This is a genomic window from Tenacibaculum ovolyticum DSM 18103, from assembly GCF_000430545.1.
GTDB lineage: Bacteria > Bacteroidota > Bacteroidia > Flavobacteriales > Flavobacteriaceae > Polaribacter > Polaribacter ovolyticus.
This window is the reverse complement of record NZ_AUMF01000022.1, coordinates 1-57,671: the sequence shown is the minus strand read 5'-3', so window position 1 is coordinate 57,671 and position 57,671 is coordinate 1. Positions and strand designations below refer to the sequence as shown.

Here is a 57,671-nt window from a genome sequence, read left to right as displayed (position 1 = left end):
GAGGTGAAATGATTGAAACTGTAACTTTTGAAAAAACTACGTATGCAGGTTTACCTCATAAGTTTGAAGCAGGAACTCCAAATATTTGTGGAGGAATCGCTTTTGGTGCAGCAATAGATTATATGAATACTATCGGTTTTGAAAGTATAGCAAAACAAGAAAACGAATTATTAGCATACGGAACACAAGAGTTAGAAAAAATAGAAGGATTAAGAATTTACGGAACAACCAATAAAGCATCTGTAATTTCTTTTAATATAGACGGAATTCATCCATACGATATTGGTTCTATCTTAGATAAATTAGGAGTAGCAGTTCGTACTGGTCATCATTGTGCACAACCTATTATGAATTTTTATTGTATTCCTGGTACAGTTAGAGCATCATTTTCTTTTTACAATACAAAAGAAGAAATTGATGTTTTGGTAGCGGCAGTAAAAAAAGCAAAAATGATGTTGAGTTAAACTTTTTTCATTTTTCAAGAATATTCTAAAATTTGTATATTTGGAAAATGAAGAAGAGTTTAGGTTATCAAACGACCGTTGATTTTTATGATTGCGATGCTACAATTATAGATTCAGTTACGTCGATAAAAAGTATTTTAGAAAAAGCTGCTATGATTATGAATCTGTCTGTGGTTAACACAACAATTCATGAATTTTCTCCAATTGGTATTAGCGGTGTAATTGTAATTAAAGAAAGCCACATAGCAATACATACTTGGCCAGAACACAATTATGTAGCTTTAGATTTTTTTACTTGTAATAAATCTTTTGATTTAGAAGAGGGTATTGTTTGGATACAAGAGCAATTTAAATCAAAAAAATTAGAAAAAAATTCAAGTCAGAGAGGTTTTCTTGACAAAATTGAATAATGATGATAAAACAAAAAATAGCATTATTATTTGATGATAAAAAAGGAAATTTAAAAGGCGATAAGTTTGTTGAGTATTTTATTTCGTGGTTAATCATTATAAATATGATTGCTATTATATTAGAATCATATAAAGGAATTAATACATCTTATTTTTTATACTTTAATATTCTTGAGATTTTTTCAATCATAGTTTTTTCAATAGAATACCTTTTAAGAATATGGATTTCAGATTTAATTTATCCTGATATTTCACCTACAAGAGCAAGAGTAAAATATATTACCTCTTTTATGGGAGTGGTAGATTTAATTTCAATTTTACCATTTTTCTTGCCATATTTTATAAAAATAGATTTAAGAATTCTTAGAACTTTACGTCTCTTTAGGCTACTACGATTATTAAAGTTGAATAGATATTTTAAATCGTTAAGTGTTATAAAAAATGTAATTGTTAAAACTAAAAGCGAAATTTTAGTTACTGTTTTCATGGTTTTTATCTTGCTTATTTTAGCCTCTACTTTAATGTATAATATAGAGAAGAATGCACAGCCAGAAGCATTTCAAAATATAGGGCAAGCTATGTGGTGGGCGGTTGCAACATTAACAACCGTTGGTTATGGAGATATTTACCCTATAACAGGTTTAGGTAAAATTTTAAGTGCGTTTATAGCATTATTAGGTATTGGTATTGTAGCATTACCAACAGGTATAATAAGTTCGGCTTATATAGAGGAGATAAGAGAACTTAGAACAAAAAAAGAAATATGTAATTGCCCACATTGTGGAAAAGAAATAATAGATTAATTATGTTTTGGAATAACTCAAAAGAATACCATTTAGATAAATTAAAAGTAGGTTTTACTTTCGATTTATATAATACAAATTGGAAAATCGAAGAAATAGGTCAATACGATTGGCGAATGGATAATTCGAGTATCGAATACACCATTAAGTCATCAGGAAAAGAAGCCTTTTTAGAAGTGGAATTTAATAAAGGAAAATACGAAGTAACTTATAGCGAAACCATTGCTATTAGTGAGGTTTTATTAGTAGATGCTATTCATTCAAAACAACTAATATTTAACAATAAGTTGTATGAGCTAGATGAAACTTATAAAGGAGATTATAAAAATTTAACAACACATACTTCTAGAGAAAATTTAGAATGTTTTCTTTTTTACGCAGAAGATGATGAGTTGTTAACAATTGAAAAATGGGGCGACGGAAGTTATGAAGTGTTTTTAGGAGAAGAGATAAAAGCGAAAAAGGTTAAAAATATAAAAGAAAATTAATTATGAAAAAGGGAATTTATTTATTGTTAGCATCTTTAGTTTTAATTGGATGTTCATCTAACGTTAAACCAGCAAAAACAGTTTCTATTGAGCCATCAGAAGAAATTAGTAGAGATTATAAATTTAAAGATTTTTCTATTGTTTTAGATGACATGAAAATAGAAGAAGAACCTAATTTAATGGTGTATCAACATAAATATAAAGTGTTAACATTATTAGAGGATTCTTTGCATGTTAAAAAAATACCATGGAAAACAGTAAATAAGAAATACTTTAAAGATCATGAAAATGATTTAGGAATGGAGATTGTTTCTAAACACAACGGAAAACTATCTAAAGTCGCACAACCTGTTGGTTTTGGTTGGGCAATTGGAAATAAAAAACATGGTGAATGGGAAGCTGTTCAGGGTGATTCAACAAAAACAGCGAGTAATAAATCAACCCAAAGAAGATGGAGAACTCATTCTACAAGTCCATTTTTATGGTATTGGTTAGGAACAAGACGTAGTACTTATAGAAATGATTATAACGGATATCAGAGAAGTTATAATTCAGGAAAATCTTATTACGGAAGTAATACATCAAGCGGTAATTATAATTACGGAACTAGAAGTAATTATGAAAAATCAACAAGAAGTTCTTTCTTTTCAAGAAAAACTCAGAATTCAGGAAGATGGAATAGTTTATCAAGTAAATCATCTAGAAGCTCATCAAGATACTCAAGCGGATCATCTACTCGATCTCGTTCTGGAGGGTACGGAAAATAAGTAAAGTGAAATATTCAAAAAAACAAAAATCTTTTGCGTTAAAGGTCGCATTATTTGCTACAGGTATTAGTGGTATTGTAGCAGAGTATATTCTGTCGACTTTAGCTTCTTATTTCATCGGGAATGCTATTTTACAATTTACATTAATTGTATCAATAATGCTTTTTGCAATGGGGTTAGGTAGTCGCTTTAGCAAGTGGTTTACTAAACAGGTAATTGTATATTTTATAATTACTGAGTTAATATTATCAGTATTAGTTTCTTTTTCGGCACTAATCTCATATGTTGTTTATGGTATTACCGATATCTCTTGGTTAGTAATTTATATACTTTCTATTTGTATTGGTTTATTAATAGGATTAGAAATACCATTTGCTACTCGAATAAATGATGAATTTGAAGAGTTACGTTTAAATATTTCTAATATTTTAGAGAAAGATTACTTTGGTAGTTTAATAGGTGGATTATTCTTTGCCTTTGTAGGATTACCATACTTAGGATTAACTTATACTCCGTTTGTTTTAGGACTATTAAATTTAGGCGTATCCTATTACCTATTTAAAGTATTAAAAGAATATATATCAGTAGCTGCTATAAAAAAACTACAAGTATCTTACATTTTGGTTTTAATTTTAATAATAGCTGGTTTGTATTTTGCTGAGCCAATTGTTCGATTTGGCGAGCAAGTAAAGTATAAAGATAAAATAGTATACTCACAGCAAACCAAATATCAAAAAATAGTAGTAACTAAATGGAAAGAATGGTATTCGTTGTATATAAATGGAAACCAACAGTTATCATCTTTTGATGAGTTTATGTACCATGAACCGATGGTGCATTTACCTATGAAATTAACAGGAGCTCATGAAAATATTTTAATATTAGGAGGAGGAGATGGTTGTTTAGCAAGAGAAGTTTTTAAGTATAAGGATGTTAAGAAAGTAACATTGGTTGATTTAGATCAAAATATGATCGATTTGGGTAAAGATTATTCAGTTTTTAAAGAGTTGAATAAAAATGCGATGAACAACCCTAAATTAACAACAGTTACAAGAGATGCTTTTAATTTTTTAGAAGAAACAAATGAAAGGTATGATATTATATTTATAGACTTACCAGACCCTAATAATGTTGATTTAAATAAATTGTATACTAAAGAGTTTTATAAATTATGTAAATTAAAATTAAAAGAAAACGGTGTATTTATTACGCAGGCAGGAAGCCCGTATTACGCAACGAAAGCATTTTATTGTATTGATAAAACGTTAAAGGCATCGGGATTTAAAACAATACCAATGCACAATCAAGTACTTACTTTAGGTGAATGGGGTTGGGTTATGGCAACAAAAAAGAATGTGAATTTAGATAGAATAAAATCAGTTGAATTTTCAAGTTTAAATTTAAAGTGGTTAACAAATAAAGCAGTACCACATTTATTGTCTTTCGGAAAACCATTAGTAGATACTACAGGTATTAAGGTAAATACGATATTTTCACCAAAGCTATATACTTACTATAGGCAGGGAAATTGGGATTTATATTAAATAAAAAAGAGAAACATATATGTTTCTCTTTTTTGTTTATAGTAATAGTCTGTAGTTATTTAATCTCTCGACATGAAAATTTGTATAACATACCAAAATAATAACATTAAAGAAGCAAATAAGCCTAATGCAGCTGGTATATAATCATCGGTTGAGAATTTATGAACAAGGTTAGATGTTTGATATAAAATAGAACCAGCAGCTAACACACACATTCCTACAGAGAACCACAAGCCTAGATTAAAACCAAATAAGGTTCCTGCAATAATTAACCCGATAGCAATAAAGAAACCAACACTTAAACCTGCTTTTATAAAAGAAAAATCTTTTTTAGTAATAAATACAATTGAAGATATTCCTGCAAATAATCCTAGAGTTACAATTCCTGCTTGTTTAATAACTTCAAAGTTATTCGTATAAGCAATAGCCATGTATATTAAAGGAATAAAGATAAAAGCTTCTGCAAAAATATATCCTGAATATGCTAAGTATTGTAAGTTTTTATCTGATGTTTTTAAAGCTGTACTTTCTGCATAATTAGTAATTAACATAAATCCTCCTAATAATAGTAGCCATTTATAACCTTGTGTCATTGATAAGGCAAACTCAACTATAGTTGCATTTTGTAATAATAAATATTCAAAAACTATAAATAATAGCACACCTAAACCAACGTGTAAATATGTTTTTTTGTAAAATGATAATCTATCTGTTTCTGACGCTTGAATAGCTAATACTTTGTTGTTAATTGAGTTTTCCATAATAGTTTTTTATTTTAATCGATAAAGATACTTTTTATAAAGGTATTTTAATATACTTTTTTATTTTTATAGAATGAAAATTCTAAAAGTAATTACTGTAAAAATACTGTTTATAGCAGTGGTTTTTCTGTTGGTTAATTGTAAAAATACTATTCAAAATAAAAAGATGAAATCAAACAAAATTGTTATTGCGCACCGTGGAGCATCAGGCTATTTACCAGAACATTCTATGGAAGCTAAAGCGATGGCTTATGCTATGAATCCTAATTATATTGAACAAGATTTAGTGTTAAGTAAAGATAATATAGCTATTGTTATTCATGATATTTATTTAGATGACGTAACGAATGTTGCTGAAGTGTTTTCAGATAGAAAAAGAGCTGATAATCGTTATTATGTAATTGATTTTACATTTGAAGAGTTACAAAAGTTACAGGTAACTGAACGATTTGATCATAAAACAGGAGAACAGTTTTATCCAAAAAGATTTCCGAAAAGTAAAGGGGATTTTAAATTACATTCTCTTCAGCAAGAAATAGAATTAATACAAGGGTTAAATTATAGTACTGAAAAAAATATAGGAATTTATCCAGAGATTAAAAATCCAGAATTTCATCATAAAAACGGAAAAGACATTGCTAAAATTACATTGGAAATTCTTTCTAGTTATGGATATAAAACAAAAAAAGATAACTGTATTTTTCAATGTTTTGATGCTAAAGAGTTAGAAAGAGTTAGAGTTGAGTTGCAATCAGATTTATTTTTAGTGCAATTGATGGAGTTTCCTGAAGAAACGAAAGAACTAAAACACTTTGCAACTTATGCAGATGGAATAGGGCCTTGGTACAAGCAAATTTTAAATGAAAAAATAAATGGTAAATTTACATTTACAGCGTTAGTTAGTGATGCTCATGAATTAGGATTAAAAGTACATCCGTATACTTTTAGAGCAGATCAATTAGATGAATTCTCTTCATTTAATGAAATGATGCAAGTGTTATTTTTTGAAGCAAATATTGATGGAGGTTTTACAGATTTTCCTGATAAAATGGTGCAATTTTTGGCTAAGAAGTAACCTCAATTAATTTTGTTCGGTAAGCTGATAGTAGTTTTGATTTAGAAATAAAGCCTAAGTATTTACCATTTTTTATAACAGGTAAATTCCAGGCGGCACTTTCTTTAAATTTTTGCATTACTTTTTCAACAGAATCATCGTGTTGTATAATTGATAGGGCACTCCTCATAAAGGTTTCAACAGTTACTTTATCGTACATGTCATTATCAAACATAATAGGTCTAATATCATCTAATAAAACAATTCCTAAAAACTGTTTGTTTTTTTCAATTACCGGAAAAATATTTCTATTAGAATTAGAAACAGCTTTTTTTAGCATATCACCTAAAAACATTTCGGGGTGTACCGCTTTAAAATTTGTTTCTATTAGTTTGTTAATAGTCATCATCATCAACACATTTTTATCTTTATCATGTGTAATAAGTTCGCCCCTTTTTGCTAATTCTACCGTGTAAATTGAGTTTGATATAAAGTATTTTGTAACAGCAAACGAAATTGCAGCTACCAACATTAACGGAACAAATAAATCATAACCGCCAGTAATTTCAGCAATTAAGAAAATAGCAGTTAAAGGAGCATGTAATACACCTGCCATTAACCCCGTCATTCCTATTAAAGTAAAGTTAGATTCTGATACGCTACCGCCTAATTGATTGATTATTTTCGCTGATACGTTACCTAAAGCGCTTCCCATAACTAAGGTGGGAATAAAGATTCCTCCAACACCACCAGCAGCAAAGGTAGTTGTCATGGCAATAGCTTTAAATACTGTGATTAACAATAGGAACATAATAACAATCCAAACATTTTCGAAATCTACATTGTAAGGAATGTCTTTTAAAGCAGCTAAGGTGTTTCCTTCTAATAAATTATTAATTAATCCGTAACCCTCACCATATAAGGGTGGAATTAAAAATAACATTAATCCAATTGCAAGACCTCCAAAAATTAATTTATGAACCGATTTTTTAATACGCTTAAAAAAATTAGTAATTCGAAAATATATTTTTGAAAAATAGACAGATACTAAACCCGTAAAAAAACCTAATAAAACATAATAAAAAATATCCTTTATTTTAAAAGCATCTACTAATTCAAAACCTAGTAGCGCATCTTTTTCAAAAAAGAAATAAGAAGTAATTACAGCTGCAACAGAAGCTAGTAATAAAGGAACTAATGAAGCAAAAGCTAAATCTAGACTAAATATTTCTATAGCGAAAATAATAGCAGCAACGGGTGCTTTAAACATTGATGACATAGCTCCAGTAGTTGCACAACCAATTAAAAGCATTCTTGTTTTTCGGTTCATGTGAAATAGTTGCGATACTCTTGAACCTAAAGCTGCTCCTGTACTTATTGCAGGGCCAAGTAAACCAACAGAACCTCCAAAACCAACTGTAATTGGTGCGGTAATTATTGAAGCATAAATTTTATATTTTTCTATAATTCCACTTCGTTTAGAAATAGCATGGAGTGTGGTAGAAATACCATGACCAATTTCTTTTTTTAGAAATTTCTTTTTAATATAATAGACTAAAATTAATCCAATAATTGGGAAGATAAAATAGAGATAATAATGAATGTCTTTAATAAATTTTCCTTCTAAAATAGTTTGAAAAAAGGAAGTCATGTTCTTTAAAAAGAGTGTTCCAATACCTGCTAAAAAACCAATTAAAACACTTAAAACGTATACAAATTGACGTTCAGAAATATGTTTATATCTCCAAATTAGTATTTTTTTAAATATGTTTTTAGGTTTAGGCATTCTTTAAATATAAGAAAAACACCTATTTCTAAATAGAGAAAAGGTGTTTAATGTTTGGTAATTGGTTAATTATTTTTCTTGATTACTAATATCTTTAACTAAACTTATAGCAAAATAAACAACTATAAAACTACCAAGAACAATACAAATCCACATAAATAATGTAGTTTCCCAAAAAGGTTTTTCTTCTTCCTTCTCTTTTTTCTTTTCAATCTTAGTAAAGTTTAAAATAGTAGCTTCTTCAACAGCAACTGTTTTTTTTGATATAAAATTACCTAAATCGTAAGAAGGTTTAGAAAGTGTATTGTTAATTAGTACTTCATAATCTTGTTTTTGCTTTAAGCTGGTAATAAGATATATTGGCTTTTGTAATAGTTGTATATTTTCTATTGTTAAAGAAGGATTATCTTGATTATCAATTTCTATGATGAATTCTTTTTCATTTAAATTATCAAAAACAAAGGTGTTGTTGCTTTTTGAGTTTAATTGAAATTGAGAAATAACATGATTGTAAGTTTTTACACGCTTCTTTACTTTTCGAGTTTTCTTTACAATTAACTTTGCATTACGTAGAAAAAAAGCATCTGTAATTTTAAAAGAAATACTATTAATACGATGCTTGTTTGTAGCTGTAAACTTAAGTTGTGTAACTTTCTTTTCTTTTATATTAACGATTTCTTGCTTATAGTTTGATATTTTACTGAGGTTTTGAGTATAAAATTTACTCTCATAAATACCAGCATTTAAAATGTTAATAGGTAATGATTCTTTATCATTAAAATCAATACGTAAAAAAGTGTAAGTGTTTAGAGGAAAATGAATTGTTTTTTCTAAAAACACCTTTCCTGTTGCCGTTTTTTGAGGCTTATTTATATATGACAAACTTTTGTTAGAAACCAAGCCAAACCATTCTTTTCCGTCATCACTACCATAAACAGTATACCTTTTTTTGATTTTTGTATTTGCTATTTGTAGTGTAATATAATCTTGTATTTTTCTCGTTTTATTTTCGAGAAGAATAGAAGTGATAGAGTCTTTTAATACTTTTTTAGAAGCAATTTTAATTGGTTTAAAAGTAGAAAATTTCTTGTCGTTATTATAAATTAAAACATAAGGAACTTCATTTTTTTGAACATCCTTAATTCTTAAAAAGTTAAAGTTTTCGTTACATGATGAACGTACTTCTTGCGGAAGTATTATTTTATGCAATCCATCTTCTTCAATTACGCTAAGTGTACCTTTATAGTTTTGACTAAAACTAGTTAAAACTATAAAGAAGGCTATTAAAAAGTTATATTTATTCATCATTATTTTCTTTTTCGGATACTTCATCAACTACTAATTTTTTAATTTTTTGATACACAAAGGAAATAACTAAAATTAAGACCCCAAGTAATATAAAGGCAACAATTTTTCCTGTTTCTGAAACATTTTTAATATCGTAAACAAACAATTTTACAATGGTTAAACCAAGTAACGAAAGTGCTATTACTCGTAATACCTTCCACTGTCTTTTTATTCCAATAATTAAAAAAATAAAAGAAAATATTCCCCAAAGTATCGGGTAACCTATTTTAATAATTTGTGCTTTGGTTTCTTTTATTTCGTTTTTTATGAATTTTTTCTTTGTGTAGAAATTGTTTTCAGCTTCTGGAAATTTTTCAGCCAATTCTGTTACATCAACAGTGTTTGAAATATATAAACCATGAATCATTATTTCATTACTTAACGTGTACACAATGGCAAAAACAAATAACCACGGTAGCCACTTGCTTTTTGTAGGGCTTATATTAAATACTGATTTTGTTTTTTTAAATAATTGATACCCAAAATACACTAAACACCCTAAAATAATATAGTGGAAATAAAAAGCATGTTTAGTAGTTGTATTTCTAGCAAAATTTTCAATCATTTCATTCGCAGGATATTTGTAAAACGAAAGAATGTATAATAATATAGAAACACTAGCGATTGATAATGTTAGTTTTAAAATACTTTTCTTTTTAAAGAATAATGCTAGGTAGAGTATAATAGCAGCAAAAATAAAGTGATAGGTTACTGAGAAAGAACGTATAGAAAATTTATTCTCTAAGAATTGCCCTGCTTGATAATTAGTCTCTAAAATTCCTGTAAAATATGTTATAATAATTGCAACTATTAAAACAGCTGCTTTGTAAAACGTAAGGTTTAATTTAAACGATTTTGTAGCAATACTCTTTTCTTTATTTAATAGCCAATAGGTTAAGAAAAGAGAAATACTTACTACAAAACCTGCAATAAATAATGGATTAAAAATTACAGTCAGTTCTTTCGAATAGCTGTATTTTTCCCAATCTAGTAGTAAACTAATAAGTGTTAGTACCTGCACAATTATTGCGCCGATTTTAAAAGAGTTTATTTTTGATTTCTGAGAAAGCCAGAATAATAATACAACCTCTGCTGCCCAAAATAAAGTTATATGATTTCCTTCAAATTGAAGTGGAATTGTAAGCGTTACAAAGGTAAGTGCCAAACCAATTAATAAATAGATAGCGTTTTTATCTAATCCGAATTTTCTATATAATATAGAAGCGTATATTAAATTATAGATAGCTAATAACAGCGTGAATAAACCAATGAAGTTTGACTCTAAGTCATTTAAAATTAACATTCCAATACCAAAAAACACGAAGGTGTTTGCTACTAAAATAAAATATTCTATTGCAGAGAAAGTTCCTTTGTTTCGAAGATTATTTAAAACAATAGTAATACTAAATATAAAATAGAATAGGGTAGCAAAAGTTAATGCACCTGTATGTGAAAATTTAGAACCTCCTATTTTTACGGCACACCAACTAAAGAATAATAGTGTTGTAAAGATGAAAGCTAAGATGGTAGATATTTTCCATTTTTTAAAATAAGAAATACCTAGTATTCCTATATTTAAAATAGCAATATAAGTAAATAGAACAATGTAATTTCCTTCACCAGTACTTAGCATAAATGGAGCTGCAAAACCACCAATTAATGATAAAACGGCTAATTCTTGACGGTTATATGAAACAGATACCAAAGTGCTAAAAGCAGTAATTAACGACATAATTACAAAGGCAACTGTTTGACTAAATAATTGGTATTCGTGAAATGCAATATATATTGTAAAATAGAATATACTAATGGCTCCTGCTACTAAAACGGAGCTAAAAGAGGCGTAGTTTTTCTTTAATTTATGTGCAATCGCCATTACAAGCGAACCACATAATATACCAATACCAACTCTTGCAGGTTCGTTTATCCAATCTTTATCGATAGCATATTTAACAAAAAAACTAATACCTAGCACTAAAATTAAAATACCAAGTTTGTTAATTAAGTTTTCCCCTATAAATTTCTCTAAATCTGGATTTTTCTCTTTAAATGTTTCTATCCAAGATTTTTTAGGAGCTTGCTTCTGTATTTTTACTTGAGGTGTTGGTTTTTTAACAGCTTTCTTAATTTCTGGAGATGAAGTAGGTTTTGCTATTGTTTCTGAAACAGGTTTTATAATTGCTGTATTTTCAGGAATAACAGTCTTTGGTTTTTCAACAACAATAGGTTTCTTTATAACTTCTGTTGTTTTTATGTTATCATTAACAATAGCATCTTTTTTAAGCAATGTTTCTTGCTCTTTTGCAATTGCGTTATGTTGAAGACTTTGTACTCTTTTCTTTAGATCGTCAATAGTTTCGTTTAAGCCTTTAAATTTTGAGTTTATGTTATTAGTTATAAGATAAAAACATAATATTAAGGTAATAAATAAAATTACTTCCATAAGATAGCTTTTTTTGATTTTATCTCAAATGTAAGTCTTTAAAATCAAATGACTGGTTTAGGTGGTTGCTGATTGTGTTTGGTTAATGTAATGTAATCATATGTTTTCATTAAGGTGTTTTGTTGTTTTGAGTCGTTTTTGTTTTTTTATGGTGGATAAATAAATGTTTTTATTGTTCTGCTGTTGATTATAAAGATGGGTTTTATCCGTTTTAAAATTGTTTTTGGTTTTTAAATTACTTTATTGAATATTTATTATTTCATAAATATTAGTTTTATAACTAGTTCTTTTTTTGTTATAAAATATAAACAAATGATTATATTTTTAATAATTGAATTGTAAGAGTAATTCTTTTTTTAGTAGTTGTAATTTAACGATATTGAAATGCTATTATTTTATATAGTTACTGTGTTAACAGTATTCTACTTATAATAGTTTTTAGTATCATTGCGCTCTAAAAAAAGACTATGTATACTTCAGAAAAAACAATTCGTTTTACGAATGAAAACACTATTGAATTAACGATTAAAGATACCAATGAGATTATTGTGTATAAATACGCAAGTTTTGGTGAGCGTTTTTTAGCTAGAATAATTGATGTAATTATAATAATAATACCACAATTTTGTATACCTATAATACCAGCTTGGCTATATTGGTCTTTACAACAAAGTGGAGACAAACAAAGAACGCTAGGGCAAGGAGCATGTAATATTCAATTATTGAGTGTTGATGGGCAAAAAGTAACTTTTGGACAAGCTACGGGAAGGTTTTTTGCCAACTTTTTAAACCTTTTTACTTTTTTAATAGGATACATTATGTTTTTTATGACTGATAAAAAACAATGCTTACATGATTCTTTGTCAGAAACAATTGTAGTGAAAGAAATTGGCAGAAAAACGCTAACTTCAATAGAGTAAAACCAGTTATTACTGGTTATTTTAAATTAGAACTGGTATAAAATAAAAAAGCCTCAATATGCTTTATACATATTGAGGCTTTTTTTATAGTGTTGTCATTTACTCTTTTATATCAAGCTTAATGCTTAATTCAGCAAGTTGCGTGTCATTTAATGTTGCAGGAGCATCAATCATTACATCACGACCTGAATTGTTTTTAGGGAACGCAATAAAATCACGAATTGTTTCTTGTCCTCCTAAAATAGCAACCAATCTATCTAAACCAAACGCTAAACCTCCATGTGGTGGTGCTCCGTATTCAAAAGCGTCCATTAAGAAACCAAATTGTTCTTTAGCTTCTTCTTCAGTAAAGCCTAAATGTTTAAACATAATGGCTTGTGTTTCTTTATCGTGAATACGAATAGAACCTCCACCAATTTCGTTACCGTTTAATACTAAATCATATGCATTTGCTTTTACATCTCCAGGGTTGGTGTCTAACAACTCTAATTGTCCTGGTTTTGGCGATGTAAACGGGTGGTGCATTGCGTGGTAATGACCTGTTTCTTCGTCTAATTCTAACAACGGAAAATCAATTACCCAAAGAGGAGCAAATACTTTAGGGTCTCTTAATCCTAAACGCTCTGCCATTTCCATACGTAAAGCAGATAACTGCCCACGTACTTTAGTGGTATTTCCTGATAAAATACAGATTAAATCACCAGCTTTAGCGCCTGTTTTTTCAGCCCATTTTGCTAAATTTTCTTGGGCATAAAATTTATCTACAGACGATTTAAAAGTACCATCTTCATTACATTTTACATACACCATTCCTAAAGCTCCAACTTGCGGACGGCGTACCCAATCGATTAACTTATCTATTTCTTTTCTTGTATATGATGCAGCACCAGGAACCGCGATTCCTACTACTAATTCAGCATCATTAAATACTTTAAATTCTTTTTGTTGTGCAACGTCATTTAATTCACCAAACTCCATTCCAAAACGGATATCTGGTTTGTCATTACCATATAAACGCATAGCATCATCAAATAACATTCTTGGAAATTTATCAACTTCAACATTGTTAATTTCCTTTAGTAAGTGACGCGTTAATCCTTCAAAAATATTTAAAATATCTTCTTGATCAACAAAAGCCATTTCACAGTCAATTTGTGTGAATTCTGGCTGACGATCGGCACGTAAATCTTCATCTCTAAAACACTTTACAATCTGAAAGTATTTATCCATTCCACCAACCATTAATAGTTGTTTAAATGTTTGAGGTGATTGTGGTAATGCGTAAAACTGTCCTGCATTCATTCTCGAAGGTACTAAGAAATCACGCGCTCCTTCTGGAGTAGACTTAATTAAATAAGGTGTTTCTACTTCTATAAATTCTTGGTCAGATAAATATTTACGAACCTCCATTGATACTTTTGATCTAAAAATCAAACTATCTTTTACTGGGTTACGACGAATATCTAAATAACGATATTTCATACGAATATCTTCACCACCATCTGTTTTATCTTCAATAGTAAAAGGAGGCGTTTTTGCTTCGTTTAAAACTTCTAACTTGGTAACTAATACTTCTACTTCACCAGTAGGAATATTTTTGTTTTTAGATTCTCTTTCAATAACGGTACCTGTAACTTGAACAACAAATTCACGTCCTAAAGTTTTCGCTTCCTCCATTAAATCTTTAGAGGTACGTGCTTCGTCGAAAATTAACTGTGTAATTCCGTAGCGATCACGTAAATCTACCCAAATCATAAAACCTTTATCACGTGATTTTTGTACCCATCCAGATAAGGTAACTTCGGTATTTGTGTGTGATGCTCTTAATTCACCACAAGTATGCGTTCTGTACATTTCTTGAAATTTATAAGATGCAAATTTAACGATAATTGTTAGTATGTAAAAAATTACTATTATTTAGTTTTTTAACTTTTTACGCTGTTTTTTTGTGGTAGCGTGTCAATTATGAGATATGATTGATTTTTTTTAAAAATAAAATTAGAATTTATGTCTTTACAAGATTTTATAAATAAATTAAGAAACACTCCAAAAGAAGTCGTTTTTTCTGAAACCATTAGTGTTATTGAAGAAAACTATGTTTTTACACCAACAGCTTTTAAGAATGGCGATTTGCAAAATAGTGATGCTGAAAATTTGGGTTCGTGTAAAGTATTTTCTTTTGCCGTTAAACAACAATTAACTAAAGAAGAAACATTAGCTTGTTTTGCGCAGTATTATTTTAATGATGTTCTAGAAAACTTAAACGGAACAGGTCATCAGAACATTAGAAATTTTATGAATACTGGCTTTGAAGGGCTTTCTTTTGATAAACAAGCGTTAGTAGAAAAATAATACCGTTTTTCACTGTAATTGTAGTATTTTTATTTGTTGATTAACTTTATAAATGAATACTACAAAACGTTTAGATTATACAATTATAGGTATTGCTTTGGCTGTTTTTTTGTTATTGCAAATACCTTACTTGGGCGCTTTTCAATATCCTTTTAGGTTGTTAGGTACTTGGTTTCATGAAATGGGGCATGGTCTTACTGCATTGTGTATTGGCGGCGATTTTAAATTCTTAGAAATTTACGAGAATGGAGGAGGGGTTGCGTATACTAGTATTACCAATCGTTTTTTATCGTTAAGTACAAGTAAAGCGTTAGTTGCAATGGGCGGTTTGTTAGGGCCTGCCATAACTGGTGCTGTATTTATAGCTTCAGCTAAATACCAAAAAACAGCTGTAATTCTCCTTAGAGTATTAATAGGGATGATTGTTTTGTCTTTACTGCTATGGGTGCGTTCTTTTTGGGGGATTCTTGTAATGGGAGTTTTTGCCATAATTCTAGTTATAATTACACTTGTTAAAAACAGAAAAATTGAAGTTGTAACGATTCTTTTTTTAGGTTTACAAGCGGTATTAAGTATCTATTTACAATTAGATTATTTATTTACCAAACAGTTTGAGAGAAATGGCGCTATTCGTATTTCTGATACACAGTCTATAGCTGAAAATACTTTTGGCACTTATTGGATTTGGGGGCTATTTATTATTCTTTTAAGTGCTTTTATAGTATGGAAAAGCATTCGGTTTTATTTTAAGAGGTAAAATTAAATGGTGGTAAGTCTTGTAAACACACCTAGCCCCGATTGAAGTATTTGTTTGAGCTCTCTTGCTTTTTTTGCAAGAAGCGAGTGCGTAAAGAGGGAAATAGCTTCAAATAAAAATACCGTTCCTAATGTTTAAATTAAGAACGGTATTTTTATATTAAATTTTAAATGAATACTTAATCAAAAGAATCTGTTTTTAATTTATGAAAATAAACAGTTGCTGCTTTTTTAACTTTCGGAGCTAAAATAAGCGTAGAAATAACAGTTGGTATTGCCATTAAAGCATAGGCACTATCCATTAAATTTATAACAAAATCTAATTTAATAATTGAAGCGACTATAATTACAAAAATGTAAAAATGATTGTAATATTTAGCTGCTTTAGTATTCGTTAAATAACTTAGGCAACTATAACCATAAAAAGAATAGGTGAATAGGGTTGAAAAAGCAAAAATTAACACACAAACGGTTAAAATAATGCTTCCTAAGTGATAAGGTAATACCGAATCGAAAGCGGCCAAGGTCATTGTAATACCATTGCCTTCAAAACCTTTCCATATACCCGATGATAAAATAGCTAAGGCAGTTAATGTACATACTAATAATGTATCTATTGCAGGGCCTAACATAGCAACTAAACCTTCTCTAATAGGTTCGTTTGTTTTTGCAGTACCGTGCATCATTGGGGCAGTTCCTAAACCTGCTTCGTTAGAAAAAGCGGCACGTTTTACCCCTGTAATAATTAAAGCACCCAAGGCGCCTCCTAATACTGACCTTCCTGAAAAAGCATCTGTAAATATTAAGGAGATTATTGAAGGAACATCCTCAATTTTTAAAAGTAGAATTATTAAAACAGTAACTAAATATACAATTACCATTACGGGTACTAATTTACCAGCTACTTTTCCTATTCGTTGAATTCCTCCAAAAATTACTGTAGAAACTATAAAAGCAATAGTTATTCCTATTAATAATTTTGCACTAAATTCATTTGTTTCGTTAACACTAAAAACGTCAATTATTGTTTGTGTTAATTGGTTTGCTTGAAAAGCAGGTAAGGTTCCTACTAAACCAGCTGTTGCAAAAAATACCGCTAATGGTTTCCATTTTTTACCTAAACCTTCTGTAATTACATACATTGGCCCTCCTTTTGCATTTCCTTCATCATCTTTACCTCTGTACATTATAGCTAAACTACAGGTAAAAAACTTAGTAGCCATACCAACAAAGGCACTTACCCACATCCAAAAAATGGCTCCAGGTCCTCCTGTAGCTATTGCAATGGCAACACCACTTATATTTCCCATTCCTACAGTTGCAGCAATGGCAGATGATAAAGCTTCATAGTGTGATAAATCTCCTGGTGAATCGTGTTTGTCGTATTTACCTCTTAAAACTGCAATGGCATGTCCCATGTATCTAAAAGGAACTAGTCCTGAATAAATAAAGAGGCATAAACCACCACCAATTAATAATATTAATAATGGAATTCCCCATATCCATGAAGAAAAATTGGCGACTATATTTTGAATATCAACAAACATATGAGCGTTTTTATTTTAAGTGTAATTACTATTATTAATTTTTAAAAAAGGTATTCGACTAATTTAATAACAATACCATAATAAAAAAGAAGTAACCTTAATTTACACTAAGGTTACTTCTTTTTAATTTTAGATTTACCAATCTTCTCCTTTAAATTTTCTTGATTTAGCGTAACTAATTGTGTCTTCTAAATAGTCTTCGGTATTATATTTGGGTATTGGGAGTATTGATTCTAATAAGCTTGTATCGTACTCATAAGGCTCAGAAGTTAGGTATTGGTTTAAATGCAAACCAATAGTTTTGTAATAAATGCTTTCTAGCCTGTTTTTACCTTTTAAGAGGGCACCTCCTGTTGATGAATTTAAAATAGTGAAATTATTAAATTCCACCGCTTTTAAAATTCTTCCCATTCCTTTTACAATGTTTGTACTCTTAGAGTGCACAATGTTAAGTTGTACTATTTGTTTTTGATATACGTTGGCTATTATTTTGGCAACATAATCTACAGGAATAATATTTAAACCTGTTTTAAAGTTTGCTGCAAGTCTAATAGAAGTATTTGCCAACGGATTTTTATAAAAAAACTTACCTAAAAGATAATAAACCATGTAGTTTGAAATAAAATAAGGAGCGCTTTTAAAAATATTACCTCCTAAAACACTTGGTCTTAATATTTGAATGGCAATGTTATTTTCTTTTCCTTTTTTTAATAAATACTTCTCGGTAGTATGTTTTGCTTCTTCGTAAAAATTACGATACTTGGGTTTTTTTGTAGTGTGATAGTCATTATCAATGACCCCGCCAATATTGCCAATGCTAAATGCAGTGCTTATATATGTGAATTTTGTAATATATGATGAAAAAGCATTAAAAACATCTTTTGTAAATTCATAAACACCTGAAAAAATGATATCACGTTGCGATTCGTCAGTTGATAGATTTACACTTCCTGCTGAATGAATAAAAAAATTAGTTTCTTTTTTTGATAAAAAAGTTGAAGGCTTAAAGAAAGCAACCATGTCTAAAACTTTTATTTTCTGAGAAATTAAATCTTTATTTTCTGAAATAAATGTAGGGGTAGCATCATTATTCAATATGTTTTGAATTCTCTGCAATGCTGATTTTCCATTTTTTTCTCTTACAGGAAGAAATATATGTTTAATATTATCTTGTTGTAATAGCTCATAAAAAACCTGAGAACCTAAGGTTCCAGTTGTACCAGTAAGAATAACATTTATTTGATTTTGTTCCATTTCAATATATAATTAATCTTTTTTGATTAGCAGTATGGGTTTGTTTTATGAAGAAGTACGGTAATAATTGTGTAGAATATTATTAATTATTATAGTGTAAAAGTAGTACTTCTTTTTTAAACGTTGTTTTTGTGTTTTTAAATAACTATTTACAAACGACTCCCTTTTTATTTAGAATCTCAATATCTCTAAAAAAACCTTCTTGAATGGTACCTTCTTGAAAGATAAATGTTTTATCGTGTAATAGATTGTTTTCAAAAAAAGTAACCTGAAATTGATTATCTAAAGCAAATAATTCTGGTTGCATTATTTCAAATTTAGAAAACGAATTAGCAGGAAGTAAATCTATTTTTCGTCTGAACAATGAAGTCTTTTTTGTTTCAGAAAAACCTTGAGAAACAATTACTACCATTTCTAAATCGACTTCTTTTTTATTGATAATGTATACGCACCATTCGTTAGTATTATCACTTTCGTTTTTTTCTAAAACAATAGCTATTTCTACATTAGTAACTTGTGGTATATGAATGTCTTTTTTCATTTTATGTTTGTATTAAAAGCAAAAAGTTGAAAAGCAGAACTGATTCTTAACTTTTCAACTTTTGTTTTATTTTTAATGGTAATTAAATAACTGACTTAAATTGCTCTAAGAAACGTTTGTCGTTTTCATAAAACATTCTAATATCTGGAATTTGATATAATAACATGGCAATACGTTCAATTCCCATTCCGAATGCATATCCAGAATATTTAGTAGGATCGATATTAGCATTTTTTAATACATTAGGATCTACCATTCCGCAGCCCATAATTTCTAACCAACCTGTTCCTTTTGTAATTCTATAATCAGTTTCAGTTTCTAATCCCCAATAAATATCTACTTCAGCACTAGGCTCAGTAAAAGGGAAGTAAGAAGGTCGTAAACGAATTTTAGATTTACCGAACATTTCTTTTGTAAAATATAATAATGTTTGCTTTAAATCAGCAAACGAAACATCAGTATCTATATATAAACCTTCAACTTGATGAAAAATACAATGTGCTCTAGAAGAAATGTCTTCATTTCTAAAAACACGACCAGGAGAAATTGTTCTAATTGGTGGTGTATTGTTTTCCATATAACGAACTTGTACCGATGAGGTATGTGTTCTTAATAATGTGTCAGGGTTTTTATCAATAAAGAAAGTATCCTGCATATCTCTTGCTGGATGATATTCTGGTAAGTTTAAGGCAGTAAAGTTATGCCAGTCGTCCTCAATCTCAGGACCTTCAGAAACTGTAAATCCAATTCTATTAAAAACTTCAATAATTTGATTTTTAACCAATGATATTGGATGACGAGAACCTAAGTTAATTGGCTCTGACGGACGTGTTAAATCTCCATAAAAATTCTTATGTTCTACTGAGTTCTCTAAAGTTTCAGTTAACTCTGTAACTTTTCCTTCTGCAGATTTTTTTAGGTTGTTTAATGCTTGTCCAAAATCTTTACGCATTGCTGCATCAACATTTTTAAACTCAGCAAATAGATCTTTTAACAATCCTTTACTTCCTAAATATTTTATTCTGAAAGCCTCAACCTCTTCTTTAGAAGTTGCTTTAAAAGCCTTTACATCACCAATCAGTTCTTTTACTTTATCTAACATCTTAATTTTTTCGGAATAATTAGGTTGCAAATTTATGCTTTTTTAATGAAAATATGTGTTGCTTTTTAGAAGAGTTCTCGACATATTAAAGTGAAATGAGCGAAAACGATTGAGAAAATAAAAAAAATAGGTAAATATTATGATTTTTTAAATTTCACAATTTGGAAATTAATTATATTTGCGTAACAAATTGTTTAAATCATACATACAACATAATTAAAATTATGGAATCTAAAATAAATGCTTTTATCGATTACGTGAAACAACGTAATTCTAATGAACCTGAATTTTTGCAAGCTGTACATGAGGTTGCTGAAACAGTAATTCCATTTATTGAAAACAATCCTAAGTATCAAGGGAAGAAATTGTTAGAAAGAATGGTTGAGCCAGAAAGAACTTTAATGTTTAGAGTTGCTTGGGTAGATGATAAAGGTGAAACGCAAGTAAATAGAGGATACAGAGTTGAGTTTAACTCAGCAATTGGGCCATATAAAGGAGGTTTACGTTTCCACCCATCTGTAAATTTATCTATCTTAAAATTCTTAGGATTTGAACAAGTATTCAAAAACTCTTTAACAACTTTACCAATGGGTGGAGGAAAAGGAGGTTCTGATTTCAATCCAAAAGGAAAGTCTGATAGAGAAGTAATGGCTTTTTGTCAAGCTTTTATGTCTGAGTTATTCCGTCATATTGGAGCTAATACTGATGTTCCTGCTGGAGATATCGGAGTTGGTGGTAGAGAAATCGGATTTATGTTCGGTCAATATAAAAAATTACGTAACGAATTTGTTGGTGTTTTAACTGGTAAAGGTGCTTCTTGGGGTGGTTCTTTAATTAGACCAGAAGCTACAGGTTACGGTGATGTTTATTTTGCTGAAAACATGTTAAAAACAAAAGGAGATTCTTTTAAAGGTAAAACTGTTGTTATTTCTGGTTCTGGAAATGTTGCACAGTATGCTACTGAAAAAGCTACTGAATTAGGAGCTAAAGTAGTTACTTTATCTGATTCTTCAGGATATATATATGATGCTGACGGTATTGATGCTGAGAAATTAGCATACGTTATGGAAATTAAAAATGTTCGTAGAGGAAGAGTTAGCGAATATGTAGAGAAATATCCAAATGCAAAGTTCTTTGCAGGTGAAAGACCTTGGTCAGTAGCTTGTGATGTTGCTTTACCTTGTGCAACTCAAAATGAGTTAAACGGTGATGAAGCTAAAACATTAGTTGCAAACGGATGTATTTGTGTTGCAGAAGGAGCAAACATGCCTTCTACACCAGAAGCTGTTGAAGTATTTATTGATGCAAAAATATTATTTGCACCAGGTAAAGCTTCTAACGCAGGTGGTGTTGCAACATCAGGTTTAGAAATGAGTCAAAACTCATTACGTTACAACTGGACAAGAGAAGAGGTTGATGCTAAATTAAAGGCTATAATGAACGATATTCATGCATCATGTGTTGAGTATGGTACGCAAGCTGATGGTTTTGTGGATTACGTAAAAGGAGCAAATGTTGCTGGTTTCGTAAAAGTTGCTGATGCAATGTTAGATCAAGGAGTTGTATAATAACACCTTTTTATAAAAATTTGAAAACACGCTATTTTTTATAGCGTGTTTTTTTATATCGGTTATTTTAAATTAAAAATGGATTATTCCGTATTTTCGGATAAAATTTCACTTAATGTCTAGATCAAAAAGAAAAAATACTGTTAATGTTGCTTTTTATAATGTTGAGAATTTATTTGATACAGTTAATAATCCATTAACAGCTGATAATGATTACACACCAGTTGGTAAGCATAAGTGGAATTCTAAAAAATATCACCAAAAAATAAGGAAAATAACAGCTGTTATTAGCCAAATAGGAAAAAATAATTCTGCTTTTCCGCCAGCTATAGTTGGATTGGTTGAGGTAGAAAATGCTAAGGTTGTTAAAGATTTAGTTCGTCATAAAAATTTATCAAAATTTAATTATGATTATGTTCATTATGATTCACCAGACGAAAGAGGTATTGATGTTGCACTTATTTACAATAAAGATTTTTTTGAGGTAATTTCAACTGATACGCATTCTCTGTATTTAACTGATGATGATGGTGATGTAGATTATACCCGTGATTTATTGGTTGTAAAAGGTAAGTTAAATGATGAATTAATACACGTTTTAGTGAATCATTGGCCTTCAAGAAGAGATGGTGATGAGGAAACTAAATATAAGCGTATAAAAGCCGCTAAACAGGTTCAACATGTGATTAATGACATTAAGAGCAAAGAAAAGGCAGCAAGGTTTATTATTATGGGAGATTTTAACGATGATCCTACCAGTGAAAGTGTGAAAGATTTCTTGGTTACAGATGAATTATATAATCCAATGAAGTCTCTATTTAAAAATGGAAAAGGAAGTTCAACTTATTATGATGACTGGCATTTATTTGATCAGATTATATTTTCCAGAGATTTTTTTGACACAGAAAAGAGTACACATACTTTTTTGAAAGCAACTATTTTTAATAAAGATTGGTTGCGATTTCATAAAGGTAAGTTTAAAGACAGCCCTTTTAGAACCTATATAGGGCCTTGGTATCAGGGAGGATATTCAGATCATTTCCCGGTATACCTTACTTTTGAAAAAGGATAAAACTAGAAATAAAAAACTCCCGAAGATAATATCTCGGGAGTTTTAATTTTATAATAAGAACTGTTTATTCAACAGTTACAGATTTTGCTAAATTTCTAGGTTGATCTACATTCTTTTCTAATAACACAGCAATATGGTATGATAATAACTGAAAAGGAATTGTTGTTAATAAAGGTGTGAAAGCTTCATCAGTATCAGGAATTTCAATTACATGGTCTGCGATTTCCTTTACGGTAGTATCTCCTTTAGTTACAATGGCTATAATTTTACCGCTTCTAGATTTTATTTCTTGAATGTTACTAACCACTTTTTCATAGTGACCTTTGTTGGTCGCAATTACAAAAATTGGCATATTTTCATCAATCAAAGCAATAGGGCCATGTTTCATTTCAGCAGCAGGATATCCTTCTGCATGAATATATGAAATTTCTTTAAGTTTTAATGCTCCTTCTAAAGCTACTGGGAAGTTAAAACCTCTACCTAAATATAAGCAATTTTTAGCATCCTTATAAACCTCCGCAATTTCTTTAATTTGCGCATCGGTTTTTAATAATTTCTCTACTTGAGTAGGAATTTGTTGTAATGTTTGTAAATAAGAATTAACAGCAGATTTTGATAAGGTTCCTTTTTCTTTAGCTAGTTTTAAAGCAATTAAAGAAAGTACTGTTATTTGTGTTGTAAATGCTTTTGTAGAAGCTACTCCAATTTCTGGGCCAGCATGTGTGTAAGCTCCAGCATGAGTTTCTCTAGCAATAGATGAACCAACAACATTACAAACACCAAAAACAAAAGCTCCTTTTGATTTTGCTAATTTAATAGCTGCTAATGTATCAGCTGTTTCTCCAGATTGAGAAATAGCAATAACTACATCGTTTTCGTTAATAATCGGATTACGGTATCTAAATTCAGAAGCATACTCTACTTCAACAGGTATACGTGCCATATCTTCAAAAAGATATTCACCAACTAAACCTGCATGCCATGAGGTACCACAAGCAACTATAATAATTCTATTTGCATTCGTAAATTTAGAAAGATTATCGTCAATACCAGCCATACGAATAATACCTTCATCTGGTAACATTCTACCTCTATAAGTATCTATAATAGCTTTTGGTTGCTCATAAATTTCTTTTAACATGAAATGATCATATCCACCTTTTTCAATTTGATCTAAGCTTAATTGAAGTTCTTGAATATTAGTATCAATTTCTTTGTCGTTTTCAATTTTACGAACTTTTATTCCTTTACCTTTTTTTATAATAGCCAATTCACCATCTTCTAGGTAAATAGCATCTTTAGTATATTCAATAAAAGGAGATGCGTCAGAAGCAACAAAAAATTCTTCATTGTTTTTTCCAACACCTATTGCAATAGGACTTCCTAAACGAGCTACTATTAATTCGTTAGGTTTGTTTTTGTCAAATACAGCAATAGCATATGCTCCTATAACATTTGTAAGTGCTAATTGAACAGCTTTTCCTAATTTACAATTCTCATTTTTCTTAACCTCTTCAATAAGGTTAATTAATACCTCTGTGTCAGTATCGCTTTTAAAAGTATAACCTCTAGAAATTAATTCTTTTTTAAGAGTATCATAATTCTCAATAATCCCATTATGAACAATAACTAAATCTCCAGACTCAGAAACATGTGGATGAGAATTTGTGTCATTTGGCACACCATGAGTGGCCCAACGAGTATGTCCAATACCTATATTTCCTTTTTTTCTTCTCTCTTCTTTGTTGGTGATAATTTCTAAATCAGAAACCTTTCCTTTGGTTTTAGATAAATGGATACTTTCTCCATCATACATCATTATCCCAGCGCTATCATAACCTCTATATTCCAAACGTTTCAACCCGTTTATAACAATAGGGTAGGCATCTCTATTTCCTATATATCCTGTTATTCCACACATAGTAATTTCTTATTTTTCTTTTGAATATGATACTTTTAATACAGCTCTTTTTACTCCGTTAGCAGTTTCATTTCCGTTTAATAAAGTAACTCCTCTTGGATTCCAGTTATAAGTTCTAACATTTATATCAAGTGCATTACTTTTTATTGCATTATCTGTAGGGTCGTTATGTACTTTTAAAATTAACGGAGAGATATCACTTGTTGTGCCGTCTAATAAATCAGAAAGATAATCTGTAATTCTAAAGTTGTATTTCTCAGGTTTGTCGTCTTCAGATAAACCTAAACTACCTCCAAAAGTAGCAGTTTCTTTGTAAGAATCTGAAAGTTGTGTAGGTGTTACTCCTCCATTACCATTGTCTTTGTTTTGGTATATCAGTAATTTTTGAGGAAGTATATCTTTATTAGTACTGATGGTTTGGTTAACATAAAGTGTTAAAGAAGCATCATTAATTAACCAGTTATTAGCTTTTAGCTCTTGAAGTTTTGTATTGTCTATAATTTTAACTTCAGCCATTGTACCAGCTGTTCCTTGAAGGATAAAGTTGTTTGCAGGAGTTACAGTAGTGGCTGCAGATGTTTCGTAAATACTGTTTCTTACACCAGATAATGGAAATGAATAAGTGCTAGGTAATGTGTCTTTTAAAACTAAAGCAGCTTCACCAGCCTTTTTTTCGAAAGTGGTAATAGTATAGTGAAAATCAACGCTAACAGAAGCAGTAGTACCTAGTAAGCTAAGAGGAACCATAGCTCCGTCAGTACCTTCAGTTTTAAGAATGACTCCTTTAAAATAAGTGCTAAAAGCTTCAGATGTTTTAAATTGATCATTTTTAAACTCATCCCAAAAAAGTGTTTTCATTTTTACCATATCTAAAGGAACGGTTAAGAAAGGAGCTTTGTTAGCAAGCCTAACCGTATCTTTATAGGTATTACCATTACTAATATTTCTGGTTAATACTAGCATTGTGTCTATAGGGCTAGGTTTAAAAGAAAAACTAGCGTCTTCATTTAAAAGGTCGTTTATAGGGTCTGCAATTGTGTAGTTCTCATTAGATTGAAAACTATTGCCTTTCGAAGGGGTACTAGGATCTAAAGTGTTTAGATACGTTCCATTCTTATATATTTTTAAAGAAGTAGCAATAGCTGTATTTCCTAAAACAGAATCTAATCTAAATTTAGGTTTTCCATCACTTTCTTTACCAATATTTGTTGCTGTATATGGTAATTTAAGAACTACTTTATCTAAAACATAGATAGAATCAATTTCACCATCTTCGGTAGCCGGTTTTACATCTTCGGTTTTAAGACTTCCTAATAAGCCTAACTGACTAACAATAGATGATTGGATTGTTTTGTAATTACCGCTTTTATAACCTCCTAACCAATATTGCGGAGTATTACCTAGTGTAATATTATCAGCTCTAACGCTTTCTATATTAATAGGAGTTATCTCTACGTCTAATAAAAGCTCTCCAGTTTCAAACTTTGTATTGTCAACAACACTGTCTCCAATATTGTTAAAATCTTTTTCACATGATACGATAGCCGCAAAACATAGCAGGCTAATACCTAAAACACCAATTTTTCTAATCATTTCTTAATTATTCGCTTATTTCTAAAACGTTTTCTTTATAAAATTCTAAATAGGCCTCAGTTAAAACCTCTTCTGATTGAAACTCTAAAACTTTAGTCGATGTTTCATCAATAAAAGCATTGATTTCATCGGGTAAAACTTCACTACCTTTTACAATAGCATCTGAGTTTTCAATGGCACTTTTTAATATGTTAATTTGGTTTGGTGTTTCTATAGTTGCTATTTTTGACGCATCAATCTTGTCAAAACGAACTTTATTTGCCAGTTCACCATTTAATTCACCTTCAAAATTATTATTGTAAAGCGAAGTTACAATCTTGCTTTCGGCAAACAATGGTTCTTCCTTATAAAATTCTCTTAAATATAGAGGAAGTAAAGAGGCCATCCATCCATGAACATGAATAATATCTGGCGCCCAATTTAATTTTTTTACAGTTTCAACAACTCCTTTTGCAAAGAAAATCATACGCTCATCGTTATCGCTAAATAGCGTATCATCTTCATCAGAATATACAGCTTTACGTTTGAAATATTCTTCGTTGTCAATGAAGTACACTTGCATTCTTTCCTTAGGAATTGAAGCAACTTTAATAATTAAAGGCATATCCATGTCATTAATTATTAAATTCATACCTGATAAACGTATTACCTCATGTAATTGATGTCTACGTTCATTAATCACACCATAACGAGGCATAAAAATACGGGTTTGAACTCCTTTAGAATGTGCGTTTTTAGCAACATTAAATGCAGTAGACGATAATTCTGTTTCAGGTAAATAAGGTGTTACCTCTGATGAAACATATAATATTCTCTTATCCTTCATTAAATCTGTCTCTTTTATTGAAGATGCAAAAATACGAAAATTTATGCTAAAATGGTGTTAAATTGCTAATTTTGCAAGTATTCCAACTATAATAGAATGAAAATTTACAAAACTAAATCAGAATTAAAAGAGTTTTTATCAAAGATAAAAAAGAAAAAAAAATCAATAGGATTTGTACCTACTATGGGAGCTTTGCACGAAGGGCATTTATCTCTTGTTAAAAGGGCAAAGAAAAAAAACGATTTTACAGTAGTTAGTATTTTCGTGAATCCTACTCAGTTTGATAATAAAGAAGATTTAGGAAAATACCCCAAAACGTTCGAAAATGATGTTAGATTATTAGAAAGTGTAAATTGTGATGCACTGTTTTTCCCTTCAGTTGAGGAAATATATAATAAAACAGTAGCGGCAGATAGTTTTAATTTTGATGGTTTAGAGCATCAAATGGAAGGTAAGTTTCGAGATGGTCATTTTAATGGAGTGGGAACAATTGTGAAAGCATTCTTTGAAATTGTTATGCCTGACAATGCTTATTTCGGGAAAAAAGATTTTCAGCAATTACAAATTATAAAAAAGATGGTAGAAAAACATGAGCTGCCAATTAAAATTAAAGGGTGTGATATTTATAGAGAAGATGATGGTTTGGCTATGAGTTCTCGAAATACTCGTTTAACAAAAGAGTACAGAAGTGCAGCTCCGTTTATATATAAAACGCTTAAAAAAGCTAAGAAAAAATTTGGCATTAAAAGTGCAGAAGAAGTAATTAAATGGGTAACTAAAAAGTTTAAAAAACACCCATTATTAGAATTAGAATACTTTACAATTGCAGATGAAAAAACATTGAAATCTATTGATAAAAAAGAATCAAGTGAAAAATACCGCGCATTTATAGCTGTTTTTGCGGGAGAGATTCGTTTGATTGATAATATAAGATTGAAATAAATTAAGTTAAAACAAATTAGTATTCATGAAAAAACAACTATTTTAGCCTCATGTTAGTACAAGTAGTAAAATCTAAAATCCACCGCGTAAAAGTTACGGGTGCCGATTTAAATTATATAGGAAGCATTACCATAGATGAAGATTTAATGGATGCTGCAGGAATTATAGAAGGAGAACGTGTTCAAATTGTGAACAACAATAACGGTGAACGTTTAGAAACGTATGCAATTCCAGGGCCACGAAAAAGCGGAGAGATTACCTTAAATGGTGCTGCTGCAAGAAAAGTAGCTAAAGGAGATGTGTTAATTTTAATTGTATATGGTTTTTTAGAATTAGAAGAAGCTAAAAAATTTAAACCACAATTAGTTTTTCCTAATGAAGAAACTAATTTACTTAATTAATAAAAGTGGATTTTAAAAAAGTTTTAAAAATTATATTACCTCTCGTTTTGGGAGGTTTTTTAGTTTGGTACTCAATATCAAAAGTTTCATTAGAAACATTACTACAATATTTTAAGGATGCTAATTATAGTTGGATAGCTTTAGGGCTTTTTTTTGGTGTCTTAAGTCATTTGTCAAGAGCCTATCGTTGGAAATTCTTGTTAGAACCAATGGGGTATAAACCTGATTTTGGTAACAGTACCATGGCAGTTCTAGTTGCGTACCTAGTTAATTATGCAGTGCCTAGAGCAGGAGAAGTTTCTCGTGCTGCTGTAATGACAAACTATGAAGGTATTCCGTTTGAAAAAGGATTTGGAACTATTGTTGCAGAAAGAATTGCAGATGTAGTAATGATGTTAAGTATTATTACGATAACACTTTTTGTTCAGTTTGATTTTATTTATGATTTACTTATTAAGAATTTCAACCCTGTAAGAATCGGACTTATTTTAAGCGTATTAGTTATTGGTTTTTTCTTACTGACCCGTTACGTGAAAAAAGCAACATCAGGAATAGGATTGAAAATTAAAAAATTTATTTCAGGTTTGGTAGAAGGTGTTACAAGCATCTTTAAGATGAAGCATAAATGGGCGTTTATTTTTCACACTGTTTTTATTTGGTTAATGTATGTTTTAATGTTTTGGGCAACAATACCTGCGATTAACGGTTTAAGTGTTCCTTTAGGAGGCATTTTAATTGGCTTTATAGCAGGTGGGTTTAGTATCGCAGCAACAAATGGAGGGATTGGTTTGTATCCAGTAGCAGTTGCAGGAGCCTTAGCTTTATTTGGTATAGCAGAAGAACCAGCAACCGCTTTTGGTTGGATTATGTGGACAGCGCAAACAGCTATGATTATTGTATTTGGTGGATTAGCTTTTTTATGTTTACCTATTTATAATAAAAATAAGAAATAGAAAGATGATTTTGGACGTTACCTTTTAGGTCGCGCTGGAATTTATCCTGAGTGGAGTCGAAAGGTTACTCGTTTTTTTAAGAAAAATAAAAAAGAGCTCAAACAAATCATTCAATCACTAACGCAATTAACTATTCTAGGATAGCTACTTTATACAAGAATATTTACCTTATAGATATCAAGTTTACTTTGTAACTTTGATACATTAAAATTTTCAATTTACTTTAAATGGCTAAAACGAAGACTACTTTTTTCTGTCAAAATTGCGGAGCACAACATGCACAATGGAGTGGGCAATGTAAAACATGTAAAGAATGGAATACTATTGTTGAAGAAGTAGTTCAGAAAGAAGAAAAAAGGACTTGGAAAACACCAGAGAATAGTAAGAAAAGAATTTCAAGACCATTAAAAGTTGAAGACATTCAATTGAATGTTGAAGAGCGTGTTGAAACAAAAAATAACGAATTAGATACCGTTTTAGGGGGAGGGATTGTAAAAGGAGCTGTTGTTTTATTAGGTGGTGAACCAGGAATAGGTAAATCAACGTTGTTATTGCAAATAGCTTTAAAAATTCCACAAAAGGTATTATATGTTTCTGGAGAAGAAAGTCAGTCGCAAATTAAAATGCGCGCCGAACGTTTAGAAGCAACAAATTCTAATTGCTTAATCCTTACGGAAACTAATACGCAGCAAATTTTTAAAAATATAGAAGAGGTTCAACCAGATGTTTTGGTGATTGACTCTATTCAAACATTACACACAAGTTCTATTGAAGCATCACCAGGAAGTGTTTCTCAAATACGTGAAACTTCAGCAGAATTAATAAAGTTTGCCAAAGAAACGGGAACTCCTGTTTTATTAATTGGGCATATCAATAAAGACGGACATATTGCAGGACCAAAGATTTTAGAACACATGGTTGATGTAGTTTTACAGTTCGAGGGTGATAGAAATCATACGTATAGAATTTTACGCTCGCAGAAAAATAGGTTTGGATCTACTGCTGAATTAGGAATTTACGAAATGCTATCAAGTGGATTGCGAGAAGTTTCGAATCCGTCTGAAATATTAATTTCTAAAAAGGATGCAGATTTAAGCGGAACCGCAATTGCATCAACTTTAGAAGGTGTTCGACCGTTAATGATTGAGATTCAGGCGTTGGTAAGTACCGCAGTCTATGGTACACCACAGCGATCTACAACTGGATATAATCTAAAAAGATTGCACATGATTTTAGCTGTTTTAGAAAAAAGAGCAGGTTTTAAATTAGGAGCTAAAGATGTGTTTTTAAATGTTACAGGTGGAATTCATGTTGATGACCCAGCGATTGATTTGGCTGTTGTTGCTGCAATTTTATCATCAAATCAAGATATGGCAATAAACCCAAATGTGTGTTTTGCTGCCGAAGTTGGTTTGGCTGGTGAAATACGACCGGTTTCTAAAATAGATCAACGTATTTTGGAGGCTGAAAAATTAGGATATAAAACCTTAGTAGCTTCAAAATACAATAAAATATCTTCAAAGAATCACAGTATAAAACTACTTTTAGTTGGTAAAATTGAAGAGGCTTTTGCTACGTTATTTGCCTAAAAATTTAGACATATTTAATTAAAAGTTTATCTTTTTGCTAGTGAGGTGTTTGTTTTTTATGATGAAAATCTGATAGATTAGTCTTATTTTATTCCCATCCAAGAGTTAAATGAAGCAGTACTATTTTGACTTGTTTTTAAGACGTGAGATTTTATCTGGATAGCAACAGTATTCTTAGTATAACGATTTATTTTTTCAATATAAGTCCTATTGACAAACTCACTTCTGTTGATTTTAAAGAATACTGTTGGGTTAAGCATTTCTTGTATATCTTTAAGAGAAGTTTGATTTAATAGGTGTTTTTTATTGGCTGAGTCATACGCAAAAATAACACCGTAATCTGATTGAATGAAAATAATGTCTTCAACTTTTAAAAAATAAATACCGCTACTAGATTTTACAGGGATGTAATCTTTGTATATCGGTTTTAAATCTAACTTGCTTTGATAATAAGTATCTAACTTGCTAAACATGTCATTGTAATTAACCTCCATTTTGTTTTTTAAGAGTGTGTATTTGTGCCAGGCTTTTTCAAAACGAGTATATGAATAAGGTTTTAATAAATACTCAATACCACTCGATTCAAATGCATTCATCCAGAAACTATCATAAGCTGTTATAAAAATAATAGGAGCAGTAGCTTTTATATAATTGTATACATCAAAAACATTACCATCTCGTAATTCAATATCTGAAAAAATTAAATCTACATCTGGGTGTGTCTGAAAAAAAGATTGTGTTTCATCAAGAGTTTCAATTTCTTTTATAATGTCAAAAGATTCTTTTGTTTTTTCTAGGTAGCTTTTAAGCTTCTTTCTGGCAGGAGCTTCATCTTCTATAATTACTATTTTAAACATTGTCATTTGTTTTAATAAGAGGTAATACAACAGTGAAGTCAATTTCAGATTCTTGAATAATTATAGGCATATTTGTGAGTAGTTTAAATTGTTCATTTAGATTTTTTAAAGCTACACCGTTGTTGTTTTTCTTTTTGTCCTGCTTAATCCTATTATTAGAAACTTTAATTCCGTCTTCTAATGTAATATGTATAATTACTGGTGTTTTAATTGTTCCTAGATTATGGATGATAGCATTCTCTACTAGCACTTGTAAACAAAATGGGGGAACTATGATGTTAGAATTTTTGATATGATTTTCAATAATTAATTGATAATAGCCTTGATATTTTGTTTCCATTAATTCAAAATAGTTTTGAATAAATGTAAGTTCTTCTTGGATGCTGACTAGTTCTTTTTCTGAACTTCTTAGCGCATAACGATAAAGTTCTGAAAAATTGCTTAAAAAATCAGAAGCTTTAAATTGATCTTCTTCAATAAGCTGATCTAATATATTTAAATTGTTAAAAAGAAAATGTGGGTTTAATTGAGCTTTAAGTTGCTGTATTTTACTTTTAGAGTTACTGATTTCATATGCATTTAATTTTTTTCTGTAATTTCTATTTTCTTTAGAATATAAATAAGCTAAAGAAAATCCGCCAAAAATTACAAAATCAATAATTTGTACAAAAACTTTATATGTTATTTGATACGAGGAATTAAAATTTCTGGAAATAGTATTAAAAACCATCGAAATAAGAATGCCAAAAACATTCATAATAAGTATATAGCAGACAAAACTTATTCCAAAAAATTTTAAATACTCCCATGCAGATATCGTTTCTTTTTTGTTCTTTTTTTTAAATATTCTTTTGATAAAATCTACAAAAATGAATATAAAAAACGCATTTATAAAAACCCAAAAAGGAGCATCTGGATGAAACACAAAATCATTCCAAGAATTTGCGAATCCTATTTTGTTTTTAATAGTTAAAAACCAGGAGAATACAAATAGGAAAAGAATGAAGTTTTGGTTGTCTTTTAAATATTGAATTACTTTTTTCATAATTAGTATTGGTAAATATATAAAGTTTTTGGTGAAGTTTTTTGCGAAAGTCTTCACCAAAAATTATAATTATATTTTTTTTGTAGGCCATGAGTTTACCTTATTTCCTTTTTGATCAAACATTTCTAGACGAACGTTATTTTCTGAATCGATGCAAAACATTGCTCTCATTTTACCTGTATCATCATAAAGAAATAACCCATTCGGACGGCCTTTACCTTGGTTACCAAGTTCAAGTCTTTTGGTGATACCAATTAGACCTTTTTCTACATATTCATTATATTTTTCCTTCCATGTTCTTTTATCTTTTATAGCATCCAATTCTGCTAATATTTCAGCCGTACTTAATTGTGTAGAGTTTTCAGGTAAATCATTAAAAACTAATGAGCTTTTAATGCTTCTTTTTCCATTTCGTTTACTGTCGATATTTAGTAATTGTATTGCTTGATCACCATCATATTTATCAAAAGTTAGTGACATTCCTGAGCTGTGCCCGTTCTCTTTTTTGTTTCCGTCATAAATAAAACCACCACATTCAATGCCATCTTCATTAAAGAAGAGCATTCCTGAACGTTTTTTACGTTTTACATTTACTGGTCTATTGTTTATAGAGTCTTTTCCGTTAGGGAATTCTTTTACATTTGTAATAACCATCTTTGTTGTTCCATCTTTCTCTACAATATTAATACGTTCTACATCAATGGTTCCAAATTTTGGATTACTAGATTGTTTAAAAGCAACAGAAGCAAATATTAAAAGGCCTAATGCTGTAGTTAGTGCAAATGTTCTTAGAAATATTAATTCTTTTTTTGTATTCTTCATGGTTAATAGATTTAAATAATTAATGATGCTACAAAACTACAGTGATCATAGTATTTAGGAAATCGGTTTTTGATGAACAAAGGAAAAATTAAATAGAATTAAGGAAGAATAAAGAAAAGTGGTGAAATATGACTTAGTGTGTTTTATCTATAAGTGAAACAAGTTGTAGTTCGTTATTAAGTATAATGCTTAGTATATTTATATGTAAGTAGTCTCTCTTATTTTTTTTAATTATTCTTAGGAAATGAGATGTCAATGCCTCAATGTAGTTTGTCTTCTTTTGGTGATATAAATATATTTTAGAAGTAGGAAGTTTAGTTGCTATAATTTTAAAAGATAACAAGCAAAAAAAACTTCTATAGAATTTATTTTAGTTAGTGAAATAGAAGAGATTTTTGCTGTATTATTTGTTTGAGTTTATTTTTGTATTAATCTACTGTTTGATAAAGCGTATTTACCAGCTCCTGATAAATAAATTACAATGGCACCAAACAGATATAAACCTTGTAGTTCAATTGCCCAACCGCCAAATTTATTTAAAGCAAAAATATCTCCAGAATGTGCCATTAAAATAGCGACTAACATGTTAAAAGCTAAAACAAAACTTGCTAATCTTGTTTTCCAACCTATGATTATAAGTATTGGAGCAGCTATTTCGCCTATAAAAACTGAGTATGCAACAAATTCTGGAATTCCGATATTACTCAATAAGCTTTTAATGAATGAATAATTGGTTGCTAAATTTGCAATTCCGTGAAATAGAATAAGTCCGCCGATACTTACTCTTTGTAATAACAGTCCTGCCTCTTTATTGTTAATTTTTTTTAAGCTGTTCATATCATTTAATTTTTAAATTATTTTGATACAAAAGTCAAAAAAAAGTAATCGAATAAACAGGACAATTATCACTATAAATTTGTGATGAATATCACGTTATTAATCGTTTTTTACGAATTTAATCGACTTAAAGTTTCTCTACTAACACCAAGGTAAGAAGCTATTAATTTTTTAGGTACTCTTTGAAATAGTTTTGGATATTGTTCGAGAAGTAATTCATATCGTTCTTTCGAAGAATTTTTTAATAAAGATAAGATTCTATTTTGAAGTGCTATTCTACCAAGTTTACTTTTCTTAGCCCAAAAGCGTTCCATTTTGTGCATTTCCTTAGTAAGTTTCTCTCTGTCTTCGAATGTTATGTATAAAACTTCAGAATCTTCCAAGCAGTCTATATTAATTTTAGATTTTGATTGTTTTACAAAAGACTCATAATCTGTAATCCACCAATGTTCCATTCCAAATTGTAAAATATGTTCTTTGCCTCCTTCATCAAAAAAATAGCTTTTTATACAGCCTTTTATTATCCAGTACTCTCTGTCAGCAACTTCCCCTTCTTGTAATAAGTATTGATGTTTGCGTTTGCTAATTGTTTTAAAATGACTTAAAATAAAAGAAAACTCTTCGTCAGTTAGTTCAATTAATTCTTCGATGTGTTGTTTTAAAGGGTGTTTCATTTTAATTATTGGTAACTTTCTTGGTGTACTGATTTTTTTTCAACTAAAAATCTTTATTTAATAGTGAAAATCAGTTCTTTTTTTTCTTCTTTTTAAAAAGTCTCTTAAAAAAACCTTTAATTCCTTTTTCCCTATAAGGAGTACATTTAATAGAGGAATATATCTCTTCAGAAATGTTAAAAGAAGTTAAATATTTTTTTCTTAATTCTGCATCCTTTTCAATTTCTTTAAGAATATTTGCTATAATAGGTAACGCTAATGATGATCCAGCACCTTTTCCGCTACTAAAATGTACAGAATTTTTAGAAGTACCAACCCAAGTACCTAAAACAATATTGGGAGTATAGGCAAGAAACCAAGCGTCGGTATAATTTTGTGCGGTACCTGTTTTACTAGCCAAATCACTTTTAATATTATAAGTACTTCTTATTTTGGCGCCAGTTCCTTGTTCAACTGCTTGCTGTAAAATGGCAGTAAGTGTTTTAGTAATTTCCTCTTTAAATACTCTTTCAGCTTCCTGTTCTTTGCTTTCATAAATAATAGCACCCTTTTTATCGGTAATCTTACGTATCATATACAAATCGTTCATTTCACCATTATTAGCAAAAGCACTATAGGCTCTTGTTGCTTCAAGTAACGATAAATCAAGCGTTCCTAAAGCAACCGAAGGAGTATTATCTGATATTTCAGGAAACTTTAATTTTTCACATGAATTGGCTAGTAGTTCTTTCTCTAATTTAAAGTAAAGATTAACACTAGGTATGTTCATCGATTTAATTAGAGCGTACCATAAAGCAACTTTATTGTCAGGAGTAGATTTATGATCTGCATTTTGTGGTTTCCAATCTCCAAATTCTTCATACGTTTTTTCTTCATTTTCGAGATATTTACAAGGTGAGATTCCGTTTTCTAAAGCAGTAGCATATAAAAAAGGTTTAAAGGCAGAAGCTATTTGGCGATGCGATAGCACCATATCAAAAGGAAGGGTATTAAAATTATTTCCGCCAACCCAACTAATCACGGCCCCATTTTTAGGGTTGGTAACTAACACAGAAGCATTCAACATTTTTGTATAATGCCAAAGACTATCAATCGTGTTACCAGTAATAGTTTTGGTACTATCATGATCAAATAAGTAGAAAGTTCTGTTTTGTTTGTCTTTTTTTAATAAAGGTGACTTTTGCAATTGCTTTTTTAACCACCTTCTTTTTAAGCTATTTGAAGCTAACTCATTATTAAGTTGTTTTTGTTTAATAATAAGCTGATTTTTTGCTGATTTTTCTGCAATCTTTTGAATATCGTAATCTAGTGTCGTGTATATTTTTAAACCATCGTTTTCTAAGCTATATGAACTTTTGGTTTCGTTATTAACATTTTTTACGATTTCTATAGCCTTTTTCTTTACTTGATGTGTAAAATAACCTGCGGATGCATTCATATCAAGATTTTTGTAATTGAGTACAATTGGTAGTTTTTGCAAACTATCAGTAGCCTTATCACTTAAATACGATTCGTTATTCATTAATTGTAAGACCGTATTACGACGCTTTTTAGCATTTTCAGGATTCAATCGAGGGTTGTAATAAGTGTTCGCTTTTAGTATACCAACAAGAACAGCAGCTTCTTCAGTCTTTAACTCATTAACAGATTTATTAAAATAACGATTGGCGGCAGATTCTATTCCGAAAATATTTTCTCCAAAAGGAACAGAGTTAAAATACAATTGTAGTATTTCGTCTTTTGTATATAAACGCTCCATTCTACTAGCAATAATAAGTTCTTTAATCTTATTAATTGGCATGCTTAAAAAACCATGATACTGTCTTCCGTAAAGGTTTTTAATTAATTGTTGGGTAATGGTACTTCCGCCACCACTAGAAGCATTTCTCATTAAAATACTTTTAAAGAAAACACGTGCATAGCTTTGTCCGTCGTAACCATTATGAGTATAAAAACGCTTGTCTTCTGTAGCAATTAAGGCCTCTTTTAGGTAGCTAGGAATTTGTTCGAGTTTAATATTCGTTCGATTTTCAACAAATATTTTTCCAATAATAATAGTGTCAGAAGAATAAATTAAAGAAGCCTCTTCGTTAAATACAGCCGATAATTTTTCTTTATTAGGTAAATTACCAAATACATTAAAATAGACTAACGAAAATAAAGTGAGTACTAAGAAGCAAGCAAAAAGAATAAGGCTAGCTAAATATTTAAATATCCGAATTAAAATTTTCTTACCTTTAAACTGATGGTTCGTTTTTTTTAATGAATTCATTAAACTAAAAAATTACAGATTTAATAATTATTGTTATGCTTTTTTTTCTTTTAAAAAGCTTCCCCTTGTTTTATTCCCTTTTTGAAGCACAATTTCTGAATGTAAGAAGTCCGCCGCAGCAGCAGAACCTTTTACTTTAGAAGCACTACGTGTTAACATTTCAAGTTCAAACGCTGTTAATACACTTTTTCGTATTCCAAATTCTTTCCAATTAGACGAAGGTCCACACTTTTTAAATATTTCTCGCGCTAACGATAACGCATCTAGTAGTGCCTGATTTGCTCCCTGACCTTTAAATGGGCTCATAGGGTGTGCTGCATCTCCAATAAGTGTTATTTGTTTTCCTTTTTCTAATAAATCAGGAGTAAGTAATTCTCTATCGTAAACAGGGTAGCCTGAAATTTTAGATTCGTGAGTTGCTGCTAAAATCTGAGGAATTGGATGGTGCCATTGCGTTCTACGGCATGCTTCTTCTTTAAGAGCCTGACTACCTTCTTTGCTTAATTTTATGGCATCGTTTTCAGGCATAGGAAAGCTAAGTTGCCACATTATAGTATCTTTATCATAAGGCATCATATAAATTCGTTCAATACCATTTGCTGTTTGAAACACGGTAGACGAATCTAATAATGGACTATTAAGAGCTTCTAAATCTTTTAACGGACAAATACCTAATATTACAATACAGCCTAAGTAGCGTAATGGCGTTTTCTTTTCGCCAATTAATATTTTTCGCATGGTGCTGCGAATACCATCAGCTCCTACTAGAAGATCTGCTTTTACATTTTTTATAGCACCATTTACGTTAAAATTAAGTTGAACACCATCATTCTCAGATTCTTTAAAATCTATTAATTGGTGATTCCAGTGCACTGCATTAGAATCATTAAGTTGCTCAAGTAGTTCTAAACGTAAAGATTGCCGTGATATATGTACGTTTGTACGTTTTGTGTTCTTTTTTAAGTCGGTTGCTAACCATTTTTTAGCGCCCCATTCGCCAATAATTTCTCCATCTGTTTTGTGTACAACATGTTTTGTTGAAACAAGCCCTTCTTTTAGTGAAGTAATACCAAAACCTTGAATAGCTTTACTTGCTTGTTGAAGTGTTAGCCCGTAACCTTGAGACCTTGTATTAAAATTACTATCTCGTTCATAAAGTGTGAAAGGTATTTTTCGGTGTAAGCAAGCAACAGCTAAAGCAACGCCACCTATTCCGCCACCAATAATAGCAATGTGCGGATAATTTTCTGTATCAGCAATAGGGTTATTATCAGCAGGAATTAACCCCGATCCTAAACAAATACTACAGGGAGATATTCCTCCTTTAGATTTCGGTGGAGTAGGAGCTGCTTCTCCTTTATCTGATGCTTTGTATTTTTCTAAGGCTATTTTGTAACGTAGTCTGGCTTTCTTACTAGCCTTTAACTTTTTTTTACCTTCTCCTTTACATTCTTCACAAACAGACCAGTAAGTGTTATTGTTTTCCATTTTTTAGTTGGGTTGAAGGTTTGTTTTTCTAATTTTATGTAAGTTTTGCTAATATTTTATGTGTAGTTTGTTCCGTGGTTAAATAATTAGTCTAACAAATAAAATCTGCTAGAATTAAGAATAAGAGGAGTGTGATTACAGTTATTAAAAATTCATTGACATTATTGAAATATTTATTTTTTTAAGCAAGGGTGAAATCACAAATTAAGAAAGTAAAATTTATTTTAAATCTTAAGCTTTCCCTTGTTCTAATGCACCTAACATTAAAATAATTTCAGATTCAATTACATCTGTTTCATATATGCTTTGGTTATATAAAAAAGTTAAGGTATAGTCGTCATTAACACATACATCATATTTAACCATTTCTTTATTATTTAAGTCAAACCATTTATTAAATAATTTATTTCTGAAATGTTGTTTTCTATCGCTAGAATCACATATGTAGTGAATAATAATTGAATTATCTCTATTAATGTAATTGTTTATTATTTCAATAATAGTAGTTGAAACTTCAACATCATGGTAACCCTTTTTTTTATCAATTTCAGAGAAGTCAATTGATTCTAATTTATTGAGCGGTTTAGTTTCAACTTGCATATTTCTAAATGCTACATAATACGAAAGGTTCTGTTCAGTTTCAAACGTAAAAAAAGGGCAATCCTGCCCTTTATCTTCTTTATATTCATACATTCGAAAAATGTTATTTTTTTCTAGATTCTTTAATTTTATTGATAATAATTTTTCTATGCTCATCTTTCATAGAAATCATACCTTTGATAACCTCAAGGGTTTTATTACTAGGGTTGATTGTTGTTGAACGTGTCATAATTATTAATTTTATATTTACAAATATATAATAAGTGTATCACTTTTCTACCACACCTTTTGTTAATTTTGATTAAAAAACATATTATTTATTTTTAGTCTAAATAGTGTTATTGATTGTAAAGTTCTGTCTATTAGACGAGATAACTTAATTAAAGTTACAAAAAAAATAAAATTTCTCGAAGTGTTATTACAACCTTATTGATCTGTCGAACTTCAATTAGTCACATCAATAGTTAGCAAAGTTATTAGAAAACAAGCTAGAAATCAAGCTAAATTTACCAAACAAAAGACCCTCACAAAAGTGAGGGTTCATTATTTCTAATTTTATTTGTTCTTAGCAGCATCCACCGCCATCATAATGATAGGTAGATTCAGAAAAGAAAATATCATCTCTACCAAGCGCTTTTAAAGCAGCGGCAGTTTTATCACAAATAGCCAAAGGCTGGTTTTTTAATAAAGTATGTCCTTCGCCATCATCAAAATAATCCTCATCCCCATAATAAATAGCAGCTTTACCTGTAAAAATACATGGGCCATCTGCAGGCATAGGATCTTTAATTGCGGCAACTTCAATCGATTCTATGTAAATCAATTCGTCAGTAGGATAATTTTTAGGATCTAAAATCCTGTAAGGCTTTCTAGCTCTAATTTCTATAGTTCCGAAACCAGCATTAGTTAGAGCTTTTACATAATCAGCAATCGATAAGCTACCACTTAAACATAAAGCACGTAAACGTTCGTCGTTACGTAATTCATCATTCATTGGTTGCTCACAAGTAGGGTCGCTCATTACTAATTTACCGTGAGGTTTTAACACACGATACATTTCGGCAATAGCTTTCTTTAAATCATCAGACTTAAAAATATTAAATAAACAATTTTGAGCAGCAACATCAATAGAATTATCTTCAACAGGTAACGCCATTGCATCACCTTTGCGTAAATCAACAAAATCACTTTTAAACCAGTCATTTTGTTCTTCAGCAATTTTAAAGTTTTTACGAGATGCTTCTAGCATTTCATCAACTACATCTAAACCAATTACACCACCTTTATTTCTATTGAAATAGGCAAATTGTAATAACTCCATTCCACCACCAACACCAACGTATAACATTTTAGGATTGTTAGTTAAATCACGTGCATGTACTGTAGAACCACATCCGTAGTTCATTTCTTGCATGATTTTCGGAATTTTTAAACCAGGTAATTCCCAAATAGGATTTGTGGTACAACATAAGCCAACATCTGGTGTTAAGGCTGCTTCTTTGTATACGTTATGTGTAGTTTCTAAATAACTCATGTTTTACTTTTTTAATTTTCTACTGATTAGATTATCAATAGAATAAATGTCTAAATTTCTTGGTAATAATAGTAATGGTATTAAAAGAGCTGTTCTGTATATTACATGCGATAAATCCCAAATAGGTTCTTTTAATCCGTGCCCTATAGTGACAATAACTAAAACAGAAGCTAAAGCATATAAAGCGTAATTTGTTTTTAAACCAATAATTAATAACAATCCTGCGATTAGTTCAATTAAGGAGGTATAATATGCTGTGATTAATAATAGGAAATCAGGTAGTAAATCTGAATAACTATTTAGAAAAAAGTTTTTATACACATTTTCTAATCCGAATTTAAATACTTTTCCAAATCCTTGAAAAAAGAAAATAAATCCTAATAATAATCGCATTATTAATACTGCTATTTGTTTATTTTTTTGCACTACAATTGTTTTATCAATTCTTTAAATAAGGTAATCATTTTTGGCTCTGCTTGTCCGGCAACAGCTATTATTTCGGCAATATCTACAGGTTGTAAATTTTTAGGGTCACATTCATCTGTTAAGACAGAAACTGCGGCACACGGTAAATTTAGTTGTTTCGCAACGATAACCTCTGGTACGGTACTCATACCAACAGCATCAGCTTCTAAAATTTGAAGCATTCTATATTCTGCTCTAGTCTCTAATTGCGGGCCAACAACACTAGCATACATACCTTCATGTAACTGTATGTCGTTTTGTTGTGCTATATCTTTCAAAAAAGTATTAATTTTTTTAGAATAAGGTTCTAGCATGTCAGCAAATATATTTCCAAAGTCATTTGCTCCTTTAAAAGCTAAAGGCGAACCTCCTTGTAAATTTAAGTGGTCCTCTAGTAACATTAAATCTCCTTTTTTATAAGATAGATTAATTGCACCTGCAGCGTTAGAAATTAATAAAGTTGAAATACCTAAGCCATGCATTGTTCTAATTCCGTAAGTAACCTCCCAAAGATTGTAGCCTTCATAAACGTGAAAACGACCAGACATTACAATAACTTTTTTACCTGATAATGTTCCGTAAATTAATTTTCCTGAGTGAAACTCTACAGTTGCTTGCGGAAAATTAGGAATATCAGCATAAGCGATCTCTTTTTCTATTTTTATTTCATCAACTAGTTTTCCTAAACCAGTACCTAGTACGATTCCTATTTGTGGATTTGTAATTCCGTTTGATTTAAGGAAATCTATAGTTTCTTGTAATTGTTGTTTTTTCATTTTTGTCTGGTCGAGCGCAGTCGAGATCTATAGTATAACCTCTCGACTGCGCTCGAGAAGACATTTATTATTTTAAAAATTGTTGAAATGCTGAATGATTTTCAATATCTTCAAATACATCAATATCATTCAGTTCTTCTAACAAATGTACGGTTACTTTTTGTAAATCTTTTAGGGTGTCTCTTCTTACCGTTGCCGTTCCCCATTCTTTGTTTTTAAAAACAGCAGCATGCATTTTTTTCATTCCCAGTAAATAATACCCACCATCTTCTGCGGGGCCAATTACAACATCGTTCGTGTTTAACTTATCGAAAGCATTTTCAATAATTGCTGGAGTTAAATCATATAAATCACTACCAATAATTAGTACTTTGTCGTAGTTTTTATCAAAAGAGTTTTGAAAAGCATTTTGCATTCTAACACCTAAATCTTCCCCTTTTTGTAGGTGTTTTTGATAAGTTTCTTTATCCCAAGTATCATTATCGCGAATTTTCACTGAATAATATACGGCTTTGTCACAATTTAAATTAGCAGTAACTTCTTTTGTTTTCTCTAATAAAAACTTATAAATAGTTAAAGCAGTTTCATCTCCAACTGTTTTTGCTAAACGAGTTTTAGCTTTCCCTAACTCAGGGTTTCTAGTGAAAACTAGTAGTAAGTTTTTACTCATAAATCTTTTCTCCTTTTAAGAGCCACTTGCTCCATTCTTTATTAAAAGTATGTATTTTGTTAGTTGGGTTATTTTTACTGTTTACTACAGTATTATTTTTATTCTTCCATTCAAAAACACCGCCATATAAATTGTAAACATTTGTGTATCCTGCCTTTTTAAGACTTTCAGCAACATCTTCAGAGCGAATACCTAAAGAACAGTATACTACTATTTTGCTGTTTTTATCACTAGGAAGTATTTTTATAGTTTTAGTAATGCTAAAATTATCGTAACCAACACAAATAGCATTTCGTAAATGACTTACTTTAAACTCTTTTTGCTCACGAGCATCTAATAAAATAACATTAGAAGTTATTTTTTGCAAGCTATCAACAAAAATATAAGGAATCGTTTCTGTATTATGTTTCTTTAATAATTGTTTTAAATTCTTTTGTGAGAAAGAATTAAATGAAATCAGTAAAAAAAAGAAAATAAACTTATTCATTCGGTTATATTAAGTTTTTATTAAACTCAATATTATAATCTTCAAAGGCTATATTTTTTTCACATCCATCTATTAAGCAGAATGTTATATGTGAAATATGTTCAGTCCAATTTTCAAGCTGTTTAATTTGGTCAATTGTTATTAAGTTATTAATTTGTAAGATTCCTTCTGAATTAATAGCCCATGTTTTAGTTAAATGGCAAATTCCCCATATAGATGATATAATCTCTTTTCTGATATTGTTGTGAGAAAATTCATCGGATAAGACATGCAATGCATTTACTATTTTATGAAAGTTGTCTTCAGATAACTTAGTATTAAAAGGACGTAACATACCAATGAATCCGTTTTCCCATTTAGGGTTTTCAATATCTAAGTGTGCTCCACTTTGAAATAATAATTCTTCTATTGCTGCTTGTTCATGATTCATATGAGAAGTTAAGCGACAACACCTTGGCAACTACTACCGGCACCAGCAGTACAACCATAGCAATGTTGATTTATAATGATATTTCTGTTTTGTAATAACTCTTCATTGTATTCGGATATGTGTGTAGCTTTGCTAGCAACTTTTAAATTTAACATCTGATTAAAATCACAATCGTATAAATTACCATCCCAACTTACTGAAAGGGTATTTGTACACATTACATTCGCTACTGCTGTAGGGTTGTATGCTTCAACTAAAGCGTACATATAATCTTCGTAATTTTCTGAAGCAATTAAATAATCTAAAAAACGACTGATTGGTAAATTAGTAATAGCAAACAAGTTGTGAAAAGCGATGTTAAAATCATCTTTCAAAGCTTTTTTAAAGTCATTCTCTAAAGCCATTTGATCACCAGGTAAAAAAGCACCAGAAGGATTGTAAACCAAATCTAATTTTAAATCAGAACCTTCAACACCATAACCTACTTCGTTTAGCATTTGTAGCGCTTTGATAGATTTATCAAAAACACCATCGCCACGTTGTTTATCAGTCTTCCCTTTAGTCCAGTGTGGCATTGAAGAAACAACATGAACATTATGTTTTTTAAAAAAATCAGGTAAATCGTAATATTTTTTATTTGCTCGGATAATTGTTAAATTAGAACGAACAATAAAATCTTTAATTCCCACTTTGGCAGCTTCTTCAACAAACCATCTAAAATTAGGGTTCATTTCAGGAGCGCCACCAGTTAAATCTAATGTATGTGCTCCTGTTTTTTCAATAACATCTAAACACTGTTGCATGGTTTCAACTGTCATAATTTCTTTACGATCAGGTCCAGCATCAACATGGCAGTGCGCACAAACTTGATTACACATGTAACCTAAGTTAATTTGTAAAATTTCTAACTTCTTAGGACGTAAAGGAAACTGATTTGTTTCCTTTATTTTTTTCGCAAACGTAGGCAGTTCTCCATCAGCAAAAATTCCGTTAGATAAAATTTCTAATTGACGTTGTGTATTTGCTAAGTCGTTATTTCTTGCTAAAAGCGATTTTTTCATCATCTAAACTTCTGTCTGGTTGAGCGTAGTCGAAACCTTATTAATAACGGTTTCTATGCTGCGCTTTAATTTCCAATAATGCCTCATTATTTATTACATTTCAAGTTTATTCACTTTGTTCATCATTTGAACTCCATGAACTAAAGTTGCTCCACTTTTTATAGCAGCACCAACATGAAGTGCTTCCATCATTTCTTCTTTCGTAATTCCACGTTCTAACCCATCTTTTGTATAAGCGTCTATACAATAAGGGCATTGTTCAGTATGAGCAACAGCTAAAGCAATTAAGCTTTTTTCACGAGCAGTTAATGCACCTTCTTCAAATACTTTTCCGTAATAATCAAAGAACTTGTTTCCAAGTTCTTCGTTCCATTCTGTTATTTTTCCGAATTTACGTAAGTCGGCAGGATCATAGTATGTTTTTGACATGTATTCTTTTTAAGTTAAAAAGTAAAAGTACAAATTGTTTTAAAAATTATTAGAGCAATACGGCTATTTACCGTTTAAACTCCAATCGTATTTTAAAAAACTGATTTTTGCTTTTTCATCTATTTTAGTAGCTGAGTACTTGTTAAGAAAGTTTATTAATGAACCTTTTTTAGTGAAATCTCCTTTAAACCATTCAAAAATCTTTGAAAGTTCTATTTTATTTGTTGATATTTTATTTCTCTTAGGGTCGTTAATAAATTTTTTAATTAGCATATCTGTTTTACGCTCGTAATTAGCTTCTGTAAAAGCAAAGTTTCCTAATTGAGGGCAAGAACCTGACGCGCAGTTTACTCCAACATGAATTTTAGGGTCATTAAAATTTTTACGTAAAATTTTATGTTCTATGTGGTTTAGTGTATATGTTTTACCTCCAACTTTTGCAAACGGAATGTTCCAAGCATCTTTTCCTTTTTTCTTGATTTTCAGGATACTTTTAATAGGGTAGTTGTTTAGTATAATTTTTAAGGTATATGCATTATATGCGTTCACCCAAAAAGCTTTCTTTTTTGTTGCAGACCAGTTTTTTTGAGGTTTAGTTTTGTTCAGGTAATCTAAGTAAGTGTTTAATTTACTTTCTTCTTTCTTTAAAGCTTTATAGTTTACGTTGCCTTTGGCACTAACATGAGTTTTTAATAAAGAATTTAAAATACTTGTTTGACCAAATGAGTTTAAAAAGAAAGTTAAACTAAATAATAATAATATGTTACGCATAGTTTTTGTTTTAATCTGATGGTTTAGACGTTTATTTTAGTAATAGATTACAAAGAATGTTCCATTTTTTTTAAAGAAAGGTTGTTTGACTTTAAATAGGTATTCACTTATTGCTTTATTGTGGCTATAATCTGTAGAATAATAAAAGAAAGTAGGGGGAGTGTTTTAAAGGTAGTGAATTGTATTGATAACAAATACTATTAAAAATAAAAAAACCTTAACAAGTAAATGTTAAGGTTTAGTACTGAAGGCGGGACTTGAACCCGCACGGCCCAAGGGCCATTGGATTTTAAGTCCAACGTGTCTACCAATTCCACCACTTCAGCTGGTGTATGTATATAATTTTTTTGACTACTTTCTTAAAATAAACCTCGCTAATTAAAGCGAGGTTTAGTACTGAAGGCGGGACTTGAACCCGCACGGCCCAAGGGCCATTGGATTTTAAGTCCAACGTGTCTACCAATTCCACCACTTCAGCTTGTATGATTGCAAAGCAATCAAAATTGGTGTATTTTTAAGAAAGTCTCAGAGCGAAAGACGGGATTTGAACCCGCGACCCCCACCTTGGCAAGGTGATGCTCTACCCCTGAGCTACTTTCGCGTAGTCAAAAATTATTTTAAAGAACGATGCATTGTCTGAATGCGGGTGCAAATATAACACCTTTTTTTAAACCGCAAAACAAATTTTGATTTTTTTTCTGTTTCAATTACTATTATTTTTTATTGTCATTAGATAAGAAAGAAATACCTTTGCAGAAATTTTTAAATTTCGAAGTGGATTCTATTACACCTATACATACTAAAACCTCTTTAAAATCAATGTTTAATGATTTTAAACAACTAACAAAGGTAGGTTTATCTATTAGTGTTGTTTTTACATCTATTACAGGGTATTTATTAGGAGCCGAAACAATTGATTATACAATAGTCTTATTGCTAGCAATTGGAGGTTACTTAATGGTAGGAGCATCAAATGCTTTTAATCAAGTTATAGAAAAGGATATTGACAGCTTAATGCAACGTACTAAAAACCGTCCTTTACCAGCAGGTAGAATGACAGTAACGACAGCCTTAATAATTGCTGTTGTTTTTACTATTGTGGGTATTGGTATCTTATATTCAATAAATCCGAAGTGTGCTTTGTTTGGTGCAGTTTCTATTTTTTTATATACAAGTGCTTATACTCCTTTAAAGGCAGTAACACCTTTAGCTGTTTTCGTAGGTGCAATTCCTGGTGCAATTCCTTTTATGTTAGGATGGGTTGCTGCAACGGGTGAATTTGGTATTGAAGCAGGTTTTTTGTTTTTAATACAGTTTTTCTGGCAATTTCCACATTTTTGGGCAATTGGTTGGTTGCAATTTGAAGAGTATAACAAGGCAGGATTGCATATGTTGCCTATGGATAAAAAAGATAAAGGAGCTATAGTGCAAATAATTTTTTATACCTGTATAATGATTTTAATGTCGGTAGCACCCGTGTTAAAAGTAACAGGTAACTTATATATATATCCTATAACAGCAGTAATAATTTTATTATTAGGTATATTGATGTTGTACTACGCTTTTCAATTATATAAATCAGAAGAAAACACAGATGCACGTAAATTAATGTTGGCAAGTGTTTTTTATATTACAATCGTACCCATAATTTATGTGGTAGATAAATTTTTACACTAATGAGTGAACAAACGTTACAAGAAGAATTAAAAGTTGGACAAAGAAAATCAGCGAAACCGATGTTATGGATTTCTATGATTAGTATGGTTATGTTTTTTGCAGGACTAACGAGCGCCTATGTGGTAAGTATGAATCGTGAAGATTGGGTAAGTTTCGATTTACCTCAGTCATTTTATATTAGTACAGTTTTAATTGTATTGAGTAGTATTACGATGATTTTTTCTCAGAAATTTTTAAAGAAAGATAATTTAAAGGTGTCATTACTATTATTATTAGTGTCTTTTGCGTTAGGTTTAGGGTTTATATGGTATCAATATGTAGGTTTTAATGAGTTAAAAGCTGTAGGTTTATATTTTACTGGGCCAGAAAGTACTGTATCTACATCTTTTATTATAGGAATAACTTTTATGCATGTTTTACACTTGTTAGCAGGGGTAATTGTATTGTTAGTAGTAATTTATAATCATTTTAAAAAGAAATATTCATCGGCTGATATGCTTGGTTTTGAGTTAGGCGCAATCTTCTGGCATTTTGTAGATGTTCTGTGGGTTTATCTATTTTTCTTTTTCTATTTCATAAAATGATGAAAAATGCGTAATTTTGGCGCACTGTTTTAACAAAAATTAACAAAGAGAGATTTATGGAAGCAAATAATGCTTTGAATTCTGATAGCAAGGAGACTTGGAGCGGAGGTGGTAACAAACCATTTGGAGCTAGTTATGGTAAAATGATGATGTGGTTTTTCATCGTTTCTGATGCATTAACTTTTTCTGGTTTTTTAGCGGCGTATGGTTTAACACGTTTTAAGTTTATAGATTCATGGCCTATAGCCGATGAGGTATTTACTCACTTTCCAGGGTTGCATGGTGTACACGCGCCAATGTATTATGTCGCATTAATGACATTTATTTTAATTATATCATCAGTAACAATGGTTTTGGCAGTTGATGCAGGTCATCAAATGAAACAAAAGAAAGTTGCTTGGTATATGTTTGCAACGATCATTTTCGGAATTATTTTCGTAGGATCTCAAGGATGGGAATGGAAAAACTTTATTAACGGTTCTTATGGAGCAGTTAAAACTGAGAATAATCATATTTTACAATTTGTAAAGGATGGTCATCAAATAGCTTTAGCCGATTTTGTTCATACTGATAGAAAAGATGATAGAGTTCAACATGTTCGTCAAAATGGATTATGGTTCGAGAATGAAGAAACAATTTCTCAGTATTCAGTAGCACAAATCAAAGAAGCGTTTAAAGCGGATCCTTCTTTATTAATTAGAACTGAGTTATTAGATCTAAAAACTAAACAAAAAATAGTTTTATCAAGAGCTGAAAGTTTAGCGAAATTACCATTGATTAATAAAGTTGTTGAAGGAGCTAACTTAAAAGAAAACGAATACGGTAATCCAATTTTTGCTGATTTCTTTTTCTTTATTACAGGTTTTCACGGTTTCCACGTATTATCTGGAATTATAATAAACATTATTATATTTTTTAACGTTGTCTTAGGTACGTATGAACGTAGAGGACATTATGAAATGGTTGAGAAAGTAGGTTTATATTGGCACTTTGTAGATTTAGTTTGGGTATTTGTATTCACTTTTTTCTACTTAGTATAATTAAAAAACGATATTAAAAATGGGGCACGCAGCACACGAATCAAGCAAAAAAAGAATTTGGATTGTTTTAGCAATCTTAACAATTATAACAACTGTAGAAGTAGGCTTTGGTATTGTTAAGCCAGATGCAATGCATTTATACGGATTCGGAACAAGTTGGTTAAACTGGTTCTTTATTATCTTAACGCTTGTAAAAGCATATTATATTGCTTGGGCATTTATGCACTTAGAAGGCGAAAAAACATGGTTTAGAAGAGCGATAGTTTGGACAGCGGTTTTTTTAATTTCTTATTTGGTTCTTCTAGTATTAATAGAAGGAGATTATTTAAATGAAACATTAGGACCATTGGTAAAGTGGTAATTAAATAAAATTTAGAAAAGGTGGTTTTAACCACCTTTTTTTGTTTTTAATTAAAAATTTAAATGGGAAAGGTTCAAAAGTTTATCGTTTTATTTGCATTGTTTATAGTGCCTTTATTGTTTTATATATTATTGCAATTAGGTACACATAATTTTGGGAAACTACCCATAGTGTCTAAAAGTGTAATTGATGTTTCTTTAATTAATAAAGATGTTTCTTTTGCTAAAAGAGTTACCGTAGTTACGTTTTTGGGGAAAGATATTGATCGAGTAAAGGGAGAGGTTTATAACTTAAAAGAAAAAATATATAATAAATTTTCTAATTATGTAAGTTTTCAGATGATTTCTATGGTTGATGAGAGTCAAAAAGAAGCTGTAGAAGACTTAAAGAAAATGCTAAGTGTAAATACTGATTTAACTAGGTGGAATTTTGTTTTTGCTTCTGCTGAAGAAATGGAAGCTCTACATGAAAGTTTTAAAACGTCAAGTTCTTTGGATGAAAACTTTCACTCGCCTAAAGCATATCTTATTGATAAAGAATTTAATTTAAGAAGAGGGGAGTCTACAATTAATGCATTATCTGATAAAAAATTATTTGGATATACGATGAAATCTGTAGCGGAACTTAAAAACGATATGATCGATGATATAAGTGTTGTTTTGGTAGAGTATAAAATGGCATTAAAGAAAAATAATAGGAGTGAAAACCGAAGAACAAAAAGTATATCAAATGAAAAAAAATAAGTATTCATACGTTGGAATTTCGTTTATTATTCTATTGTTTGGTATTTATTCAGTGCCAAAAATTATAAAACATTTTAAAACATCAGATTTACATAAATTCAATAAAGTTCCAGATTTTGAATTTCTAAATCAAGATGGTAAGACAATTAACAATGATAATTTTGACAACAAAGTATATGTTGTAGAATTTTTCTTTGCTACCTGCCCAACTATTTGTCCACTTATGAATGAGAAGATGGTTGATATTCAAAATGAATTTATGGGGAATCTTAATTTCGGAATTGCATCTATTTCAATTACTCCAGATATTGATACGCCAAAGCAGTTAAAAGAATATGCGCAAAGAAATGGAATCAACCATAAAAATTGGCATTTGTTAACAGGTAAGTCAGAAGATGTTGTTTATGATTTGTCTAATGAAGGGTTTAAATTATATGCAGGGAAAGGAGAAGCTTCTCATGGTGGCTTTGAACATTCTGGATTATTTGCTCTGGTAGATAAAGACGGTTATATACGCTCACGTTATGACGAGCACGGAAATCCAATTATGTTTTATAGAGCATTAAATGAACACGATTTTGGAAATCAAATTCAGGAATTAAAACAAGATATTAAATTATTATTGAAGGAATAATATGAGTATTGAAGAAAAAAAATATAAGAAACTAATAACTATAGTTTCTGTTGTTATACCCTTGGCTGTAGCTGCCTTATTTGGAATAAAAATACCAAATGTAGAACCGTTATCATTTTTACCTCCAATATATGCAAGTGTAAATGGATTAACAGCAATATTGTTAATAGCATCAGTAGTCGCTATTAAAAAAGGGAATAAAAAATTACACGAACAATTAAATACTACAGCGATTATTTGCTCTGCATTGTTCTTAGTTATGTATGTTGCATATCATATGACATCAGATTCTACTAAGTTTGGAGGTGAAGGGGTTGTAAAATATATATATCTTTTTATTTTAATAACACACATTATATTATCTATTGTTGTGATACCTTTTGTATTGATAACTTTTATGAGAGCACGTTTAGGTAATTTTCCTGCACACAAAAAAATAGCAAAAATCACATTTCCTCTATGGTTATATGTTGCTGTAACAGGTGTAGTTGTATATTTAATGATATCTCCATATTATGTATAAAAAAATAACATTATTTGTTTTATTGATTGTTTCTTTAGGAGCGTCAGCACAATGCGCAATGTGTAAAGCCGTTGTTGAAGGTGGTAATGAAGCAGTTGCTGAAGGAGTTAATAATGGAATTACATATTTAATGGTGTTTCCTTATATTTTGGTAGGTGTCTTGTCTTATTTTATATACAGACATAAAAAAACTTCAAAAAATTAACATTCAAATATGAATGTTTTTTTGTAACATATTATATCTTTAGTCGTCATATAAAAAAAACTAAAAATAATTGTTCAGTTTTGTGCATCTAAATGTTCAAAAACAAACAGTTAAAATATGTTTTGATTGATGTAACACTTTGTAATATAGCGATTTATTGTTTTATTATTTTTTGGAACATGAATTGACTAACTATAATGAACAAAAAAATATTCGTTTTGAAAACAAAAATTCTACTATTCGCAGCTTTATTTATTTCATTAGCTGGTTTTTCTCAAAAAAAATGGACGCTAAAGGAATGCGTTAATCATGCACTAGAAAATAATATTACTATTAAGCAAAATAAGCTTAATATTGATATTGCTAAATCAGATGTAAAGATTGCTAAAGGAGATAAATTACCGTCTTTAAGTGGATCTACAGGAGGGAATTTAAGATTTGGTTCTGGTTTCGATCCTGTGTCTAATAATAGGGTTTCTACAAGTAATTTTGGGGGTTCTTTTGGTTTATCTGCTGGTATAACTGTTTTTAATGGTTATAGAATCTTAAATACCTATAAACAAGCTAAATTAGGTGTAGAAGGTAGTGAGCTAGATTTAAAAGTAATTGAAAATGATATCGCATTACGTGTTGTTAACACGTATTTAAATGCATTGTTTGCTAAAGAAAACTTACTTGTCGCAGTAACACAAGCTGAAATTAGCCAAAAGCAAATTGAGCGTGCAAAAGCCCAGTTTGATGCAGGTGCGGTTCCTAAAAGTGATTTATTAAATGTGCAGTCTACAGCATCTAGTGATGCTCAAAATGTGGTAACTCAAGAAAATGCGTTAAACTTAGCACTATTGAATATTTCACAATTATTACAAGTTCCTTACAATAATTTTGATGTTGCTAAGATTGAAGTAAATTCACCTTCTATGGAAATGCTTTATAGTACCTCAGAAGAGGTGTACAAGCAAGCATTAGCTAACAGGCCTGAAATAGCTAAGGCAAAATTGAATATTAAAAACGCAGATTTGTCTATTAAAATAGCTAAATCTGCATATATGCCATCTATTTCTGCTTCTGGTAATGTTGGAACAAATTATGGTTATAATTTAGATCTCCCAGTTGGTATTTCTAACACAGGTTTTTTAGCACAATTAGATAATAATTTAGGTTACGGTTTGGGTTTTAATGTAAATATTCCAATTTTTAATGGTTTTAAAACAGATGGGAGAGTAGCGCGTTCAAAAATTAGTAAACTAATTACTGAAACGAGGCTAGAAAATGAAAAATTACAATTGCAACAAACCATAGAAACAGCTTTTCAAGATGCAAAAGCTGCTGCAAAATCGTTTGAAGCTGCAGAGATTTCGTTAAATGCTCAAAGGGAAGCGTTTAAAAATGCACAGGTAAGTTATGATTATGGTTCAATGACATTGTTTGATTTCGATCAAGTTCGTAATCGTTTAGTGAATGCAGAAGGAGCAAGTATTAGAGCAAAATATAATTATGTGTTTACTACTAAAGTATTGAAGTTTTACTACGGTGAAGATATTTTATTGGATTAAAAATACTGTTCATTTATAATTAAACTCATCATTTTTTAATGATGAGTTTTTTTATTTTTTAAGAGTATCTTTGCGCAAAAAAGAATTTGGCACTTATACTTAACATAGAAACTGCAACCAAAAATTGTTCTGTTAGTTTGGCAGAAAATGGTGAAACTTTAGTGATTAGAGAATTAAATGATGGCAATTATTCTCATGCAGAAAAATTACATCCTTTTATTCAAGAAATTTTTGATGAAGCTAAGATTTTGTTAAGTGATATTGATGCCGTGGCTGTAAGTAAAGGGCCTGGTTCTTATACAGGACTTCGTATAGGTGTATCAGCAGCAAAAGGAATTTGTTTTGCTGTAGAGAAGCCCTTAATATCAATAGAAACATTAAAATCTTTAGCTTATAGTACTTCTGTTGATGAAGGAGTTATTGTACCAATGTTAGATGCTAGAAGAATGGAGGTGTATTCGGCAGTTTATGATGCTAATTATGAAGAATTACGTGAGATAAAAGCAGAAATAATAGATGGGAATTCTTTTGAATCTGAATTATCGAGCGGAAAAGTTTATTTTTTAGGAGATGGAGCTGCTAAATGTAAAGAGGTAATTATTCATGAAAATGCTATCTTTATTAAAGATGAGTTTCCTTCATCTAAAGAAATGGCAATGTTAAGTTATGCTAAGTACAAAAAAAACGACATCGAAGATGTCGCTTATTTTGAACCTTTTTATTTAAAAGATTTTATTGCTATTCCTGAAAAAAAGAAAGTTTAAGCTTCTTTTTTAATTTCAACAGCATGAGGATATGGTATTTCGATTCCAGCCTTATCTAACGCTGATTTTACATTTTCAGTAGTTTCAAAGTATACATCCCAGTAGTCTGCAACATTAGCCCATGGTCTAACAGCAAAGTTTACCGAACTATCAGCTAATTCAGATACGTTTACAGTAGGAGCAGGATCTTGTAAAACTTTTTTGTTGTCAGTTAAAACCTTTAATAAAACTTCTTTTGTTTGTTTTATGTCAGAGTCATAACCTACACCAAAAGTCAAATCAACACGTAATTTACCTTCTGCTGTAAAATTGGTAATATTACCATTTGATAAAGTTCCGTTAGGTATAATTACCAATTTGTTATCAGGTGTTGTTATTTTTGTAGTAAAAATTTCAATTTCTTTAACTACACCTATTTCTCCTTGTGCTTTAATTAGGTCACCGATTTTTATAGGCTTAAATATCATTATTAATACACCTCCAGCAAAGTTTGCTAAAGAACCTTGTAGTGCCATACCAATAGCAAGACCTGCAGCAGCTATAATTGCAGCAAATGAAGTTGTTTCTACCCCTAATTTAGATAAAATAACAATAATTAATAAAATTTTAAAGACCCAATTAACAAGATTGAGTAAAAATTTTTGCAAACTTTCATCATATTTTCTCTTCATCATAACGGTACTTGTAACTTTCATTATTTTTTTTATAATCCAAGAACCGATAATCCATATAAGAATAGCTGCTAATATTTTTAATCCATATTCAGTAGCATATGTGGTAATACTGTTAATAATTTGTTTAGAATCCATTTTTAATTGTAAGTTTTTAATAGGGTTAAAATTAATGCTATAATTGCGGGTATAGCCTGAACATAAAGTATACTTATCTTCTTTGTTGAATAAGACCCGTAAAAACCTGCCAAAGTCACACAGGTTAGAAAAAAGATAGCAATATTATCTCCGTAATTACTATCTAATAAAGACCATATTAATCCTGCAGCTAAAAAACCATTGTATAAACCTTGATTAGCAGCAAGTACTTTTGTTTCTTCTGCGTGTTCTTTAGATTTTAATCCGAAGGTTTTAATTCCTTTTGGCTTTGTCCATAGTACCATTTCTAATATTAGTATGTAAATGTGAATTAGTGCAACTAATCCAATAAAAAAAGACTGTAGTGTATTCATAATGAGTAAAATTGGTTTAATATATAGTTTTTTAGCTATTTTACAATAGAAATTTAAAAATAAAAAGTGGCTTTTCTTTTACAGTAACTCGCTGGGCAGAGTCTCCCAATTTTGAGTTTGTTTTCTCTTTCTCTTTTTAAAATTAGTGTTTTAACACTTAATGTACCTCTCTTTTTATGCAAATATTAGTTTAACTCCGCTAAGTCAGGGAACTTTGTGGAACGGGTTTAATTTACTTTTCCTTGTTTTAAGGGATATATACAGGTTTTTCTGAAATACAATTCCTCATCATATAACCTTCAAAAGACTTATTCTCTTTTAAGTTTACATAGAGACACTCTACCCAAAAGACATTTTTATTATTAGACAATTCTTTTTAATCGTATCAATAATTCTAATATTACCTTGCGAAACTTTTATTGTTTTTTTGGAATTAACACTTGGTTTTGAAAAAAGATATGCTTCTTTTAAATTTATTATAGAATATTGAGGGAGATATTCCTAGTTACTGTGCATATAGTCATAACATGTTATGTTACATCTAACTCTCCTATTTCTTTTTTTTCTATATTAACTTCCCAAATTCTAACATTTTTTTATATTCATCAAAATGTTTAGAAGATTTATCTACTAATACAATCACACTTTTATTAATTCCATCACATTCATCTATAAGTAAATACTTTGTTTTTCTGAGAAATATTGCATTCTCTCTTGTGTTTCATCGTTCTTGTTTTTTGATTTTAAGATATCTAGTAATAGTATTTCTTCTTTAAGCACCTTATAAAACAATATCTCTATCCTTTCTTTATTAAAATTAACTTTATACCGATAATTTTTATACTTATTAACTAAATCTTCTGATATTTGTTCATTATCTCTTTGGAAAAATATCGTTCACTCTCATTAAAGTACTTTTTTTCAAAAGATTTTCCATATGTTTCACCTTTTACAAGCTTGATGTTATTTTTGCATGATATGATTAGGAAATCGATACAAATGAATAATTGAATTTTGAGATATTTTTTCATAAATATTTTTCTTATTAAATTAATTAATAACTGTATGGAAATGATTGTGATGATCCTTTTTTATTTTTCTATTTAATTTGTGCAGAATTTTTTTAGCGCCATACCTTAAAGCTTCTTTCTTAAATTCCAGAATTAATTTGTTTGGAATATGACAAACGGCATTCCTCCCTACACCTTGACCTATGTCTTGGTCATTTAATTCACTTATGTGAATAGCCTTACCATAATAATGTTTACTGTTTGAGCTATGGGAAGCTCCCGTTATTTCAGAAACGTTGTAGCTATATATCTGACTTAATTTATACATCACATATAGTAATTTGGAAGATATTATTACTTCTCCTGAATGGTTATTCTTTTTTCTAAATACTTTTGTTTTATCATAATCACTCAATTTAGCCTTTTTATCTTAGGCAATATCTTTTATATTATCTATAGCATTCGCTTTATCCTTAACTTTTCTTACATGTTCCCTTGCGAACTTGATTCGTTTTTCTTTTAATATTAGTTTCGCTATAATTTTAGCGTCTGTATTCTCATCAATTTTAGTTAACACTTTTACTTCTTCCCCTAGTATGTCACCTTCATAGTACCCTCTCAACATTAAAGAATCTTTTTCGGTACTCCACCACGAGCCATCTTCTTTTTCTACCCCTACATAAAAGTAAGGAGCTTTATTGTTTTTCGCCATCCATTTTTCAGACAACGTAAAAGGCACTACAACTTTTCCTTCGGCATTTACTACTACATTATTGTTTTCAGTAATTTGTTTTCCGTTGTAGTTATCAGCAGCCTCAGTTCGGTAGAGTTCTAGCTTTATTTTTTGTCCGATGATATTGGTGGTTTCCGCTATAAACGTAATTTTTGTACCATACGGAACAGCCTGTAAGTGTGAACTTATAATATTGCCATCGTACATAAAGTACGAGCGTATAATTTTAGGCTCTTTGC

General features: G+C 30.1%; 60 protein-coding genes and 3 tRNA genes (1 of these 63 running past the window's edge). 26 read left to right on the top strand and 37 right to left on the bottom strand.

Going from position 1 to position 57,671, the window contains the following annotated elements:
- The 6 genes in view from H518_RS0108810 to H518_RS0108785 are tightly spaced (at most 47 nt apart) and all read left to right on the top strand, a layout consistent with a single transcriptional unit that may run on beyond the window.
- Positions 1 to 464 carry the 3' portion of an aminotransferase class V-fold PLP-dependent enzyme gene (locus H518_RS0108810; protein ID WP_028888715.1) on the top strand. The gene continues 748 nt to the left of window position 1, outside the view, so only the last 464 of its 1,212 coding nucleotides appear in the window; its start codon lies off the left edge, out of view; its stop codon occupies positions 462 to 464.
- Between the two features lie 47 nt (positions 465 to 511).
- On the top strand, positions 512 to 874 hold the full coding sequence (gene speD / locus H518_RS0108805) for an adenosylmethionine decarboxylase (RefSeq protein WP_028888714.1): 363 nt from the start codon (positions 512 to 514) through the stop codon (positions 872 to 874).
- Positions 874 to 1,677, top strand: a complete 804-nt coding sequence (locus H518_RS0108800; RefSeq protein ID WP_028888713.1) for an ion transporter — start codon at positions 874 to 876, stop codon at positions 1,675 to 1,677. The genes speD and H518_RS0108800 overlap by 1 nt, the downstream gene beginning before the upstream one ends.
- A 2-nt stretch (positions 1,678 to 1,679) precedes the next feature.
- Positions 1,680 to 2,165 carry a DUF4178 domain-containing protein gene (locus H518_RS0108795; RefSeq protein WP_155995189.1) on the top strand — a complete coding sequence of 162 codons (486 nt, stop codon included), beginning with the start codon at positions 1,680 to 1,682 and terminating at the stop codon, positions 2,163 to 2,165.
- 2 nt (positions 2,166 to 2,167) lie between these two features.
- Entirely contained in the window at positions 2,168 to 2,932 is a 765-nt protein-coding gene (locus H518_RS0108790; RefSeq protein ID WP_028888711.1) for a putative periplasmic lipoprotein, read from the top strand.
- A 5-nt stretch (positions 2,933 to 2,937) separates the two neighbouring features.
- Positions 2,938 to 4,476, top strand: a complete 1,539-nt coding sequence (locus H518_RS0108785; RefSeq protein WP_028888710.1) for a polyamine aminopropyltransferase — start codon at positions 2,938 to 2,940, stop codon at positions 4,474 to 4,476.
- 59 nt (positions 4,477 to 4,535) lie between these two features.
- On the opposite strand, the gene H518_RS0108780 is transcribed toward H518_RS0108785, so the two are convergent.
- The gene (locus H518_RS0108780; RefSeq protein WP_028888709.1) at positions 4,536 to 5,237 is read right to left on the bottom strand and encodes a Bax inhibitor-1/YccA family protein; all 702 of its coding nucleotides are present in this window, start codon (positions 5,235 to 5,237) and stop codon (positions 4,536 to 4,538) included.
- A 73-nt stretch (positions 5,238 to 5,310) separates the two neighbouring features.
- Between H518_RS0108780 and glpQ the strand changes: the two genes are divergently transcribed.
- Positions 5,311 to 6,312 carry a glycerophosphodiester phosphodiesterase gene (glpQ, locus tag H518_RS0108775; protein WP_028888708.1) on the top strand — a complete coding sequence of 334 codons (1,002 nt, stop codon included), beginning with the start codon at positions 5,311 to 5,313 and terminating at the stop codon, positions 6,310 to 6,312.
- Here the strand turns inward: glpQ and H518_RS0108770 are convergent.
- The 3 genes from H518_RS0108770 to H518_RS0108760 all read right to left on the bottom strand — a co-directional run bounded on the left by H518_RS0108770 (position 6,302) and on the right by H518_RS0108760 (position 11,867).
- A complete protein-coding gene (locus tag H518_RS0108770; protein ID WP_028888707.1) occupies positions 6,302 to 8,077 on the bottom strand; it encodes a chloride channel protein in 1,776 nt (591 codons plus the stop codon). The genes glpQ and H518_RS0108770 overlap by 11 nt on opposite strands.
- 69 nt (positions 8,078 to 8,146) lie before the next feature.
- Complete coding sequence (locus tag H518_RS0108765; RefSeq protein ID WP_028888706.1) at positions 8,147 to 9,409, bottom strand: hypothetical protein; 1,263 nt, start codon at positions 9,407 to 9,409, stop codon at positions 8,147 to 8,149.
- A complete protein-coding gene (locus H518_RS0108760; RefSeq protein ID WP_028888705.1) occupies positions 9,375 to 11,867 on the bottom strand; it encodes a DUF2339 domain-containing protein in 2,493 nt (830 codons plus the stop codon). The genes H518_RS0108765 and H518_RS0108760 overlap by 35 nt, the downstream gene beginning before the upstream one ends.
- A gap of 467 nt (positions 11,868 to 12,334) precedes the next feature.
- Between H518_RS0108760 and H518_RS19545 the strand changes: the two genes are divergently transcribed.
- Positions 12,335 to 12,787 carry an RDD family protein gene (locus H518_RS19545; RefSeq protein ID WP_051263717.1) on the top strand — a complete coding sequence of 151 codons (453 nt, stop codon included), beginning with the start codon at positions 12,335 to 12,337 and terminating at the stop codon, positions 12,785 to 12,787.
- 99 nt (positions 12,788 to 12,886) lie between these two features.
- Here H518_RS19545 and aspS read toward each other — a convergent pair whose 3' ends face one another.
- Complete coding sequence (aspS, locus tag H518_RS0108750) at positions 12,887 to 14,641, bottom strand: aspartate--tRNA ligase (RefSeq protein WP_028888704.1); 1,755 nt, start codon at positions 14,639 to 14,641, stop codon at positions 12,887 to 12,889.
- A 153-nt stretch (positions 14,642 to 14,794) separates the two neighbouring features.
- On the opposite strand from aspS, the gene H518_RS0108745 reads away from it, so the two are divergent.
- Both H518_RS0108745 and H518_RS0108740 read left to right on the top strand, forming a co-directional pair.
- Positions 14,795 to 15,139 carry a HopJ type III effector protein gene (locus tag H518_RS0108745; RefSeq protein WP_028888703.1) on the top strand — a complete coding sequence of 115 codons (345 nt, stop codon included), beginning with the start codon at positions 14,795 to 14,797 and terminating at the stop codon, positions 15,137 to 15,139.
- 52 nt (positions 15,140 to 15,191) lie between these two features.
- Positions 15,192 to 15,896 (top strand): M50 family metallopeptidase, encoded by a 705-nt coding sequence (locus H518_RS0108740; RefSeq protein WP_028888702.1) that lies wholly within the window; start codon positions 15,192 to 15,194, stop codon positions 15,894 to 15,896.
- 178 nt (positions 15,897 to 16,074) lie between these two features.
- On the opposite strand, the gene H518_RS0108735 is transcribed toward H518_RS0108740, so the two are convergent.
- The 4 genes from H518_RS0108735 to pheS all read right to left on the bottom strand — a co-directional run bounded on the left by H518_RS0108735 (position 16,075) and on the right by pheS (position 20,339).
- Complete coding sequence (locus H518_RS0108735; RefSeq protein ID WP_028888701.1) at positions 16,075 to 17,442, bottom strand: alanine/glycine:cation symporter family protein; 1,368 nt, start codon at positions 17,440 to 17,442, stop codon at positions 16,075 to 16,077.
- Positions 17,443 to 17,577: 135 nt separating this feature from the next.
- Positions 17,578 to 18,696 (bottom strand): SDR family oxidoreductase, encoded by a 1,119-nt coding sequence (locus H518_RS0108730; RefSeq protein ID WP_240472511.1) that lies wholly within the window; start codon positions 18,694 to 18,696, stop codon positions 17,578 to 17,580.
- A 145-nt stretch (positions 18,697 to 18,841) separates the two neighbouring features.
- Positions 18,842 to 19,237 (bottom strand): hypothetical protein, encoded by a 396-nt coding sequence (locus H518_RS0108725; RefSeq protein WP_028888699.1) that lies wholly within the window; start codon positions 19,235 to 19,237, stop codon positions 18,842 to 18,844.
- Positions 19,238 to 19,319: 82 nt separating this feature from the next.
- The gene (gene pheS / locus H518_RS0108720) at positions 19,320 to 20,339 is read right to left on the bottom strand and encodes a phenylalanine--tRNA ligase subunit alpha (RefSeq protein WP_028888698.1); all 1,020 of its coding nucleotides are present in this window, start codon (positions 20,337 to 20,339) and stop codon (positions 19,320 to 19,322) included.
- 224 nt (positions 20,340 to 20,563) lie between these two features.
- Between pheS and gdhA the strand changes: the two genes are divergently transcribed.
- Both gdhA and H518_RS0108710 read left to right on the top strand, forming a co-directional pair.
- Entirely contained in the window at positions 20,564 to 21,907 is a 1,344-nt protein-coding gene (gdhA, locus tag H518_RS0108715) for an NADP-specific glutamate dehydrogenase (RefSeq protein ID WP_028888697.1), read from the top strand.
- A 115-nt stretch (positions 21,908 to 22,022) separates the two neighbouring features.
- Positions 22,023 to 22,979: an endonuclease/exonuclease/phosphatase family protein gene (locus H518_RS0108710; protein ID WP_028888696.1), complete on the top strand. Its 957-nt coding sequence runs from the start codon at positions 22,023 to 22,025 to the stop codon at positions 22,977 to 22,979.
- A gap of 64 nt (positions 22,980 to 23,043) precedes the next feature.
- On the opposite strand, the gene glmS is transcribed toward H518_RS0108710, so the two are convergent.
- The 3 genes from glmS to H518_RS0108695 are packed head-to-tail and all read right to left on the bottom strand — an operon-like array spanning position 23,044 to position 27,319.
- Positions 23,044 to 24,900, bottom strand: coding sequence for a glutamine--fructose-6-phosphate transaminase (isomerizing) (glmS, locus tag H518_RS0108705; protein WP_028888695.1), 1,857 nt, complete (start codon positions 24,898 to 24,900; stop codon positions 23,044 to 23,046).
- Positions 24,901 to 24,909: 9 nt separating this feature from the next.
- A complete protein-coding gene (locus H518_RS0108700) occupies positions 24,910 to 26,493 on the bottom strand; it encodes a DUF4270 family protein (RefSeq protein WP_028888694.1) in 1,584 nt (527 codons plus the stop codon).
- A gap of 7 nt (positions 26,494 to 26,500) precedes the next feature.
- On the bottom strand, positions 26,501 to 27,319 hold the full coding sequence (locus tag H518_RS0108695) for a glycogen/starch synthase (protein WP_028888693.1): 819 nt from the start codon (positions 27,317 to 27,319) through the stop codon (positions 26,501 to 26,503).
- A 96-nt stretch (positions 27,320 to 27,415) separates the two neighbouring features.
- Between H518_RS0108695 and panC the strand changes: the two genes are divergently transcribed.
- The 4 genes from panC to radA all read left to right on the top strand — a co-directional run bounded on the left by panC (position 27,416) and on the right by radA (position 31,204).
- Positions 27,416 to 28,261: a pantoate--beta-alanine ligase gene (panC, locus tag H518_RS0108690; RefSeq protein ID WP_028888692.1), complete on the top strand. Its 846-nt coding sequence runs from the start codon at positions 27,416 to 27,418 to the stop codon at positions 28,259 to 28,261.
- A 50-nt stretch (positions 28,262 to 28,311) separates the two neighbouring features.
- Positions 28,312 to 28,662, top strand: coding sequence for an aspartate 1-decarboxylase (gene panD, locus H518_RS0108685; protein ID WP_028888691.1), 351 nt, complete (start codon positions 28,312 to 28,314; stop codon positions 28,660 to 28,662).
- A gap of 5 nt (positions 28,663 to 28,667) precedes the next feature.
- A complete protein-coding gene (locus tag H518_RS0108680; RefSeq protein WP_028888690.1) occupies positions 28,668 to 29,615 on the top strand; it encodes a lysylphosphatidylglycerol synthase transmembrane domain-containing protein in 948 nt (315 codons plus the stop codon).
- Between the two features lie 227 nt (positions 29,616 to 29,842).
- Positions 29,843 to 31,204: a DNA repair protein RadA gene (gene radA / locus H518_RS0108675; protein WP_028888689.1), complete on the top strand. Its 1,362-nt coding sequence runs from the start codon at positions 29,843 to 29,845 to the stop codon at positions 31,202 to 31,204.
- Between the two features lie 83 nt (positions 31,205 to 31,287).
- Here radA and H518_RS0108670 read toward each other — a convergent pair whose 3' ends face one another.
- The 21 genes from H518_RS0108670 to H518_RS0108570 form a co-directional block, all read right to left on the bottom strand.
- Positions 31,288 to 32,061, bottom strand: a complete 774-nt coding sequence (locus H518_RS0108670; protein WP_240472510.1) for a LytR/AlgR family response regulator transcription factor — start codon at positions 32,059 to 32,061, stop codon at positions 31,288 to 31,290.
- Complete coding sequence (locus H518_RS0108665; protein WP_028888687.1) at positions 32,054 to 33,106, bottom strand: sensor histidine kinase; 1,053 nt, start codon at positions 33,104 to 33,106, stop codon at positions 32,054 to 32,056. Before H518_RS0108665 ends, H518_RS0108670 begins: the two co-directional genes overlap by 8 nt.
- A gap of 69 nt (positions 33,107 to 33,175) precedes the next feature.
- On the bottom strand, positions 33,176 to 33,928 hold the full coding sequence (locus tag H518_RS0108660) for a hypothetical protein (protein WP_028888686.1): 753 nt from the start codon (positions 33,926 to 33,928) through the stop codon (positions 33,176 to 33,178).
- Positions 33,929 to 34,345: 417 nt separating this feature from the next.
- On the bottom strand, positions 34,346 to 34,765 hold the full coding sequence (locus H518_RS0108655) for a DoxX family protein (RefSeq protein WP_028888685.1): 420 nt from the start codon (positions 34,763 to 34,765) through the stop codon (positions 34,346 to 34,348).
- Positions 34,766 to 34,875: 110 nt separating this feature from the next.
- The gene (locus H518_RS0108650; protein ID WP_028888684.1) at positions 34,876 to 35,439 is read right to left on the bottom strand and encodes a Crp/Fnr family transcriptional regulator; all 564 of its coding nucleotides are present in this window, start codon (positions 35,437 to 35,439) and stop codon (positions 34,876 to 34,878) included.
- A 70-nt stretch (positions 35,440 to 35,509) separates the two neighbouring features.
- Positions 35,510 to 37,711, bottom strand: coding sequence for a transglycosylase domain-containing protein (locus H518_RS0108645; RefSeq protein WP_028888683.1), 2,202 nt, complete (start codon positions 37,709 to 37,711; stop codon positions 35,510 to 35,512).
- 33 nt (positions 37,712 to 37,744) lie between these two features.
- Complete coding sequence (locus H518_RS0108640; RefSeq protein ID WP_028888682.1) at positions 37,745 to 39,199, bottom strand: FAD-dependent oxidoreductase; 1,455 nt, start codon at positions 39,197 to 39,199, stop codon at positions 37,745 to 37,747.
- 231 nt (positions 39,200 to 39,430) lie between these two features.
- A complete protein-coding gene (locus H518_RS0108635; protein WP_028888681.1) occupies positions 39,431 to 39,892 on the bottom strand; it encodes a DUF6169 family protein in 462 nt (153 codons plus the stop codon).
- 10 nt (positions 39,893 to 39,902) lie between these two features.
- Positions 39,903 to 40,028 (bottom strand): hypothetical protein, encoded by a 126-nt coding sequence (locus H518_RS21490; RefSeq protein ID WP_262509212.1) that lies wholly within the window; start codon positions 40,026 to 40,028, stop codon positions 39,903 to 39,905.
- A 336-nt stretch (positions 40,029 to 40,364) separates the two neighbouring features.
- On the bottom strand, positions 40,365 to 41,333 hold the full coding sequence (arsM, locus tag H518_RS0108625; RefSeq protein WP_028888680.1) for an arsenosugar biosynthesis arsenite methyltransferase ArsM: 969 nt from the start codon (positions 41,331 to 41,333) through the stop codon (positions 40,365 to 40,367).
- 3 nt (positions 41,334 to 41,336) lie between these two features.
- Positions 41,337 to 41,759, bottom strand: a complete 423-nt coding sequence (locus H518_RS0108620; RefSeq protein ID WP_028888679.1) for a DoxX family membrane protein — start codon at positions 41,757 to 41,759, stop codon at positions 41,337 to 41,339.
- On the bottom strand, positions 41,759 to 42,574 hold the full coding sequence (locus H518_RS0108615; RefSeq protein ID WP_028888678.1) for a purine-nucleoside phosphorylase: 816 nt from the start codon (positions 42,572 to 42,574) through the stop codon (positions 41,759 to 41,761). Before H518_RS0108615 ends, H518_RS0108620 begins: the two co-directional genes overlap by 1 nt.
- A gap of 67 nt (positions 42,575 to 42,641) precedes the next feature.
- Entirely contained in the window at positions 42,642 to 43,244 is a 603-nt protein-coding gene (locus tag H518_RS0108610; protein ID WP_028888677.1) for a TIGR04282 family arsenosugar biosynthesis glycosyltransferase, read from the bottom strand.
- Positions 43,237 to 43,731 (bottom strand): rhodanese-like domain-containing protein, encoded by a 495-nt coding sequence (locus H518_RS0108605; RefSeq protein ID WP_028888676.1) that lies wholly within the window; start codon positions 43,729 to 43,731, stop codon positions 43,237 to 43,239. The genes H518_RS0108610 and H518_RS0108605 overlap by 8 nt, the downstream gene beginning before the upstream one ends.
- 4 nt (positions 43,732 to 43,735) lie before the next feature.
- On the bottom strand, positions 43,736 to 44,161 hold the full coding sequence (locus H518_RS19540) for a hypothetical protein (protein ID WP_043706762.1): 426 nt from the start codon (positions 44,159 to 44,161) through the stop codon (positions 43,736 to 43,738).
- Between the two features lie 8 nt (positions 44,162 to 44,169).
- The gene (arsS, locus tag H518_RS0108595) at positions 44,170 to 45,225 is read right to left on the bottom strand and encodes an arsenosugar biosynthesis radical SAM (seleno)protein ArsS (RefSeq protein WP_028888675.1); all 1,056 of its coding nucleotides are present in this window, start codon (positions 45,223 to 45,225) and stop codon (positions 44,170 to 44,172) included.
- A gap of 90 nt (positions 45,226 to 45,315) precedes the next feature.
- Positions 45,316 to 45,651, bottom strand: coding sequence for an arsenosugar biosynthesis-associated peroxidase-like protein (locus H518_RS0108590; protein ID WP_028888674.1), 336 nt, complete (start codon positions 45,649 to 45,651; stop codon positions 45,316 to 45,318).
- Positions 45,652 to 45,714: 63 nt separating this feature from the next.
- Positions 45,715 to 46,422 (bottom strand): DUF547 domain-containing protein, encoded by a 708-nt coding sequence (locus tag H518_RS0108585; protein ID WP_028888673.1) that lies wholly within the window; start codon positions 46,420 to 46,422, stop codon positions 45,715 to 45,717.
- A gap of 242 nt (positions 46,423 to 46,664) precedes the next feature.
- Positions 46,665 to 46,748: transfer RNA gene (locus tag H518_RS0108580), tRNA-Leu, on the bottom strand.
- A gap of 68 nt (positions 46,749 to 46,816) precedes the next feature.
- A tRNA-Leu gene (locus H518_RS0108575) sits at positions 46,817 to 46,900 on the bottom strand.
- Positions 46,901 to 46,951: 51 nt separating this feature from the next.
- Positions 46,952 to 47,023 (bottom strand) — tRNA-Gly (locus H518_RS0108570).
- Positions 47,024 to 47,241: 218 nt separating this feature from the next.
- On the opposite strand from H518_RS0108570, the gene cyoE reads away from it, so the two are divergent.
- From cyoE to tsaB, 10 genes are all read left to right on the top strand, one after another.
- Complete coding sequence (gene cyoE, locus H518_RS0108565) at positions 47,242 to 48,099, top strand: heme o synthase (protein ID WP_051263718.1); 858 nt, start codon at positions 47,242 to 47,244, stop codon at positions 48,097 to 48,099.
- Positions 48,099 to 48,683, top strand: a complete 585-nt coding sequence (locus H518_RS0108560; protein WP_028888671.1) for a cytochrome c oxidase subunit 3 — start codon at positions 48,099 to 48,101, stop codon at positions 48,681 to 48,683. The genes cyoE and H518_RS0108560 overlap by 1 nt, the downstream gene beginning before the upstream one ends.
- A 56-nt stretch (positions 48,684 to 48,739) precedes the next feature.
- Positions 48,740 to 49,723, top strand: coding sequence for a cytochrome c oxidase subunit 3 (locus H518_RS0108555; protein ID WP_028888670.1), 984 nt, complete (start codon positions 48,740 to 48,742; stop codon positions 49,721 to 49,723).
- A gap of 19 nt (positions 49,724 to 49,742) precedes the next feature.
- Complete coding sequence (locus H518_RS0108550; protein ID WP_028888669.1) at positions 49,743 to 50,084, top strand: cytochrome C oxidase subunit IV family protein; 342 nt, start codon at positions 49,743 to 49,745, stop codon at positions 50,082 to 50,084.
- Between the two features lie 62 nt (positions 50,085 to 50,146).
- A complete protein-coding gene (locus H518_RS0108545) occupies positions 50,147 to 50,827 on the top strand; it encodes a hypothetical protein (RefSeq protein ID WP_028888668.1) in 681 nt (226 codons plus the stop codon).
- The gene (locus H518_RS0108540; protein ID WP_028888667.1) at positions 50,814 to 51,461 is read left to right on the top strand and encodes an SCO family protein; all 648 of its coding nucleotides are present in this window, start codon (positions 50,814 to 50,816) and stop codon (positions 51,459 to 51,461) included. The genes H518_RS0108545 and H518_RS0108540 overlap by 14 nt, the downstream gene beginning before the upstream one ends.
- A gap of 1 nt (position 51,462) precedes the next feature.
- Positions 51,463 to 51,984 (top strand): DUF420 domain-containing protein, encoded by a 522-nt coding sequence (locus tag H518_RS0108535; protein WP_028888666.1) that lies wholly within the window; start codon positions 51,463 to 51,465, stop codon positions 51,982 to 51,984.
- Positions 51,977 to 52,189, top strand: coding sequence for a hypothetical protein (locus tag H518_RS0108530; protein ID WP_028888665.1), 213 nt, complete (start codon positions 51,977 to 51,979; stop codon positions 52,187 to 52,189). The genes H518_RS0108535 and H518_RS0108530 overlap by 8 nt, the downstream gene beginning before the upstream one ends.
- A 218-nt stretch (positions 52,190 to 52,407) precedes the next feature.
- Positions 52,408 to 53,742 (top strand): TolC family protein, encoded by a 1,335-nt coding sequence (locus tag H518_RS0108525; RefSeq protein ID WP_028888664.1) that lies wholly within the window; start codon positions 52,408 to 52,410, stop codon positions 53,740 to 53,742.
- Positions 53,743 to 53,828: 86 nt separating this feature from the next.
- Complete coding sequence (gene tsaB, locus H518_RS0108520) at positions 53,829 to 54,506, top strand: tRNA (adenosine(37)-N6)-threonylcarbamoyltransferase complex dimerization subunit type 1 TsaB (RefSeq protein ID WP_028888663.1); 678 nt, start codon at positions 53,829 to 53,831, stop codon at positions 54,504 to 54,506.
- Here tsaB and H518_RS0108515 read toward each other — a convergent pair.
- From H518_RS0108515 to H518_RS21215, 4 genes are all read right to left on the bottom strand, one after another.
- Positions 54,503 to 55,315: a mechanosensitive ion channel family protein gene (locus H518_RS0108515; RefSeq protein ID WP_043706758.1), complete on the bottom strand. Its 813-nt coding sequence runs from the start codon at positions 55,313 to 55,315 to the stop codon at positions 54,503 to 54,505. The two genes, tsaB and H518_RS0108515, sit on opposite strands and share 4 nt — an antisense overlap.
- 2 nt (positions 55,316 to 55,317) lie before the next feature.
- Positions 55,318 to 55,689 (bottom strand): DUF1304 domain-containing protein, encoded by a 372-nt coding sequence (locus tag H518_RS0108510; RefSeq protein ID WP_028888661.1) that lies wholly within the window; start codon positions 55,687 to 55,689, stop codon positions 55,318 to 55,320.
- A gap of 1,050 nt (positions 55,690 to 56,739) precedes the next feature.
- Entirely contained in the window at positions 56,740 to 57,114 is a 375-nt protein-coding gene (locus tag H518_RS0108505; RefSeq protein WP_028888660.1) for a hypothetical protein, read from the bottom strand.
- Positions 57,115 to 57,129: 15 nt separating this feature from the next.
- Positions 57,130 to 57,671 (bottom strand): hypothetical protein (locus tag H518_RS21215; RefSeq protein ID WP_043706756.1); only part of this gene is annotated, 542 nt, incomplete at its 5' end.

Excerpts from the sequence above, each read along its gene's own strand:
- speD (WP_028888714.1), top strand. The coding sequence starts at position 512 with ATGAAGAAGAGTTTAGGTTATCAAACGACCGTTGATTTTTATGATTGC.
- H518_RS0108800 (WP_028888713.1), top strand. The coding sequence starts at position 874 with ATGATGATAAAACAAAAAATAGCATTATTATTTGATGATAAAAAAGGA.
- H518_RS0108795 (WP_155995189.1), top strand. The coding sequence starts at position 1,680 with ATGTTTTGGAATAACTCAAAAGAATACCATTTAGATAAATTAAAAGTA.
- H518_RS0108790 (WP_028888711.1), top strand. The coding sequence starts at position 2,168 with ATGAAAAAGGGAATTTATTTATTGTTAGCATCTTTAGTTTTAATTGGA.
- H518_RS0108780 (WP_028888709.1), bottom strand. The coding sequence starts at position 5,237 with ATGGAAAACTCAATTAACAACAAAGTATTAGCTATTCAAGCGTCAGAA.
- glpQ (WP_028888708.1), top strand. The coding sequence starts at position 5,311 with ATGAAAATTCTAAAAGTAATTACTGTAAAAATACTGTTTATAGCAGTG.
- H518_RS0108770 (WP_028888707.1), bottom strand. The coding sequence starts at position 8,077 with ATGCCTAAACCTAAAAACATATTTAAAAAAATACTAATTTGGAGATAT.
- H518_RS0108765 (WP_028888706.1), bottom strand. The coding sequence starts at position 9,409 with ATGAAGTATCCGAAAAAGAAAATAATGATGAATAAATATAACTTTTTA.
- H518_RS0108760 (WP_028888705.1), bottom strand. The coding sequence starts at position 11,867 with ATGGAAGTAATTTTATTTATTACCTTAATATTATGTTTTTATCTTATA.
- H518_RS19545 (WP_051263717.1), top strand. The coding sequence starts at position 12,335 with ATGTATACTTCAGAAAAAACAATTCGTTTTACGAATGAAAACACTATT.
- aspS (WP_028888704.1), bottom strand. The coding sequence starts at position 14,641 with ATGTACAGAACGCATACTTGTGGTGAATTAAGAGCATCACACACAAAT.
- H518_RS0108745 (WP_028888703.1), top strand. The coding sequence starts at position 14,795 with ATGTCTTTACAAGATTTTATAAATAAATTAAGAAACACTCCAAAAGAA.
- H518_RS0108740 (WP_028888702.1), top strand. The coding sequence starts at position 15,192 with ATGAATACTACAAAACGTTTAGATTATACAATTATAGGTATTGCTTTG.
- H518_RS0108735 (WP_028888701.1), bottom strand. The coding sequence starts at position 17,442 with ATGTTTGTTGATATTCAAAATATAGTCGCCAATTTTTCTTCATGGATA.
- H518_RS0108730 (WP_240472511.1), bottom strand. The coding sequence starts at position 18,696 with ATGGAACAAAATCAAATAAATGTTATTCTTACTGGTACAACTGGAACC.
- H518_RS0108725 (WP_028888699.1), bottom strand. The coding sequence starts at position 19,237 with ATGAAAAAAGACATTCATATACCACAAGTTACTAATGTAGAAATAGCT.
- pheS (WP_028888698.1), bottom strand. The coding sequence starts at position 20,339 with ATGTTAGATAAAGTAAAAGAACTGATTGGTGATGTAAAGGCTTTTAAA.
- gdhA (WP_028888697.1), top strand. The coding sequence starts at position 20,564 with ATGGAATCTAAAATAAATGCTTTTATCGATTACGTGAAACAACGTAAT.
- H518_RS0108710 (WP_028888696.1), top strand. The coding sequence starts at position 22,023 with ATGTCTAGATCAAAAAGAAAAAATACTGTTAATGTTGCTTTTTATAAT.
- glmS (WP_028888695.1), bottom strand. The coding sequence starts at position 24,900 with ATGTGTGGAATAACAGGATATATAGGAAATAGAGATGCCTACCCTATT.
- H518_RS0108700 (WP_028888694.1), bottom strand. The coding sequence starts at position 26,493 with ATGATTAGAAAAATTGGTGTTTTAGGTATTAGCCTGCTATGTTTTGCG.
- H518_RS0108695 (WP_028888693.1), bottom strand. The coding sequence starts at position 27,319 with ATGAAGGATAAGAGAATATTATATGTTTCATCAGAGGTAACACCTTAT.
- panC (WP_028888692.1), top strand. The coding sequence starts at position 27,416 with ATGAAAATTTACAAAACTAAATCAGAATTAAAAGAGTTTTTATCAAAG.
- panD (WP_028888691.1), top strand. The coding sequence starts at position 28,312 with ATGTTAGTACAAGTAGTAAAATCTAAAATCCACCGCGTAAAAGTTACG.
- radA (WP_028888689.1), top strand. The coding sequence starts at position 29,843 with ATGGCTAAAACGAAGACTACTTTTTTCTGTCAAAATTGCGGAGCACAA.
- H518_RS0108670 (WP_240472510.1), bottom strand. The coding sequence starts at position 32,061 with ATGTTTAAAATAGTAATTATAGAAGATGAAGCTCCTGCCAGAAAGAAG.
- H518_RS0108665 (WP_028888687.1), bottom strand. The coding sequence starts at position 33,106 with ATGAAAAAAGTAATTCAATATTTAAAAGACAACCAAAACTTCATTCTT.
- H518_RS0108660 (WP_028888686.1), bottom strand. The coding sequence starts at position 33,928 with ATGAAGAATACAAAAAAAGAATTAATATTTCTAAGAACATTTGCACTA.
- H518_RS0108655 (WP_028888685.1), bottom strand. The coding sequence starts at position 34,765 with ATGAACAGCTTAAAAAAAATTAACAATAAAGAGGCAGGACTGTTATTA.
- H518_RS0108650 (WP_028888684.1), bottom strand. The coding sequence starts at position 35,439 with ATGAAACACCCTTTAAAACAACACATCGAAGAATTAATTGAACTAACT.
- H518_RS0108645 (WP_028888683.1), bottom strand. The coding sequence starts at position 37,711 with ATGAATTCATTAAAAAAAACGAACCATCAGTTTAAAGGTAAGAAAATT.
- H518_RS0108640 (WP_028888682.1), bottom strand. The coding sequence starts at position 39,199 with ATGGAAAACAATAACACTTACTGGTCTGTTTGTGAAGAATGTAAAGGA.
- H518_RS0108635 (WP_028888681.1), bottom strand. The coding sequence starts at position 39,892 with ATGTATGAATATAAAGAAGATAAAGGGCAGGATTGCCCTTTTTTTACG.
- H518_RS21490 (WP_262509212.1), bottom strand. The coding sequence starts at position 40,028 with ATGACACGTTCAACAACAATCAACCCTAGTAATAAAACCCTTGAGGTT.
- arsM (WP_028888680.1), bottom strand. The coding sequence starts at position 41,333 with ATGAGTTATTTAGAAACTACACATAACGTATACAAAGAAGCAGCCTTA.
- H518_RS0108615 (WP_028888678.1), bottom strand. The coding sequence starts at position 42,574 with ATGAAAAAACAACAATTACAAGAAACTATAGATTTCCTTAAATCAAAC.
- H518_RS0108610 (WP_028888677.1), bottom strand. The coding sequence starts at position 43,244 with ATGAGTAAAAACTTACTACTAGTTTTCACTAGAAACCCTGAGTTAGGG.
- H518_RS0108605 (WP_028888676.1), bottom strand. The coding sequence starts at position 43,731 with ATGAATAAGTTTATTTTCTTTTTTTTACTGATTTCATTTAATTCTTTC.
- H518_RS19540 (WP_043706762.1), bottom strand. The coding sequence starts at position 44,161 with ATGAATCATGAACAAGCAGCAATAGAAGAATTATTATTTCAAAGTGGA.
- arsS (WP_028888675.1), bottom strand. The coding sequence starts at position 45,225 with ATGATGAAAAAATCGCTTTTAGCAAGAAATAACGACTTAGCAAATACA.
- H518_RS0108590 (WP_028888674.1), bottom strand. The coding sequence starts at position 45,651 with ATGTCAAAAACATACTATGATCCTGCCGACTTACGTAAATTCGGAAAA.
- H518_RS0108585 (WP_028888673.1), bottom strand. The coding sequence starts at position 46,422 with ATGCGTAACATATTATTATTATTTAGTTTAACTTTCTTTTTAAACTCA.
- cyoE (WP_051263718.1), top strand. The coding sequence starts at position 47,242 with ATGTTTAATGATTTTAAACAACTAACAAAGGTAGGTTTATCTATTAGT.
- H518_RS0108560 (WP_028888671.1), top strand. The coding sequence starts at position 48,099 with ATGAGTGAACAAACGTTACAAGAAGAATTAAAAGTTGGACAAAGAAAA.
- H518_RS0108555 (WP_028888670.1), top strand. The coding sequence starts at position 48,740 with ATGGAAGCAAATAATGCTTTGAATTCTGATAGCAAGGAGACTTGGAGC.
- H518_RS0108550 (WP_028888669.1), top strand. The coding sequence starts at position 49,743 with ATGGGGCACGCAGCACACGAATCAAGCAAAAAAAGAATTTGGATTGTT.
- H518_RS0108545 (WP_028888668.1), top strand. The coding sequence starts at position 50,147 with ATGGGAAAGGTTCAAAAGTTTATCGTTTTATTTGCATTGTTTATAGTG.
- H518_RS0108540 (WP_028888667.1), top strand. The coding sequence starts at position 50,814 with ATGAAAAAAAATAAGTATTCATACGTTGGAATTTCGTTTATTATTCTA.
- H518_RS0108535 (WP_028888666.1), top strand. The coding sequence starts at position 51,463 with ATGAGTATTGAAGAAAAAAAATATAAGAAACTAATAACTATAGTTTCT.
- H518_RS0108530 (WP_028888665.1), top strand. The coding sequence starts at position 51,977 with ATGTATAAAAAAATAACATTATTTGTTTTATTGATTGTTTCTTTAGGA.
- H518_RS0108515 (WP_043706758.1), bottom strand. The coding sequence starts at position 55,315 with ATGGATTCTAAACAAATTATTAACAGTATTACCACATATGCTACTGAA.
- H518_RS0108510 (WP_028888661.1), bottom strand. The coding sequence starts at position 55,689 with ATGAATACACTACAGTCTTTTTTTATTGGATTAGTTGCACTAATTCAC.